The organism is Parabacteroides sp. Y3-G-102 (genome assembly GCF_023656845.1).
Lineage (GTDB): Bacteria > Bacteroidota > Bacteroidia > Bacteroidales > Tannerellaceae > Parabacteroides > Parabacteroides distasonis.
In genome coordinates, this window is sequence record NZ_JAMOKU010000030.1 from 1 (window position 1) to 57671 (window position 57671).

Annotated in this window: 45 protein-coding genes and 1 pseudogene (1 of these 46 running past the window's edge); 33 read left to right on the forward strand and 13 right to left on the reverse strand. The window is 45.7% G+C overall.

Going from position 1 to position 57671, the window contains the following annotated elements; all coding sequences use genetic code 11:
- The first annotated feature begins 115 nt into the window (after window positions 1-115).
- From NBH16_RS15045 to NBH16_RS15060, 4 genes are all read left to right on the forward strand, one after another.
- On the forward strand, window positions 116-1435 hold the full coding sequence (locus NBH16_RS15045) for a sulfatase family protein (protein WP_250788825.1): 1320 nt from the start codon (window positions 116-118) through the stop codon (window positions 1433-1435).
- Between the two features lie 106 nt (window positions 1436-1541).
- A complete protein-coding gene (locus NBH16_RS15050) occupies window positions 1542-2972 on the forward strand; it encodes a sulfatase family protein (protein WP_005866329.1) in 1431 nt (476 codons plus the stop codon).
- Window positions 2969-4543: a sulfatase family protein gene (locus NBH16_RS15055; protein WP_250788826.1), complete on the forward strand. Its 1575-nt coding sequence runs from the start codon at window positions 2969-2971 to the stop codon at window positions 4541-4543. Before NBH16_RS15050 ends, NBH16_RS15055 begins: the two co-directional genes overlap by 4 nt.
- 216 nt (window positions 4544-4759) lie before the next feature.
- Window positions 4760-4915 carry a hypothetical protein gene (locus NBH16_RS15060; RefSeq protein WP_227805375.1) on the forward strand — a complete coding sequence of 52 codons (156 nt, stop codon included), beginning with the start codon at window positions 4760-4762 and terminating at the stop codon, window positions 4913-4915.
- 25 nt (window positions 4916-4940) lie between these two features.
- Here NBH16_RS15060 and NBH16_RS15065 read toward each other — a convergent pair whose 3' ends face one another.
- Complete coding sequence (locus NBH16_RS15065; protein ID WP_057329147.1) at window positions 4941-6032, reverse strand: glycoside hydrolase family 76 protein; 1092 nt, start codon at window positions 6030-6032, stop codon at window positions 4941-4943.
- Window positions 6033-6166: 134 nt separating this feature from the next.
- Between NBH16_RS15065 and NBH16_RS15070 the strand changes: the two genes are divergently transcribed.
- The 3 genes from NBH16_RS15070 (at window position 6167) to NBH16_RS15080 (ending at window position 9718) form a co-directional block, all read left to right on the forward strand.
- Window positions 6167-7102 carry an alkaline phosphatase family protein gene (locus tag NBH16_RS15070; protein WP_250788827.1) on the forward strand — a complete coding sequence of 312 codons (936 nt, stop codon included), beginning with the start codon at window positions 6167-6169 and terminating at the stop codon, window positions 7100-7102.
- A gap of 11 nt (window positions 7103-7113) precedes the next feature.
- Window positions 7114-8034, forward strand: coding sequence for an endonuclease/exonuclease/phosphatase family protein (locus NBH16_RS15075; protein ID WP_005858105.1), 921 nt, complete (start codon window positions 7114-7116; stop codon window positions 8032-8034).
- A 106-nt stretch (window positions 8035-8140) separates the two neighbouring features.
- Entirely contained in the window at window positions 8141-9718 is a 1578-nt protein-coding gene (locus tag NBH16_RS15080) for a hydroxymethylglutaryl-CoA lyase-like TIM-barrel protein (RefSeq protein WP_250788828.1), read from the forward strand.
- A gap of 142 nt (window positions 9719-9860) precedes the next feature.
- Here NBH16_RS15080 and rpiB read toward each other — a convergent pair whose 3' ends face one another.
- From rpiB to NBH16_RS15110, 6 genes are all read right to left on the reverse strand, one after another.
- Window positions 9861-10292, reverse strand: a complete 432-nt coding sequence (gene rpiB, locus NBH16_RS15085) for a ribose 5-phosphate isomerase B (protein ID WP_005866347.1) — start codon at window positions 10290-10292, stop codon at window positions 9861-9863.
- 2 nt (window positions 10293-10294) lie between these two features.
- Window positions 10295-12325 (reverse strand): transketolase family protein, encoded by a 2031-nt coding sequence (locus tag NBH16_RS15090; RefSeq protein ID WP_146374856.1) that lies wholly within the window; start codon window positions 12323-12325, stop codon window positions 10295-10297.
- Window positions 12326-12505: 180 nt separating this feature from the next.
- Entirely contained in the window at window positions 12506-13198 is a 693-nt protein-coding gene (locus NBH16_RS15095) for an NUDIX hydrolase (RefSeq protein ID WP_008774257.1), read from the reverse strand.
- A gap of 20 nt (window positions 13199-13218) precedes the next feature.
- Window positions 13219-14364 carry a galactokinase gene (gene galK, locus NBH16_RS15100; protein ID WP_048927859.1) on the reverse strand — a complete coding sequence of 382 codons (1146 nt, stop codon included), beginning with the start codon at window positions 14362-14364 and terminating at the stop codon, window positions 13219-13221.
- Between the two features lie 107 nt (window positions 14365-14471).
- Window positions 14472-15746 carry an MFS transporter gene (locus tag NBH16_RS15105; RefSeq protein ID WP_005866353.1) on the reverse strand — a complete coding sequence of 425 codons (1275 nt, stop codon included), beginning with the start codon at window positions 15744-15746 and terminating at the stop codon, window positions 14472-14474.
- Between the two features lie 45 nt (window positions 15747-15791).
- Window positions 15792-16868, reverse strand: a complete 1077-nt coding sequence (locus NBH16_RS15110) for an aldose epimerase family protein (protein ID WP_211737380.1) — start codon at window positions 16866-16868, stop codon at window positions 15792-15794.
- Window positions 16869-17093: 225 nt separating this feature from the next.
- On the opposite strand from NBH16_RS15110, the gene NBH16_RS15115 reads away from it, so the two are divergent.
- Window positions 17094-19553, forward strand: a complete 2460-nt coding sequence (locus NBH16_RS15115; protein WP_211737381.1) for a ShlB/FhaC/HecB family protein — start codon at window positions 17094-17096, stop codon at window positions 19551-19553.
- A 214-nt stretch (window positions 19554-19767) separates the two neighbouring features.
- On the opposite strand, the gene NBH16_RS15120 is transcribed toward NBH16_RS15115, so the two are convergent.
- Window positions 19768-20004: a hypothetical protein gene (locus NBH16_RS15120; protein ID WP_154396500.1), complete on the reverse strand. Its 237-nt coding sequence runs from the start codon at window positions 20002-20004 to the stop codon at window positions 19768-19770.
- A 289-nt stretch (window positions 20005-20293) separates the two neighbouring features.
- On the opposite strand from NBH16_RS15120, the gene NBH16_RS15125 reads away from it, so the two are divergent.
- Window positions 20294-22642 carry an ABC transporter permease gene (locus tag NBH16_RS15125; protein WP_122115088.1) on the forward strand — a complete coding sequence of 783 codons (2349 nt, stop codon included), beginning with the start codon at window positions 20294-20296 and terminating at the stop codon, window positions 22640-22642.
- A gap of 212 nt (window positions 22643-22854) precedes the next feature.
- Here the strand turns inward: NBH16_RS15125 and NBH16_RS15130 are convergent, their stop codons facing one another.
- Window positions 22855-23385: a DJ-1/PfpI family protein gene (locus NBH16_RS15130; protein ID WP_022191891.1), complete on the reverse strand. Its 531-nt coding sequence runs from the start codon at window positions 23383-23385 to the stop codon at window positions 22855-22857.
- Window positions 23386-23551: 166 nt separating this feature from the next.
- Here NBH16_RS15130 and NBH16_RS15135 point away from each other — a divergent pair, with 166 nt between their 5' ends.
- The 15 genes from NBH16_RS15135 (at window position 23552) to NBH16_RS15205 (ending at window position 41441) form a co-directional block, all read left to right on the forward strand.
- Window positions 23552-23905: a winged helix-turn-helix transcriptional regulator gene (locus NBH16_RS15135; RefSeq protein WP_005858079.1), complete on the forward strand. Its 354-nt coding sequence runs from the start codon at window positions 23552-23554 to the stop codon at window positions 23903-23905.
- Window positions 23906-24364: 459 nt separating this feature from the next.
- Entirely contained in the window at window positions 24365-25288 is a 924-nt protein-coding gene (rbsK, locus tag NBH16_RS15140; RefSeq protein WP_211737382.1) for a ribokinase, read from the forward strand.
- 21 nt (window positions 25289-25309) lie between these two features.
- Window positions 25310-26866: an ADP-ribosylglycohydrolase family protein gene (locus tag NBH16_RS15145; protein ID WP_211737383.1), complete on the forward strand. Its 1557-nt coding sequence runs from the start codon at window positions 25310-25312 to the stop codon at window positions 26864-26866.
- Window positions 26867-26878: 12 nt separating this feature from the next.
- Window positions 26879-27895, forward strand: a complete 1017-nt coding sequence (locus NBH16_RS15150) for a nucleoside hydrolase (protein WP_005866371.1) — start codon at window positions 26879-26881, stop codon at window positions 27893-27895.
- A gap of 7 nt (window positions 27896-27902) precedes the next feature.
- Window positions 27903-28904, forward strand: coding sequence for a GRP family sugar transporter (locus tag NBH16_RS15155; protein WP_005866373.1), 1002 nt, complete (start codon window positions 27903-27905; stop codon window positions 28902-28904).
- A gap of 89 nt (window positions 28905-28993) precedes the next feature.
- Window positions 28994-29743: a hypothetical protein gene (locus tag NBH16_RS15160; RefSeq protein ID WP_005866375.1), complete on the forward strand. Its 750-nt coding sequence runs from the start codon at window positions 28994-28996 to the stop codon at window positions 29741-29743.
- Window positions 29730-30110: a GtrA family protein gene (locus tag NBH16_RS15165; RefSeq protein WP_005858065.1), complete on the forward strand. Its 381-nt coding sequence runs from the start codon at window positions 29730-29732 to the stop codon at window positions 30108-30110. The genes NBH16_RS15160 and NBH16_RS15165 overlap by 14 nt, the downstream gene beginning before the upstream one ends.
- 5 nt (window positions 30111-30115) lie before the next feature.
- Entirely contained in the window at window positions 30116-31048 is a 933-nt protein-coding gene (locus tag NBH16_RS15170) for a glycosyltransferase family 2 protein (RefSeq protein WP_250788829.1), read from the forward strand.
- 151 nt (window positions 31049-31199) lie between these two features.
- Window positions 31200-32600 (forward strand): class II fumarate hydratase, encoded by a 1401-nt coding sequence (gene fumC / locus NBH16_RS15175; RefSeq protein WP_250788830.1) that lies wholly within the window; start codon window positions 31200-31202, stop codon window positions 32598-32600.
- 94 nt (window positions 32601-32694) lie between these two features.
- Window positions 32695-36138, forward strand: a complete 3444-nt coding sequence (locus NBH16_RS15180; RefSeq protein ID WP_250788831.1) for an alpha-L-rhamnosidase — start codon at window positions 32695-32697, stop codon at window positions 36136-36138.
- Window positions 36139-36494: 356 nt separating this feature from the next.
- Window positions 36495-37883 (forward strand): polyamine ABC transporter ATP-binding protein, encoded by a 1389-nt coding sequence (locus NBH16_RS15185; RefSeq protein ID WP_121956415.1) that lies wholly within the window; start codon window positions 36495-36497, stop codon window positions 37881-37883.
- A 12-nt stretch (window positions 37884-37895) separates the two neighbouring features.
- Window positions 37896-38693: an ABC transporter permease gene (locus NBH16_RS15190; RefSeq protein WP_005858055.1), complete on the forward strand. Its 798-nt coding sequence runs from the start codon at window positions 37896-37898 to the stop codon at window positions 38691-38693.
- Entirely contained in the window at window positions 38693-39481 is a 789-nt protein-coding gene (locus NBH16_RS15195; protein ID WP_005858053.1) for an ABC transporter permease, read from the forward strand. The genes NBH16_RS15190 and NBH16_RS15195 overlap by 1 nt, the downstream gene beginning before the upstream one ends.
- A 6-nt stretch (window positions 39482-39487) precedes the next feature.
- Window positions 39488-40825 carry an ABC transporter substrate-binding protein gene (locus NBH16_RS15200; protein WP_121772514.1) on the forward strand — a complete coding sequence of 446 codons (1338 nt, stop codon included), beginning with the start codon at window positions 39488-39490 and terminating at the stop codon, window positions 40823-40825.
- Window position 40826: 1 nt separating this feature from the next.
- The gene (locus NBH16_RS15205) at window positions 40827-41441 is read left to right on the forward strand and encodes an HAD family hydrolase (RefSeq protein ID WP_005858049.1); all 615 of its coding nucleotides are present in this window, start codon (window positions 40827-40829) and stop codon (window positions 41439-41441) included.
- A gap of 25 nt (window positions 41442-41466) precedes the next feature.
- On the opposite strand, the gene NBH16_RS15210 is transcribed toward NBH16_RS15205, so the two are convergent.
- Entirely contained in the window at window positions 41467-42147 is a 681-nt protein-coding gene (locus NBH16_RS15210) for a queuosine precursor transporter (protein WP_005858047.1), read from the reverse strand.
- Window positions 42148-42208: 61 nt separating this feature from the next.
- Window positions 42209-42871, reverse strand: a complete 663-nt coding sequence (locus NBH16_RS15215) for a DUF2490 domain-containing protein (RefSeq protein WP_011966546.1) — start codon at window positions 42869-42871, stop codon at window positions 42209-42211.
- Window positions 42872-42984: 113 nt separating this feature from the next.
- Between NBH16_RS15215 and NBH16_RS15220 the strand changes: the two genes are divergently transcribed.
- The 7 genes and pseudogenes from NBH16_RS15220 to NBH16_RS15250 all read left to right on the forward strand — a co-directional run bounded on the left by NBH16_RS15220 (window position 42985) and on the right by NBH16_RS15250 (window position 52662).
- Window positions 42985-43866 (forward strand): hydroxypyruvate isomerase family protein, encoded by an 882-nt coding sequence (locus NBH16_RS15220; RefSeq protein ID WP_009017162.1) that lies wholly within the window; start codon window positions 42985-42987, stop codon window positions 43864-43866.
- Window positions 43867-44091: 225 nt separating this feature from the next.
- The gene (locus NBH16_RS23565; RefSeq protein WP_005866389.1) at window positions 44092-44343 is read left to right on the forward strand and encodes an RNA polymerase sigma factor; all 252 of its coding nucleotides are present in this window, start codon (window positions 44092-44094) and stop codon (window positions 44341-44343) included.
- A 103-nt stretch (window positions 44344-44446) separates the two neighbouring features.
- Entirely contained in the window at window positions 44447-45127 is a 681-nt protein-coding gene (locus NBH16_RS15230) for an ABC transporter ATP-binding protein (RefSeq protein WP_005858035.1), read from the forward strand.
- A gap of 95 nt (window positions 45128-45222) precedes the next feature.
- A complete protein-coding gene (locus NBH16_RS15235; RefSeq protein WP_250788832.1) occupies window positions 45223-47547 on the forward strand; it encodes an ABC transporter permease in 2325 nt (774 codons plus the stop codon).
- A gap of 25 nt (window positions 47548-47572) precedes the next feature.
- A complete protein-coding gene (locus NBH16_RS15240; protein WP_008774279.1) occupies window positions 47573-49930 on the forward strand; it encodes an ABC transporter permease in 2358 nt (785 codons plus the stop codon).
- Window positions 49931-50129: 199 nt separating this feature from the next.
- Window positions 50130-50213: pseudogene (locus tag NBH16_RS15245) on the forward strand (ABC transporter ATP-binding protein); the annotation flags it as partial.
- Window positions 50214-50295: 82 nt separating this feature from the next.
- A complete protein-coding gene (locus tag NBH16_RS15250) occupies window positions 50296-52662 on the forward strand; it encodes an ABC transporter permease (RefSeq protein ID WP_250788833.1) in 2367 nt (788 codons plus the stop codon).
- On the opposite strand, the gene NBH16_RS15255 is transcribed toward NBH16_RS15250, so the two are convergent.
- Together NBH16_RS15255 and NBH16_RS15260 are read right to left on the reverse strand one after the other, a co-directional pair.
- Window positions 52649-53995: a sodium/glutamate symporter gene (locus NBH16_RS15255; protein WP_005858025.1), complete on the reverse strand. Its 1347-nt coding sequence runs from the start codon at window positions 53993-53995 to the stop codon at window positions 52649-52651. The genes NBH16_RS15250 and NBH16_RS15255 overlap by 14 nt on opposite strands.
- An 87-nt stretch (window positions 53996-54082) precedes the next feature.
- Window positions 54083-54973, reverse strand: coding sequence for an AraC family transcriptional regulator (locus tag NBH16_RS15260; protein WP_008774281.1), 891 nt, complete (start codon window positions 54971-54973; stop codon window positions 54083-54085).
- A 102-nt stretch (window positions 54974-55075) separates the two neighbouring features.
- Here NBH16_RS15260 and NBH16_RS15265 point away from each other — a divergent pair, with 102 nt between their 5' ends.
- Together NBH16_RS15265 and NBH16_RS15270 are read left to right on the forward strand one after the other, a co-directional pair.
- The gene (locus NBH16_RS15265) at window positions 55076-56377 is read left to right on the forward strand and encodes a glucosidase family protein (protein WP_022191911.1); all 1302 of its coding nucleotides are present in this window, start codon (window positions 55076-55078) and stop codon (window positions 56375-56377) included.
- A 32-nt stretch (window positions 56378-56409) separates the two neighbouring features.
- Window positions 56410-57671: the 5' portion of a class I mannose-6-phosphate isomerase gene (locus NBH16_RS15270; protein WP_022191912.1), read on the forward strand. 484 nt of this gene lie beyond the right edge of the window; only the first 1262 of its 1746 coding nucleotides appear in the window; it begins with the start codon at window positions 56410-56412; its stop codon lies beyond the right edge, outside the window.

Consider the following 57671-nt stretch of genomic DNA (forward strand, 5'->3'; position numbering starts at 1 on the left):
TAAAGTGTGGGGACAGAACATGATTCACGGTCTTTATGACTAATGAAAACTCGGTCTTATTCCACACTTTGATGTTGAATGTTTATGCAAATTTATAACGATAAATTATTATACAATGAATATAAAACAACTCATTTTAACTACCAGCGGGCTTCTGCTCGCTGGTATCGTTGAGGCTCAGTCGGCTCATCCGAACGTGATCTTGATCTATACGGACGATCATGGATCACTGGACGTGAACTGCTTTGGGGCGAAAGATTTATGTACTCCCCATATGGATGCCTTGGCAAATCAAGGCGTTCGCTTTACCCAGTTTTATGGGGCGGCGGTTAGCTCGGTGTCGAGGGCTTCCTTATTGACGGGACAATTCGCCAAACGTGCGGGACTTACAGTGAATGCGGGAGGGAATAGTTTCTTACCGGTAGAGAAAGAGACTATAGCCGAGCGAATGAAATCGAATGGCTACCGTACCGCCTTGATCGGAAAGTGGCATTTGGGCGACCGTATAGAACAGGGGCCGAACGCACAGGGTTTCGATTACTTTTGGGGAATACGAGGAGGATGTGTGGATAATTATTCCCATTTCTATTATTGGGGTGGCCCGAATCGGCATGATTTGTGGCAGAATGAGAGGGAGATCTATTCTCCGGGCAACTTTTTCGCCGCAGAGAACCTGAAAGAGATCAAGAAATTCGCTACGGAAGATAAAGAGAAACCGTTCTTTATCTATTGGGCGGTAAATATCCCTCATTACCCATTGCAGCCCAGCGAGAAATGGTTGGATTATTATGCGGACCTACCTAATCCCAGAAGAATGTATGCGGCGTTTGTCTCTACTTTCGATGATTATTTAGGGGAGTTACGTACCTTCTTGGCTGCCGAGGGGTTGGCCGATAATACCATCTTGATCTTCCAATCGGATAACGGGCATAGCATGGAGGAACGTACTTTTAGAGGAGGAGGCTATAGCGGTCCTTACCGGGCCGGAAAATTCTCTTTGTTTGAGGGAGGTATCCGGGTTCCGGCTATCATCTGCTGGCCCAAGGTGCTGCCACAAGGTGAGGTACGTGATCAGGTTGCGATGAATATCGATTGGTTTCCTACCTTGGTCGAATTATGCGGTCTTTCAGCGGAAGGGATGGATGTGGATGGAAAGAGCTTACTCCCACTTATCAAAGACAGTTCCAAATCTTCTCCTCATAAGGCACTTCATTTTGATTTTGGGAAGCAATGGGCTGTCCGTTGCGGGGAATGGAAATTAATAGCGAATCCCCATGACGTGACTCCGGAGGGAGAGAAGGTCCTTAATGAGTTGTTCCTTTCCAACTTAGAAAAGGATAACACGGAACATATGAATTTCAAAGATCAATATCCCGAGAAAGTAAAGGAGTTGCAAGCGATGAGAGATGCTTTTGAGCGTTCTTTAGAAAAGTGATAATCCTAGGACTATTCTTGCTTTAAAAAATGTAAAAAGAAAGAACGTCTGATTATGTATGTTTATATTTGTTTAATTAAAAGCCAATATATCAATAAATAATATCATGAAGAATAAACTAATGTTACTGACGGCCGCCTCAGCCTTTTCAATGGCAGGCATAGCTGCTGATTACACGAATATCGTCCTGATTAATTTGGATGATGTGGGGTACGGAGATTTTTCTTTTAATGGGGCTTACGGATATACCACTCCGAATATCGACAAAATGGCGGCGGAAGGCGTTCGTTTTACACACTTCTTGGCGGGACAGCCGATCAGTGGAGCGTCTCGTGCCGGTTTGTTGACCGGTTGCTATCCGAATCGTATCGGTTTTGCCGGCGCTCCGGGACCGGATTCGAACTACGGAATCCATCCGGATGAGATGACGATCGCAGAGGTATTGAAACAGAAAGGATATAGTACCGCTATCTTCGGTAAATGGCATTTAGGTAGCCAAAAGGAATTTCTTCCCTTGCAAAATGGCTTCGATGAGTATTATGGTTTGCCGTATTCTAACGATATGTGGCCATTCCACCCGCAACAAGGTGAGGTCTTTAATTTCCCGGATTTGCCGACTTATGACGGAAACGAGATTATCGGTTATAATACGGACCAAACACGGTTGACTACGGATTATACCACCCGTTCTGTTAATTTCATCAAGAAGAATAAGAATAAGCCTTTCTTCTTGTATCTGGCTCATAATATGCCCCATGTACCGTTGGCCGTTTCCGATAAATTCAAGGGAAAGAGCGAGCAGGGTTTATATGGCGACGTGATGATGGAGATCGACTGGAGTGTAGGTGAGATATTCAAGACATTGCGTGAGCTGGGCTTGGAAGATAATACGTTGGTGATCTTGACTTCCGATAATGGCCCTTGGACCAATTACGGGAATCATGCCGGTTCAGCCGGTGGGTTACGTGAGGCAAAGGCTACGACCTTTGATGGTGGTAACCGGGTTCCTTGTATCATGTACTGGAAAGGTAAGACGTTGCCGGGCACGACTTGTAATAAGTTAGCTTCTAATATCGACCTTCTTCCTACGTTTGCTGAGATCACGCAGGCCCCGCTGCCTACTCGCAAGATTGATGGCGTTAGTATCTTATCATTGATAGAGGGCAAGAAAGATGCGAATCCTCGTGAATCCTTTGTCTATTATTATAACAAGAATGACTTGGAGGCTGTCACGGACGGTATGTTTAAGCTGGTATTCCCTCATAAATACGTTACTTACGGGGCTTATGAGCCGGGAAACGACGGCCAGCCGGGTAAGTTGACGAATCTGGAGATCATGAAACCGGAGATGTACGACTTGCGCCGTGATCCGGGAGAGCGTTATAACGTGATCACCCAGTATCCTGAGGAAGCCGCGAAATTGATGAAGATCGCCGACCTGAAACGTCATGAGTTAGGGGATAACCTAATGCGCGTAAAGGGAACGGAGCGTAGGGAACCGGGTCTAGTACAAGGGAAAAAACGTCATGACCTATGAAACAATCGATCATAAGTATCGGAATGACTGCCTGTTGTCTTTCGGGGAACGGGCAGTTCCTCTTTGCCGCCGATAAACCGGCGCAAGAGGAACGTCCCAATATCTTGTTTATCCTTTCGGATGATCATACTTCCCAGTCTTGGGGCATTTACGGGGGGGTGTTGGGTGATTATGCCCGGAACGAGAATATCCGTCGCTTGGCTGCGGAGGGCTGCGTGTTAGATAATTGTTTTTGTACGAACTCGATCTCTTCCCCTAGTCGTGCAGCGATCTTGACCGGAGCCTATAGTCACGTGAACGGTGTTTACACGTTAAGTGATTCCTTTGATCCGGAGCAGGATAATATCGCCAAGCAAATGCGGGCGGGAGGCTATCAGACCGCTTTGGTCGGTAAATGGCATCTGAAAACGCAACCGCAAGGTTTCGACTTTTATTCCGTGTTTCATGACCAAGGCGAGTACCGAGACCCTACTTTTATAAATTGTACGGAACCTTGGCCGGGTGAGCGTAATTTCGGGGAGCGGGTACGAGGTTTCTCCACGGATATCGTGACGGATAAGGCGATCCGTTGGATGAAAGAGGCCGATAAGGACCGGCCTTTCATGATGTGTTGTCATTTCAAGGCTACACACGAACCTTGGGATTTTCCAGAACGGATGAGGCATTTGTATGACGGCGTTGTTTTCCCGGAACCGGAGAACTTATTTGATTGGGGGCCGGAGACGAATGGACGTACCTTCTCCGGACAGCCTTTGGAGGAGTTGGCCCGTCGTTGGGACGTGGCGTCGCAAGACCCTGATAAATGGTGGTGCCGGTATCCGGAGTTGCCTTTTACGACGAAGGGCATGCATCGATCTGCCGCCCGTAGCGCCGCTTACCAGAAATTGGTGTGCGACTATCTGCGTTGCGGGGCTACGATCGACGATAATATCGGGAAGTTATTGAAAGCGCTGGACGATATGGGAATCGCCGATAATACGATCGTGGTATACGTATCCGACCAAGGTTATTTCTTAGGAGAGCATGGTTTCTTCGATAAGCGTATGATGTATGAGGAGTCTCTACGTATGCCTTTCGTGATCCGTTACCCGAAAGAGATCCCGGCGGGGACCCGCAATAAGGATATGATCTTGAACGTGGATTTTGCCTCTTTGCTGGCGGATTACGCAGGCGTGAAGACCCCGAAAGAATCGCAGGGCCATAGTTTTCGCGATAATCTGAAAGGAAATACCCCAAAGGATTGGCGTAAGGAGATGTATTATCGTTATTGGACCCAACATTCGAACCGTCCGGCCCATATGGGTATCCGTAATGAGCGGTATAAACTGATGTTTTTCTATGGCGACCGTCTGAATATGACTGGTTCGGAGGATAAGACCACGACACCAGCATGGGAGTTTTACGACCTTCAATCCGATCCTCGTGAGAATCACAACGCTTACAACGATCCCCAATACGCCAAGATCATCCGGCAAATGAAGGAGGAGATGCTGAAGCTGCGGAAAGATGTTAAGGATGAGGACACGAATACTCCTAAAATGAAGGAGATTATGGATACCTATTATTGGTAAAAAGAAAACGGAGGGAGACGTAGCGTGCTGCGTCGCCTATCCTTTGTAATAGAAGTCCACGCTAGCAACCGAGAGGGAGTGTGGTATGTTATAAAGCATGTATTTCTAGAAAGAAGAAGGAATTTGTTCTTTTGTGAAAAAGAAGTCTTATGTTTGTGCACGATATGAAAAACAGGGTTTATATGGCCCCGTTATCAGTAAACAACCAACCTTGACATGAATACAAACAGAGATAAGGCTGTCTCTTTTGGGCGGGACGGCGGAGATGTCCGCCGTCCCGTTTTTTTTGTCAATGAGCCAGAGCCCTACGTGACATCCGTTCCAGCTCCGGGGGAGCCAGAGCGGAATATCGCCCGCTGGCTGTGTGAATAATGACAAGCTGCGTCTCCCCGGATACCTATTTCGTTAACTCATAAGCCTCTATCACGCACTCCAAAGCGCAAGCGTTTGCTGCCGAGCTTTCCTTGTGGAAAGGGCCGTACCAATAACAACCGAAGCTTTTGGATGTGGGGTCATAATCTTTCGTGATGATGGATTCTGCGTTTTTCAAGATGAAATCTTTATAAGCCGGATTCTTTGTCACTTCATACAGGAAGGCTAAATGACGGATGAAGATACCCTTAAATTGGACACCGTCGTTGCTATCATCGATCTCGGGCTTCATCTCACGAAGTATACCCTCGTCGGTTACCAATTGCGTGGTAATGGTAGCGTCGGCGATCTTTTCCGCTAGCTCCAAGTAAGATTTATCGTTGGTTTGGAGATACATCTCGGCTAAGACAGCGATGGCTACGCCTTGGTTATACGTGTAGTGGGCGTTGCGGTTGGGGGTACAATCGTCTTTCGTGCCGTCCTCGATTTGGTAGATGTCCGTATTGATCATGCCGGTTTGCGTATACCAATCCACGTTCTTCTTGAACCAGTCGAGATACGCCGGATTTTGGGTCGCTTTATATAATCGGATAGCTGTCAGGGAGAACAGGTTGTTCGCTATGGAGTTCTTGTAATGCAAAGGGTTCTTTTTCCAGAAGATGCCACCTCCGCAAGCGTCGCTCCAGCCAGTTGTCATATCATCGAATATGATCTCGGCCATATCTAGGTACTTTTTCTCTCCGGTCAGTTTGGAGGCCTCGATCCATGCCAATGCCCACCAACCCTCGTCATCGTAATAATCATTGATGAAGTTGTCGCAATAACGGGGAGTACCGGTTGAGTCTACGCCTACTTGGTAATGACGGGCTTTCTCGAATACATCCTCTATGACAGATGGGATGGCCGGATCTTTGGTTACGGCGCCGTAGCGAATGGTGGCGGTCAATACGTTCGCCGAGTTCCACCAGCCGGCTGTTTCCCAGATACCGGTCGTGTCGTTTCTCCAGCTTAGGGAGGTTTGTACGCTTTCTCGCATCTTTCCCTCAAAAGGGGAAGGTTTGCTACAGGATAGCATGAAAAATACAAGCAATACGCTTGTTAGGAAATGTTTGTACATACGTATTTATGAAAATAAGATTAGATTAAGCCACAAAGATAAATGATCTTTTTGAACTTTAGTTAAACTTTGTACCTTTGTCTGACGGAATCTAAGATACTTCAATATTAATCATAAAAGAAAAACACGGTAAGATGAAAAAGCAAATCTTATTTATTTGTTGTGCGGTAATCGCATACTGCCTGAGCGCCTGTAATACGGCACCTCAGCAAGCGCCTTTGAAAGAGAAGAATCTGCCAAAGCATGTAATCTTGATCGGTTTCGACGGCTTGAGCGCCCATTGCTTGAATAATGGGGCGGATATGCCTACTTTCCGTAAGATGATGGCGGAAGGCGCCTCCACGTTAGAGAATCGTTCGATCCTGCCTTCGTCGAGTGCTTGTAATTGGGCTTCCATGTTTATGGGAGCGGGACCGGAGTTGCACGGATATACGGAGTGGGGATCTCGTACGCCGGAGCTTCCTTCGCGTGTCGTGAATAGCGACAACCGTTTCCCGAATATTTTCGGCCTGTACCGGGATAAGGCTCCCGAGGCCGAGATCGGCTATATCTATGAGTGGGAAGGTATGAATTATCTGGTGGATACCTTGGCCATGAGCTTCCGTAAGCATGCCCCGATGTCGACTGAGAACCCGAACGGATGTACCCCGGTAGCCGTTCAGTATATCAAGGAGAAGAAGCCGAGCCTTTGCGCGATCATATACGATCAGCCGGATGGTACCGGACATGGCAAGGGTTGGAGCTCCCCGGAGTATTTCGCGATGGTGAATCATTTGGACAGTTGCTTGACGCAAGTGATGGACGCCGTTCGTGAGGCGGATATCATGGATGATACGGTGGTTATACTGACGGCCGACCACGGCGGTATCGAGACCGGTCACGGTGGCAAGACGATGAACGAGATGCAAACCCCGATCGTTTTCTATGGAAAGAACGTAAAGAAAGGCTTCAAGATCCCGGAGAGTACGATGGTATATGATATCGCTGGCACGATAGCTTGCCTCTTGGACGTACCGCAGCCGCAGGTGTGGATCGCCCGTCCGATATTATCAGCTTTCGAGGATAATTAAAAACATAGATCATGAAGAAAGTTATTTATTCTTTTATTTTTCTTTTTTGCGCCGTATTAACCTTACAGGCGGAGACAATGGTGGTTGCCACCTATAATTTGCGTAACGCCAACGGCGGCGATTCCACGAACGGTAACGGTTGGGGACAACGCTATCCTTACATCGCCCAGATCGTACAATTTCACGGGTTCGATATCTTTGGTACCCAAGAGGGCAAATATCCGCAATTGCAGGACTTGAGGCAAGCCATGCCCGGATATGATTATATCGGTGTGGGACGTGACGATGGTAAGCGGGCGGGAGAGCATTCGGCTATCTTTTACCGCACGGACAAGTTCGAGGTTTTGGAGCATGGCGATTTCTGGCTATCCGAGATCACCGACCGTCCGAATAAGGGCTGGGATGCCGTCCTTCCCCGTATCTGTACGTGGGGTGAGTTCCGGGATAAGCAAACCGGTTTCACTTTCTTGTTCTTCAACCTTCACATGGACCATGTAGGCGTACAGGCACGTGCCGAGAGCGCCAAGCTGATCTTGGAGAAGATCAAGGAGTTCCCCAAGAAACTTCCCGCTATCCTTACCGGCGATTTCAACGTGGACCAAACAAGTGAGTCCTATCAGTTGTTAGATGGTTCCGGTATCATGCGTGACTCTTATGAGATCGCTGATTTCCGCTATGCCCCGAATGGTACCTTCAACGGTTTCCATCCGGACCGCAAGACCGATAGCCGTATCGACCACCTTTTTCTTACGAAAGAATTTGAGGTGAAGAAGTATGGAATCTTAACGGATACTTATCGCTCCGAGGCGAAAGAAAGCGCCCGGAAGGAGCAAAACGGTAATTTCCCGAAAGAGGTGTCATTGAGTAAATATGAGGCCCGTACCCCTTCCGACCACTTTCCCGTAATGATCGTTGTGGAAGTAAAAGACTGAGGTTTTAGAAAAATTGGTTATTATTAACCCCGTAATCTTTATCAAATTTGTTTAGATCTTGTTATATAATCAGAATATTGACTAAAACGATCTAAACAAATTTGGTATGATACGTAAATTATTGATTCGTGATTTGACTCTTCGCGATGGTCAGCAATCGGCATTCGCTACAAGAATGTCTCAAGCGCAAATAGACCGTGTACTTCCTTACTACAAAGACGCAGGCTTTTATGCCATGGAAGTATGGGGTGGGGCGGTTCCCGATTCCGTGATGCGTTATTTAGGTGAGAATCCGTGGGATCGTTTAGAGATCATCAAAGAGAAAATAGGAAATTCCTCCGAGTTATCCGCTCTTTCCCGTGGGCGTAATTTATTCGGTTATAATCCTTATCCCGACGAGATTATAGAAGGCTTTTGCCGGAACTCGATTCGTTCCGGTATCGATATCATGCGTATTTTCGATGCTTTGAACGACGTGGATAACGTGAAATCCACGATCCGTTATGTGAAGAAATTCGGGGGAAAGGCCGACTGTGCCATCTGTTATACGATAGATCCTCACCATTCCCCGGTAGAACGTATAAAAGCCGCCTTGCATGGACGGCCCTTGCATAAGCCTGTTTTTACGAATGAGTATTTCTTAAACAAGGCCCTTCAACTGGAGTCGCTGGGCGCAGATATGATCACCCTGAAGGATATGAGTGGTTTGATACCTCCGGCTCGTACGGCGGAATTGGTGCGATTGTTCAAGAAGAGCTTGAAAGTACCGGTAGATTTTCATACGCATTGTACGCCCGGTTACGGATTGGCGTCGGTCGTATCCGCCATTATCAATGGGGTGGATATCGTTGATACGAATATATGGAACTTCGCCGGAGGACCAGCTGCTCCCGCAGTAGAACTGGTCTATATCTTCTGCAAGAAATTGGGTATCGAGCTGGATCTTGATATGGATGCGATCGCTAAGATCAACAAGGAATTATTGACGATCCGCAAGGAACTTTCCGCATTCGATACCGCTAAGAAATTCCCAAGGCCCTTTAATCCCGTAGAGGATAGTTTCCCCGCCGAGATCGACCGCTTCTTCAACGATGCCATCGAGGCCGCTCGGAAAGATAAGGAGGACGATTTGCTGCTTTATTGCCGTGCGATCGAGGAGTATTTTGATTTCCCCGAGCCGAACGAGTTGGTGAAAAAGGCGCAGATCCCGGGAGGTATGTACACAAATATGGTTGCCCAGTTGAAGCAATTGGGGCAGATCGACTTGTTGGAGAAGGCGATGTCGCTCATTCCGCAAGTACGGATGGATGCCGGCTTGCCTCCGTTGGTGACGCCTACGAGCCAGATTATCGGGGCGCAAGCGGTTTCCTGTGCGCTGGATGAGCTGAAAGGCCGCCCGATGTATAGTAATCCTTCCAACCAGTTTATCGCCTTGGTAAAAGGAGAGTATGGCAAGACGCCGATTCCGGTAGATCCGGCGTTTCGGTTGAAAATCACCGGCGTACAAAATGAGGTGCCTTACGACGGTTCCCATTACGTGATGCAAGAGAATCCTGTATTGGAGGATTTGGATGTGTTATTGGCTGAGAATGAGAAAGAAATACTGTTGCTGGAGTTATTCCCGACGGTAGCCCGTACATTTTTAACTAAATGGAAAGAACAAAAAGCGAGATCGAATGTTTAATAGTAGAAAGTCTTCAAATTTGGCATCCGTCATCTATTATATGTACGTTGCCGTTTAAACGGTGATACGAAAAGGCTCTCCGAATGGTAAGCGAACCATGGGAGAGCCTTCTTTATTTTATAAAGTGACTTTTTCGCGGACTTTACAAAGGGATCTTGTCTATACGACGTTGGTGGCGACCACCCTCAAAAGGTGTATCCAAGAATATCTCAACGATTTTCTTAGCCTCTTCCTTGCTGATAAAACGACCGGGCATTGATAACACGTTCGCGTCGTTATGCTCACGTGCCAGTTTCGCGATATCCTCTCGCCAGCATAAGGCGGCACGGACACCCCGATGTTTGTTCAAGGTCATACTAATGCCATTCCCTGTACCGCAGACAGCTATTCCCGGATAAACCTCGCCAGCTTCTACGGCCTTGCCCATCAGATGGGCGAAATCCGGATAATCGCAACTGTCAGAGGAATAAGTTCCAAAATCTTTATAAGACAATCCCCTTTCATCGAGGATTGTCTTTATATATTCTTTTAACTCAAAACCAGCGTGATCGCTACACAAACCTACTATACCCATCTTTATGCTAATAATTCTTTTACTTGGTTATAAACGTTCTTAGCCGTGAAACCTAATTTCTCGTCCAATACTTTGTAAGGGGCGGAGAAACCGAAGGATTCAAGTCCCCATACCTTGCCGTTAGGACCTACCAAACCTTCCAGATTAACCGGAAGACCAGCGGTTAAGCCGAAAATCCTGCTTCCTGCGGGAAGAATGGATTCTTGGTACTCTTTGCTTTGTGAACGGAATAGACCTTCGGAAGGAACGGAAACGATACGAACCTTTATGCCTTCAGCACGAAGTAAGGCGGCGCCCTCGACCAAAGTCGATACCTCGGAACCGGAAGCCAAAAGAATTACATCCGCGTTAGCGTCTTCATTGACGATATAGGCACCCTTTTCCGCCTGCAAAGCCTCTTGATAGCGGTTTTCCTTAGCGGGAAGATCTGTGATATTCTGACGGGAAAGAATCAACGCGGTAGGAGTGTAAACGTTCTCCATCGCTAGTTTCCATGCGATTGTTGTCTCCACAACGTCTGCCGGACGAAGTACCAACATGGAGTTGTGTCCCTTATGATTCTTCAATTTCTCTAATAAACGAACTTGAGCTTCTTGCTCTACCGGCTCGTGCGTAGGTCCGTCTTCTCCAACACGGAAAGCGTCGTGTGTCCAGATGAACTTAACGGGCTGCTCCATCAACGCGGCCATACGTAACGCAGGCTTCATGTAATCGGAGAATACGAAGAATGTACCGCAAGCGGCGATCACGCCACCATGTAAAGACATACCGATACAGATACAAGCCATAGAAAGCTCGGCTACACCTGCTTGGAAGAAAGCTCCGCTAAAGTCGCCTTTCACGAAAGCATGGGTCTTTTTCAAGAAGCCGTCTGTCTTATCGGAATTGGAAAGGTCGGCGGAAGCGACGATCATGTTTTCTACATGGGTAGCAAGCACTCCTAATACGGTAGCGGAAGCGGCACGGGTCGCTTGGTTCGCTTTCTGCTCGATTGCGGCCCAGTCGATTTGAGGAGCCTTTCCGGAGAACCATTGCTCCATCTTAGCCGCTAAGTCCGGGTGAGCTTTCGCCCATACGTCTTTCACGGCGTAACGTTCGGCGACGATTACTTCCAATTCTTTCGTGCGTTTGGCATATAATTCGGCTACCTCAGGAAGGATTGCGAACGGATGTTCCGGATCACCTCCTAGGTTCTTAATCGTATCCGCTATGGAAGCTCCTGCCGCGGATAAAGGTTGTCCGTGAGTAGATACCTTATTCTCGTAACAACTGTTATCAGCGCCAACAGCACCTTTCCCCATAACGGTGTTACCGATGATCAAAGTCGGTTTGGAGATCTCTGCCTTAGCCTCTTTTAAAGCCTTGCGGATCTCGTTTACGTCGTTACCGTTTATTTGAATGACTTTCCAACCCCAAGCCTCGTATTTCATGGCTACGTTCTCTGCGTCAACGTCTTCTACCTTGGTAGATAGCTGTACGTTGTTAGCGTCGTAGAACATGATCAAGTTGTCCAGTCCTAAAGTTCCGGCGATACGTCCGGCACCTTGGGAGATTTCCTCTTGGATACCTCCATCGGAAATATATGCGTAAATAGTCTGGTTCATTACTTCCTCACCCAGACGTGCTTTCAAGAATTTAGCCGCGATAGCCGCACCTACCGCATAAGTATGTCCTTGTCCCAACGGGCCGGACGTATTTTCGATACCACGCATAACGTCTACCTCAGGATGTCCCGGAGTAACGCTTCCCCATTGGCGGAACTGTTGAAGTTCATCCAATGTGAATTTGCCGCTTAAAGCCAGTACGGAATAAAGCATCGGAGACATATGTCCCGGGTCAAGGAAGAAACGATCGCGTCCTTCCCATTTGGGATTCTTGGGATCGTATATTAAGAACTCTGAGAACAGTACGTTAACAAAGTCTGCACCACCCATAGCGCCACCCGGGTGCCCGGAGTTCGCTTTCTCCACCATTGACGCAGCCAGTATACGGATGTTATCAGCTGCTTTGTTCATTACTTGAATATCGTTCATTTTATCAGATGAATTATTTATTTGACCGCAAAGATAATCAAACTCTTTGTAAGAGCCGTTATATCAATCAAACAATTCCTTTTCGGTAAAGGTTCCTATCTTCTTATATTTTTGATAAATTGAGAGATATTTAAGATAGCCCGCTGAGCGCCTTATTCTTGCGGATATACATCATTCGGATTAGAGCGAGAAGTCGAAACCCTGTTCAACCCATTTGTTGTATTTTTTCTCGTTGAATTTGTAGAGGAAAGCTCCTCGTTTGGAACTTTTCTTGTCTTTGATATCCAGTTTCTCCAGAATATCCATGGCGTTTAGCTTTTTGCGAAAGTTCCGTTTGTCTAAAGGGGTTTGGTAAATGGCCTCATACAATGTCTGTAGTTGGGGCAAGGTAAATTGCTCGGGAAGCAAATTGAAACCGATAGGGCGGCTTGCCGCTTTCTTTTTAAGGACGGATAACGTATCGTTTATCATTTGGTTATGGTCGAAAATCAAGTCAGGAAGCTCGGATATCTTGGTCCAAGTAGCGTTATGGTTTTCCAAGATCTCGGGACTAAAATCATTCATATTCACCAAGGAATAGTAAGCTACGGAGATAACCCGCTCCCCTAGGTCACGCGATACATCTCCGTAAGCCCCTATTTGTTCCATAAAAAGATGCTCGATGCCCGTGCAATCGGTTAATACCCGTGATGCTGCTTCATCCACGCTTTCCCCGGATTTCACGAAACCTCCCATAAGAGACCACTGTCCTTTCATCGGCTCGAACGAACGTTTGTATAATAAAACATTCAACTCCTTATTGTTAAACCCTAGAATGATACAATCTACGGCAACATAGAATTTTACTTCGTCTTGATAAAAAGCTGCTGACATCGTTTTATGGATTTTAAAGATTAACAGAGCTTGCGTGCTCCGTCGCTGATTACTACATTATATAATTTAGGTTCACGCCCAAACTTCTCTTTATAAGCGGAGAAGGCTTTCTTCACGAAATCGTCGTACAACTCATCCTTAACCAAGTTGATCGTACAACCACCGAATCCTCCACCCATGACACGAGAACCCGTTACACCACATTCCTTGGCGATATCGTTCAAGAAATCCAGTTCCTCGCAGCTAACTTCATAAAGCTTGCTCATACCTTGATGCGTGCCGTACATCTTTTCGCCGACAGTCTCATAGTCGCCTTTCTCCAAAGCGGCACATACGTCGAGTACACGTTGGATTTCCTCGATAACATATTCGGCACGCATGTAATCCTCTGCGCTGACATCCGCTTTTACCTCGTTCAGCATCTCCATCGTAGCGTCACGTAAGAACTCTACTTTCGGATGGTTGCGGCGAATGGCGGCTACCACGTTCTCGCAGGATTTACGGCGTTTGTTGTAGGCTGAGGACGCCAACTCATGCTTAACGACCGAATCCAATAATACGAGTTTGTAACCAACCGGATTAAACGGATAATATTTATATTCCAAAGAACGGCAATCCAAGCGGATCAAACTTCCGGCCTTGCCGAATACGGAAGCGAATTGGTCCATGATACCGCAATTCACGCCACAATAATTATGTTCTGTAGCTTGACCGATCTTAGCCAACTCGAATTTATCGATATTCAATGAGAATAAGTCATTCAATGCGAAAGCATAAGTACTTTCCAATGCGGCGGAAGAAGACATTCCAGCGCCCAGAGGTACGTCTCCAGCGAATACGGTATCGAAACCTTGGATATTACCACCTCGTTTAATAATCTCCCGGCATACGCCAAAGATATATCTAGCCCAGCTTGCGGAAGGAGCGTCCTCCTCGGTCAAGCCAAATTCAGCGTAATCATTTAAGTCGATGGAGAACGCCCGGACTTTGCCCGTCCCATTCGGTTTGATCTCGGCGATCATCCCTTTATCTACAGCACCCGGAAAAACGAAACCTCCATTATAATCAGTGTGTTCACCGATCAAGTTAATACGTCCCGGGGATGTGTATAAGCTACCTTCGGTATTAAATAACTCTTTAAATTTAGTTCTGATTTTTTGTTGCATGATACTTAATTTGATTAAGGTAAATAATTGAATAAACAAGAAGAAATTACCCATTCAGATAACTCTGCCGGATAATTTCTTCTTTATCATATTATGTCCTGTCCTTATTATTCAACAGGAATGTCTTTGTTTACGTTCTTGCTACCGATCAAAGCGTAATATAGCAAATATGCCAATCCTAGGAATACCACCCAAAAGCTAGTAATGAAACCGCCAGCGTCGGCTACAGCTCCTTGGATCAACGGAAGAATACCTCCACCGCAAACCATCACCATGAAGATACCGGAAGCGGCTGCCGTATATTTACCTAAACCTTCTACTGCCAAGTTGAAGATACCACCCCACATGATGGAAGTACATAAACCACAAAGAGCCATGAACATGATTCCAACCGGAACCTCAACCATACCGAAAGAGATATCAGACAAGAATACAGGCATACTAACTTTTGTCGTAGCAGGGGCGAAGATAGCGATCAAGATAAAGATCATACCTACCGTGGCGGCTGATGACAACATCGCCTTACTAGAGATCTTAGCTCCGAAAGAGGCACCGAACAGACGTCCGATCATCATCAAGAACCAATATGTACCCACGATAGAACCGGCTACTGTAGGATCGATACCGATCTCAGGAGAAGTAGCGAACAAGTTCATGAAGTTAGGAATACCTACTTCGACACCCACATACAAGAAGATTGCGATGGCACCTAAAATGAAGTGACGGAAAGAAAGCGCGCTGTGCTTGTCCGGAGTCTTGGCTTCATTTTCTTTAACCATATGCGGTTCCGGAATTTGCATGCAGAACAATACGATAAATACGATGGCAAAGATACCCATAGCCAAGAACAATGCCGGGTTAGCGTCACTGATCTGAGCCTTAGCAGCGTCACCGATCAAATAACCAACCAATACCGGAACGATCGTAGCGCCGATAGAGTTCACGGAACCGGCAACCTGAATTAATTGGTTACCTTTGTTTCCACCACCACCTAGCGTGTTCAACATCGGGTTTACTACGGTATTCAACATACACATAGAGAAACCGGACACGAAAGCACCTGTCAAATAAACAGCGTAGCTACCAGCCACACCGGAAAGATAAGAAATGCCTACACCACAGAAACCTACGATGATCGCTAACAAAGCGGTTTTCTTGTAACCGATCTTCTGCAATAGCATACCGGCCGGAATACCCATGAAGGCATAGGCGATAAAGTTAGCTGCGTTACCCAGCTGCGACATGAAGTTGCTGGCAGCGAACTGGTTCTTAACGATGATACCGAATGGGTTCTGTAGACCCGTCACGAAAGATATCATGAAGAAGAGAGCCACCATCATGATAATAGGCAATGTGTAATTCTTTTTTGCTGTTGATTCCATTTCTTTTTTGTTGTTTTAGATTATTAGATTACTTAAATTATTCTCTTATTCTACACTGAATTTATAAATAGTAGTACTTTGGAAAACCTCGCCCGGGCGGAGTTCCGTTGTCGGATATTCCGGTTTGTTGGGGCTATCGGGGAAATGTTGGGTTTCCAGACATAAAGCGGCCCGTTCCGGGTAGCGTTGTCCGTTCTTACCTTCGAAATTCCCAGTCATCCAGTTACCTGTGTATAATTGCACGCCCGGTTGAGTCGTATAAGTTTCCATTACGATACCGGTCTTGGGGGAGGAGCAGCGAGCGCAGTAAGAAAGTTCGTTGTCCTCTTTATTTAATATGTACGTGTGGTCATATCCCTTACCGAATATAAGCTGTTCGAAATTGTCATTGATTCGTTCGCCTACCTCATGAGGAGTCCGGAAGTCCATCGGTGTACCTTCTACTTTCTCTTTAGGTCCGTACGGGATTGCCGTATTGTCCGTAGGCAGGTAATAGTCGGCGTTGATCGTGAGGATATGGTCTCCTATATAAGGATCTCCCGCACCGGATAGGTTAAAATAAGAATGATTGGTTAGGTTCAAGACCGTAGGTTTGTCCGTAGAGGCTTGATAGGAGATAACGACCTCATTCTCATTTGTCAGATGATAAGTTACGGTTGTCTTTAGTTCTCCGGGGAAACCTTCCTCGCCATCGGCGGAGGTATATTTCAATTCAATGGTTTGCTCGTCTATTTGTTTGGCGTCCCATACGACCGCATTGAATCCCTTGATTCCGCCATGCAAGCTATTGGGGCCATTATTTATGGCTAATTTGTCATAAGTAATACCGTCGATCGTGAATTTTCCAGCGGCGATACGATTTCCATAACGACCGCAAATGGCACCGAAATAAGGTTCTTCTGATGTTAAGTACTCTTCAATCGAATTATGGCCAGTAACGACATCGGTCATTTTTCCGTCCTTATCCGGAACCATCAGCGAGACGATTTTCGCTCCATAATTCGTGATCGCTAGCTCTGCTCCAACCTTGTTACACAGGGTATAAAGCGCCGTTTCTTTCCCGTCAATTTGCTTGCTGAAGTTAGCAACAGACAAGCCCGACAGTGTATTTATGTTCTTCATGCGTATCAATATTATTGAAATTGCGTGTAAAAGTAACTTTCTTCTTTGTATTTATAACCTTTCTGAATAATGTTTTATAGCATGATTTTAGATTTGTCTGCCAAAAATATATAATTATCGCTTGTTTATACGTCAAGTCCTTGATTCTTCTCTTAGGCTAAAAAAACAAAACAACTCTTGTCTTACCCCTGTTATTAGTAAAACAGAGATAGAAAGAAATTGTCCATGCGGTCATCCTATAAATATATCATACTCATACTCTTTGTGCTTATGCCCGGCTTGCTTTATTCCCAATCTCAAGATTGGGTACGTAAGTCCATTTATCCGCAAGCGGATAGTGGTAAAAGCAAGATCTATAATTGGATGTGGGGGAGGCATTATCGTCACCTTTATACGATCCCGATCAGGGTTCCTTCGGCTACGATAGAAACGTTGGGGGGTGGGATGGATATCGTCGGGCAAGCGGAAGGGTTTCACGGATTATTGTTGGAGAATAAGCGTAAGCAATTGTATTTGCTAAAGCCCTTGGGTGGCTCTACGAGTTTCTTGGAGTCGAAGTTTTTCCGGGAAATATATAATAAGACTGATTTTAAGAATACATATTTGGATGAGTTCTTAGGAGACGCTTATACGATTATCAATCCCTATACCTTTTTGGTCGCAGATTATTTAGCGAAGTCCGCGGGATTGAGTTTTTCTCCCTCCCGTATTTACTATATTCCTTCCCACATGCGGAAAGACACGGTTGCGGACGGCAGCGACATACAAGATAGGCTGGTCAATCTAATCAATGTTCCGGATATTAATTTAAGGTCTAATTTGTATACCACGGAAGACTTTCTAGACAGCCTTCAAGTGAGTAAAAACTATATGGCGGATCAAAATCTATACATTCGGGAACGTATTTTCGATATGTGGACCGGAGATTGGAATAAGACGAACGAAAACTGGGAGTGGCAGTCACATACCGTCAATAATAGCGTAATTTATACCCCGATCGTGATCGATAGGAATCATGCTTTCACGAAGGTGGACGGAGTATTGTTCAAGCAAATGTTGAAGATGTTATCGTTGGATTTTATCTGTAATTATGATAGCCTGATTTTAAAAGATACAAAGAAAATCAATAAGCTAGCTTTTGCGCTGGATATGGCGGTAGCAGGCCGCAGTGATGAGTCGGTTTGGATACGCCAAGCCCAAGAAATTCAGAGACAGATGACCGACTCTTTGATCGATAGCGCTTTTACTTATTTGCCGGAAGGTGTAAAACATGATGAGATAGAACTGATTAAACGAAAGTTGAAACGAAGGAGGCTAGAGTTGGAAGCGGTTGCCAGCCAATATTATCGCTTATTGCAACGTACGCCAGTGGTTGCCGGAACCAATCAATCCGATTATTTCTTAATCGAGCGGCAAGCGCCGGACCGGACTGTTTTACGGATTTATGATCCCGAGACCGGAGACTGTAGGTTGGAACAACAATTCTCCGGCAAGGAAACCAAAGAACTGTGGTTATATGGGCTTGCGGGAAACGATACGTTTGAAGTGAAGGGAAATACACGGAAAGATTTTCCGATATACTTGATCTCCGGAGAGGGGGAGAACCAATACCAATTGAATCATAACCGGAAAATACATGTCTATGATAAAGATTATAAATATGATTACCAGAAGATAAAATACCATAAGATATCTTTTACCCCGTGGGGAATATATGATTCGGATAAAGGTATTAGTTTGGGTACGTTCTTTACATATACGATGTATGGCTTTAAACGAGCCCCATTCACCTATCAGCATCGGATCGGGTATAATTATTTGAAAGGGTTCATGTATGCAGGTATCTTCCCTAATTATGATGACCGGAGACGTTTATACCTAAATGCCTCCATTTCTTCACCCCGTAACTTCGAGAACTTCTTCGGATTTGGAAATAATACGGCGGGCTATAAAGAGGAGAAAAAGAATTATAACCGGGTGAAGCTCCGGACGTATATGTTTAATCCATCCTTCGAGATGGATTTGAGGAAAGAAGAGGTGATGACTTTCTTTGGCTCTTTGGATATGTACAAGGCTAAACGTACGGATGATCGATATATTTATACGGTTTATGGAGAAGATCATCCTATTTTCCGCACGAATTATTTCGTAGGTCTTGGCGCTACTTACCGGATAACGAAACAGCCTTATTCGTGGCTTCCCCTATTGGAAACCGAATGGACGGCCGGATGGAAAATGAATTTGAAAAAGCCGGAACGTAATTTCCCCTATGCGCAGGGAAGCCTTTCATGGAACGTACGGTTCTCGGATCGTTTTACTTGGGCCTCCTTGATGAAGGGAACGGTATTATTCGATAATGACTATGAGTTCTATCAAGCCGCCACGATTGATTTAAGGGGATTCCGTGAGAACCGTTTTATCGGAAAGCAATCCTTTTACCAATACTCGGATTTACGCTTGGACATGGGAAAACTAAAGAATCCGTTCACTCCCTTAAAATATGGTCTATTCGCGGGCTTTGATTATGGGCGGGTCTGGTTTCCCGGTGAGCGTTCCCATAGTTGGCATACTTCCTATGGTGGCGGGATTTGGCTTACTTTCTTGAATAAGTTCACCACTAAATATTCTTGGTTCGGCTCGACGGATAGTTTCCGGTTCGCCTTTGAGTTGGGGCTTGGGTTTTGATATAGCCTCAAACTTACACGGGACTGATGAGGGAAATTCTCATCATGATAAGGAGGGTTATTGTCTATTTCTATATTTGTTCTTGTCTTCTGTCGTATGACCCGGTAAAAACGTGTACGTGTTTTCCGAAAAACATGTACGACTTTTGTGGAAAACATGTACGTGTTTTTTCAGAAATATAATCATGTTTTTAAGGCTGATGATAATCAATGATTTACATATTCGTGTTATTTGCATGCTTATTGTTTGGATTTATTGAGTGAAAATCTATACATTTGCCTTTGATCAATTTTGTTCTTGTTATGAAATGGTTAAGGGCAATGTTTTTGTGCATGGTCGTTTTTGCCGCATTGACTGTGGTCGCCAACGATTCTTTCTCCCAAAAGGAGGTACGGGCGTGTGCTTCTACATCTTTATTTTCAATAGCGAATAAAGAGCCGGCTGCTTTCATCTCTTTTCAAGAAATCATAACTCCTTTGACGTCTTTCTCCGCTTTTGGGGAGAAACTTTTGTATCTTATTGCCTCATTGAATTTTTTCCTCGCTTTGTTTACCCAGTCGGTAGCTTTGTTGTTTTACGAACGGAGGGTAAGTTATGTTCGATTAAAATCCGTCTTTTGGCAAGAGCGATACTCTTGCTATGTGCTTTGTCGTATGCTGAATTAGACATGATTATGCCCTGTCTTCAAGGGCATAGAGGAGAGTTGTGTCAATTTATTTTATACGAAAAACAAGCGTATCATGAACTCTATATATCGAAATTTTATTATCACGTTGAAGGCAAATAAAATGGCGGCAACACTAAATATATGCGGCCTCGTTATCGCCTTTACTTTATTTGATAGCGTAGCTATCCGTACGGAATCCGAACGAACTTTTGATAAAATACACTCGAAAGCCGAGGCTATTTATCGATTGGATTGTGTGACAAGTAAAAGTCAATGGCCTACGCAAATCCTGCCTTTCGCCCAAGCATTTGCCTCGTCTTCTCCACATATATTGGAAAGTACGATCATAAATCCTTACATAGGGGAAGTTTATTTTACGATCGGGAGGGACGAGATTCTCAAAGGTTATAAGGAACCGGTGATAACCTGTACTCCGGGGATCGTTTCTATATTTGACTTCCAATTGGTGGAAGGTTCACTAGATTGCTTAGATGATCCGGAGAAATGCCTTTTGCCGGAAAGTATGGTCCGGAAGATATTTGGCGAGTCATCGGCTATTGGTAAGGAGTTGCTTGCGGAAGAAGAGATTTGGAGCAAGGAACGAAAATCACTAGTCGTAGGAGGAGTTTATAAAGATTTCCCGGAAAATACACAATTGAATAATGCCATTTATACTTCTTTATCGTCGACTTATTGTATGGATGATTGGGATAACTGGATTTTCCTTTGTTATGTCCTTTTAGATGATCCGTCACAAAAAGATCTCATTTGCTCCCAGTTTAACCAAGCATTTCCCTTCAAGCAATACGAGAGGCTCCAAGAGGTACAGACCCGTTTGGTGAATTTATGCGATATTTATTATATGAATGATATGAATAGTGTTACTTACATAAAATCAGGGAATAAAAGACAAACGGATTTGTTGTTTAGCGCTTCGTTTCTAGTGGTATTGATAGCAGTGATTAATTTTATAAACTTTACAATGGCATTGGTTCCGGCAAGAATAAAAAGTATTAACATCCGCAAAATTCTAGGGGACTCGGTATGGCGGTTGCGTGGATTTCTTTGGTTAGAGTCTTTTCTTTTTGCGCTATTGTCTTATGCTATATCCTTTTTGCTGTTATTGGTTTATGAAGGTTGCATTGGAGGAGGGTTTCATATGAAGGGAATAGTTTTTTTTGGTGGATTATTTATGACTTTGTGTGCGGGACTATTGGCCGGTGCATATCCGGCTATTTATGCAACTTCTATTCCTCAGCGAATCGTGCTGAACGGTTCTTTTGGTTTGTCTCCAAAGGGAAAAAGAATGCGGGAATGTCTGGTTGGTTTTCAGTATACGGTTTCAATTATATTGATCGTCCTGTCACTGTTTATTTATAAGCAGATAGAGACAATGCGGAGTCATTCCTTTGGTTTCGGGAATGATAATGTAGTTGTCGTAGAATTGAATAAGGAGATAACCGAGAAATATAAAGAGAATTTTACCAACTGTTTGCGTGGTTATGCGGGAATTGAGGATGTGGCTTTCGCCGCTAGTAAGATAGGAGCGACCAATGAGAATCGTGGCGGGGCCGCAGAGTTTAATGGAGAGACTATTTATTTTTATTATTTGAATGTATCACCTAATTTTTTATCCCTTATGGATATTACCGCGAACGAGGGACGTGTCTCAAGGATGGAAGATGGGAGGAATAAAGAGTTGCTTTTGGTTTTTGACCAAAAAGCGAAAAGGCAATTAAACCTTCATGTGGGTGACCGTATGAAAACCTTTTGGGGGAATGATGCCCGGGTATTAGGATTTACGGATGAGGTGGTGATCGCTTCCACACATAAAGCATCGGAGTCGCTAGCTACTTATCCTGTCGCTTTTGTGACGAATGAAGAATTATATATGCCTTACGCTTATATAAAGTTGATGCCGGGGGCTGATAAAGGGAATGTTTTACTTTATATTAGGAATATGCTCAACGAACTTTCCCCTTCATGTTTACCTGATTTTGAGTTTTGCGATACATTCTCCCGGCATCTGTATGAAAAAGAAATCCAGTTTGGCGACCGGGTTATTTTATCCAGTGTTTTATCTATCTGGATGGCATTGGCAGGTATTTTAAGTCTGGTATTGTTTGATGTCCACTATCAGCGGCGAGAAATTGGTATAAGGCGGGTGTATGGATCTTCCGTGAGTGAGATACTATATCGTTTGAATAAAGTCTATTTAAAGGTCTTGCTCATTAGTTTTGTTATCGCGATTCCAGTTTCCTATTATTTTATGGAGAGATGGGGCAGTAATTTTATGGAGAAAGTCCCTGTCAGTTATTTGATTTATTTTGTCGCATTGCTAGGGATCAGTATCCTGACGGTAGGAGTGGTCACGTTCCAAAGTTGGAGGGCGGCGAATGAGAATCCGGTGGATATGTTATAGACAACTTACATCGGCAACGAAGTTAACTTTATCGGCAAAGTAACTTAACATACTTTGCTGATGAAGCTAAGATACTTTGGAAGTACAGATAAGGTATTGGATTGTAACCGATTTTTCTAACTAATTTGAAATTTGTAAGGGAGGATTTATGCGAATAGTCCCTCCCTTACATTTTGTCTTGTTCAAATAGTTGGCTTTATTTGTCCTAGAACTTATTTCTTCAAGGCCTCCAAAACTTGAGGCATCATAGTACAGATATAATGTTCTTCTTTCGCTGTAAAGAAATTGCCATCGACTACGGAATCCTCATCTGTTGCTTGTCCTTTGCTAATGGCAGGCTTAGCCAACGGATGTACCGCTAGCTTCTTTCCTTCCGTGATTCCGGTGAAGTCGAAGAGCATAGCGGCAGCGCAATGTCCAATCATAATTTTACCCTTTTCCCCGAAATTCTTAATCACATCCATTAGATCGATATTGTATTGTTTGCTAGCGTTCTGCTGGAAAACAGGAACCGCATCGCCACAAGCGAATACCATTGCGTCGTATTCATCTTCATGCCCTTTTAAATTAGCGATCACATCGTCTACTGTCAAAGCTATGCCAGAGTTCGTTTTGATCTCTTTTGAATTGGCTACCGCATATACTTTATAAGTAATGCCATTCTCGAAAAATGATTCCAAATATTGGAACAAACCAAATCCATTTACTGGATTTACCGCTAAAACTGCTACTTTCTTTGCCATAATCGTAAATTATTAAGTGATACAATAGTTATTTTTCGTAAGTTTATTACTTTTGTGGCGTAAAAGTAAGCCCCTTTTTTAGAGAAAACAAGAAGGCACTTATAAATAAGGAACTTACATGGATGTAACCATTGTTGAGATTCAAGTAAATAGAAAAGGTTAAAAAATGAAAAACTTTCATCCGACGGGGAATTGCCCCGTGAGAGACGTATTGAGCCGGCTAGGAGATAAATGGTCTATGCTAGTGCTTATCACTTTAAGTGCTAACGGTACCATGCGTTTTAGTGATATCCATAAAACCATCGCGGATGTATCGCAACGTATGCTGACCGTAACCTTGCGTACGCTGGAATCGGATGGTCTGATCGAACGAAAGGTCTATGCGGAAGTTCCTCCCCGAGTAGAATACTGCTTAACGGAAAGAGGATTAAGTCTTATTCCCCATATCCAAGGATTGGTGGATTGGGCGTTGCAGCAGATGAGTGGTATTATGGAAAGCCGGGTTTTACATACGTCATGACTTGCTTTGGCATTAATCTATCCGCTAATTTTTTTGCTTTATCTAATTCAACCTTGAATCTGACAAAAGCGTGTATACAGCTGTTCGGGAGACGTATTAGCATCTATTAGATTAAAAAGGGCGAGGTACATCTGATCCCCGTTTTGAAGGTTTGCGTAAAGGTGGAAATATCTTTTTTCAGCTTTTGTCAAGATATTGACAAGCACTAATAATATGTATGTGTTATTCATGGAACTTTTGATATTATCAAGTGTTTGATATATAGTGAATATGAGAAATTGTATGATGCAAATATATCGATTTGGGTTTATCTACGATGAAGATTAATTGATGATTTTTATATTTTGGATCTTTTTATATTTGCGACATCGGTGAATGAATTTAAATTAACATGAAATCTGGTGTACCAAGCGGAATATATGATATTTTTGTTAAACGAATGATTAATAAGAGAAAAGCATGAAAGACTTACGGAATCATAATATATTGGTTGTTGGAAGTAGCAATACCGATATGGTCATAAAGACGAATCATCTTCCTCGTCCGGGGGAGACCGTATTAGGAGGAACATTTTTTATGAACCCGGGTGGGAAAGGAGCGAATCAAGCGGTTGCTGTTGCTCGGTTAGGGGGACAGGTCTCGTTTATTTGTAAAACAGGCAGTGATATATTCGGGCATCAATCCCAGCGGCTATTTGAGGAAGAGGGGATTGATACTTCCTATATTTTCTCAGATCCGAAGAATCCTTCCGGTGTAGCGTTGATTACGGTAGATGCCCATGCTGAGAATTGTATTGTTGTGGCTTCTGGGGCAAATGCGAATTTACTGCCAACAGATTTAGCGAAGGCAGAGGAAGCTATAGAACAAGCCGAGTTGATATTAATGCAGTTAGAAATACCGATGGATACTGTTGAGTTTGTCGCAAAGACAGCTTGGAAGAAAAATAAGCGAGTAATACTAAATCCGGCTCCAGCTCAACCTTTGTCGGCTGCGTTACTCCGCCATCTGTATATGATTACCCCGAATGAGACAGAGGCGGAGATGATCTCCGGCGTGAAGATCACGGATGAGGTTTCCGCAGAGAAGGCTGCGCGAGTTATAATGGAGATGGGAGTACAGAACGTAATCATTACTTTAGGTTCAAAAGGAGCTTTGATTTACTGTGATTCCATGGTAGATATGGTTCCTGCGATAAAAGTGGAAGCCGTTGATACTACTGCGGCCGGGGATATTTTCAACGGTGCTTTAACGGTTGCTTTGGCCGAGGGGCGGGATTTAAGGGAAGCCGTGAGATTCGCTTGCAAAGCTTCCGCCATTTCCGTGACTCGTGTGGGAGCGCAATCTTCCGCTCCTTATCGAAATGAGGTAGATATCTTTGATTAATCTAAAAAACAATCTAATATTATGAAACAAACAGTATTTGCGATGATAGCGGCTGCCTCTTTATTTATAGGGGCGACCTCATGTTCCCAACAACCCTCGGCAAAGGATCAAACGACGGTTCCCGCTGAGTTTACGATTAGTAAAGAAAAGTTGATGGATAAGATTAAGGGAGGTTGGGCCGGACAAACCATAGGCTGTACGTATGGCGGTCCGACGGAGTTCAAATATAACGGAACGATGATTCAGGAATACGTACCGATCGTATGGCCGGACGGGTATATCAAATGGTGGTACGAGAATGTTCCCGGATTGTACGATGATGTTTATATGGACCTTACGTTCGTAGATGTCTTTGACCGGTTGGGATTGGATGCTCCTGTAGACTCATTCGCCATGGCGTTCGCTACGGCAGGATATACGTTGTGGCATGCTAACCAGTCGGCACGTTATAATATTTTACAAGGGATCATGCCTCCGGCATCCGGTCATTGGCTGAATAACCCGCATGCGGATGATCTTGATTATCAGATCGAGGCGGACTATGCCGGACTGATGTCGCCGGGTATGCCGAATACGGCTTCCGAGATTTCTGATAAGATCGGGCATATCATGAATTATGGAGATGGTTGGTACGGCGGTGTGTATGTCGGGGCGATGTATTCGTTATCGTTTATCTCGGATGATATCGAGTTTATCGTGACCGAGGCATTGAAGACGATACCGGAGCAAAGTATCTATTATAAATGTATGAGCGATGTGATCCGCTGGCATAAGGAATATCCGGACGATTGGAAACGCACTTGGTTTGAATGTGAGAAGAAATGGAGCTCGGATATCGGTTGTCCGGATGGTGTTTTTGTTCCGTTCAATATCGATGCCGTGATCAATAGCGCATACATTCTTATCGGCTTGCTTTATGGTGAGGGAGATTTCTATAAAACATTGGATATCTCTACCCGTTGCGGACAAGACTCGGATTGCAACCCAGCCTCCGCGGGTGGTATCTTAGGAACAATCCTTGGTTATAGCCATATACCGGATTATTGGATGAAGAACTTGAGAGAAGTGGAGAATATGGATTTTGCCTATACGACCATCTCATTGAATAAGACTTACCAAATGGGCTTCGATCAAGCGTTGCAAGTGATAGAGCGCAACGGCGGTTCCGTTTCAGGTGACGAGGTGACGATCAAATGCCAGCAACCTGTAGCCGTTCGTTACGAGAAGGCTTTCGAGGGTATGTATCCGATAGAGAAAGTGGCGGTTAATAAGAATTTGCCCGATGTAGGAGAACTGCCTTTTGAGGGAACAGGCGCCGTATTCAAAGGCTTTGTGAACGCTAAAGATGATAAATACGTAGCGAAAGTAGAGATGTACCTAGATGGGGAGCTGGTTGAGACGGCGAACCTTCCGGCATCCTATACGACTCGTAGGAACGACCTGTTCTGGAAGTATCAGCTGCCCAAGGGAAAACATACGGCTACGTTTAAATGGCTAAATCCACGTAATGATGTCTCCGTTCATTTCAGCGAGATACTGATTTACTCGGATGCTCCGAAAGAGATTGTTCACCAATAAATTATAAAGATTATGAAGAAATCATTGTTTCTGATGGGCTTATTTGCCTTGTTGATTTCCTGTAAGGGAAATGTGTCGAAAAATATTCCTCAAACCGATAAGCCTCAACCGGTAAATCTTATTCTAGATACTGATTTAGGTCCGGACTATGATGATGTGGGCGCTATGGCCTTGATGCATGCCTTGGCGGATAGCGGTCAGGTAAATATCCTTGCGACTCTTTCCTCCAACCATGATGAGCGGGTGGTACCTTGCATTGAGGTGTTGAATACTTATTTCAACCGTCCGGACATACCGGTAGGGGCACCAAAGAGCGAACCGGGGGCCTCCTTGACTACTTGGCATAAAACGAAGTGGACTGACGAGTTACCCGCTAACTATCCGCATCATACGGCGAAGACTTCCGACGCTCCGGATGCTCTGAAGGTGTACCGTAAGATTTTGAGCGAACAACCGGATACCAGCGTTGTTATTTGTACGATTGGTTTCTTCTCTAATTTAAGGGACTTGCTTCAATCGGGAGCTGATGAATATAGCGATCTCTCCGGAAAGGAATTAGTCGCCAAGAAAGTGAAACGTTTGGTTTCTATGGCGGGCCTGTTTCCGGAAGGAAAAGAATTTAATGTGTATTGCGATGTCCCTGCCTCTAAAGTCGTAGCGGATGAATGGCCTACAGAGATTGTCTTTAGCGGTTTTGAGATCGGGAACGTAATCTTGACCGGAAAGAAACTGGTGCAAATGAACGTGGAGAACAGTCCTGTAAAAGATGCGTATGCCCTTTGTTTCGCGGAGGGAGACCCGGAAGGGCGCATGAGCTGGGATCATACGGCGGTATTGGTCGCTATAAAAGGTTATGAGCCTTATTTCGATGTAGAGCGAGGTACCTTTCATGTCGTAGATGATGAGGGGACTAACAATTGGGTGGCAAATCCCAATGGCCGTGATCTTCGTTTGATCGAGAAGATGCCGCCTACGGAGGTCGCTTCCTTGATAGAGAATTATATGATGCATCAACCATCTATTAAATAGTATTTTTATGTATATCGTACAAGATTATTCTTTAGCTGTCATATTCTGTGTCGTTACGATGCTTTGTTGGGGATCGTGGGGGAATACGCAGAAATTAGCCTCCAAGACTTGGAGATATGAGTTCTTCTATTGGGACTACGTGATTGGTGTCTTGCTCTTTTCTCTGATTTCCGGCTTTACCTTGGGCAGCATCGGGACGGAAGGACGCAGTTTCCTGCCGGATTTGGCGCAAGCGAATCTCGCTAGTTTAGGGAGTGCCTTTTTGGGCGGTATTATTTTTAATGCTGCCAATATCTTGTTGTCTGCGGCGATCGCCATTTGCGGATTGTCGGTCGCTTTTCCAGTAGGGATCGGATTGGCCTTGGTGCTAGGCGTATTGGTTAACTATTTCGGGGCGGCGAAGGGGGAACCGACTTATATCTTTATTGGTGTAGCCTTAATCACGATCGCCATCATCTTGAACGGCCTGGCTTATAAGAAAGCCTTGGTCGGTACCAAGAAAGTATCGGGGAAGGGGATCCTTATATCGGTTGTGGCCGGCGTGATCATGGCCTTTTTCTATCGTTTTGTCGCCGCTTCCATGGATATGGAGAATTTCGCTTCTCCGGCACCCGGGAAGTTGACGCCTTATACCGCCGTATTTGTTTTTGCCATAGGAGTATTTGTTAGTAATTTCTTATTTAACACATTGGCAATGAAACATCCGGTGGAAGGTAAGCCTGTCTCCATATCCGGTTATTTTAAGGGAGATATGAGTACGCATCTCGTGGGTGTATTGGGGGGTGTTATCTGGTGTATCGGTCAATCTTTCAGTATGATAGCGTCAGAGAAAGCGGGAGCGGCTATATCTTACGGATTGGGGCAAGGAGCCACGCTAGTCTCCGCTTTATGGGGCATCCTTATCTGGAAAGAGTTCAAGGGAGCGCCAGCCATTTCCAATCGTCTGAATGTCGGGATGTTTATTTTATTCGTGATCGGACTTGGGTTCTTAATTTATGCGGGAGCTTAAATAACGTTATTTTTATTTATTTCGGAAAAAACATTACCTTTGTTCTTGTTTCTTGTTTATGGGAGTTTAATAACGAAAAAAGACGATCTATGAAAGAAGAAGGTGATGTATTCAAAAAGTTCCGTGATTCCTTCAGCAGGATGGAGGGACATTTCCATATACTAGAACAGCGTGTGCCGGTTGAACTTCAGATGGAGTATTTCAAATACTCGGAAAACGTACGGAAGGAAAACCGGCCTCCCCGTCCCTTATCGGAGGATGAGTGCGAGACCCTGTACAACACTTTGTTGACGGAGGAAACCACGGACAAGACCGAGAAGAGATATTTGTTATCTCAATTGGCTACCTCGAAATCCGTCCGTGCGTACCGCTTGTTGGAGGAATACACCCAGCATCCGGACCCGGAAGTGACAGATTGGGCCTACATGGCTTTGATGGAGTCTCGTATCTCCTTAGAGTCCGATTTCTCCGACGAGAAACAAATTTATATCTCGACCGGCTTGGGAGGAAAAGGGGAGAAGCTGCGTTTCTATGTCTTGATGACGTCTAAAGGCAAGAAACCTTTCCAAGAATATCAGCGGCAGACAATCGAGCGGGAGTTCGCTTATTATCTGCCGAAAACGGACTGCGAGATCGAGCGTTTGACGATCGGTGAGCAGTATGTGGAGCTGGTGTTCTTGATCCCGGTACGTACGGATATAAAAGCCACGTTGGACCGGGTGATCAATGAATGTAACCAATACGGCGATTTCCTCTCGAATGTTTTCACGATCACGAATGTCAAGGAATTGACACCCGAGGAGATTTCCGAGATTATAAGTAAGAATGGAGACGATTAAGCAAGCTATTAAGTATGGTGTAGTCGGGTTGAGCAATACCTTGATAACGATGATTGTTATCTGGGTGATGATGAAACTCTTCGGATGCCGGGAAGGTTTATCTAACTTAACGGGATATGTGGCAGGCATATTAAACAGTTTCATCTGGAACAAGCAATGGACTTTCAAGGGAAGTTCCACCGGATGGACGAAAGGGGCGGTTCGGTTCACGATCGCTTTCATTATTTGTTATGCCTTACAGTACGGATTGGTACTGATCTTGAATTCCCGACTTACGATCGATCATTACTACAACCACTTGATTGGAATGGCTTTCTATACGGTGATTAATTTTTTAGTAAATAAGTTTTATACCTTTAAAGCTTAAAAGGCATGAAGAAGTTAGCGGTTATAGTCCCGTGTTATAACGAGGAAGCCGTGATCGAGGAATCGTATCGGCGTACGAAAGAGGTCTTGGTAAAGTTGCCGAACCCTACGGAGATTATCTATATAAATGATGGCAGTCAGGATAAGACACGTTCTTTGTTGGATCATATAGCCGCTACCGATCCTCATGTGAAGGTGATTCACTTCTCCCGGAATTTCGGTCATCAACCGGCGGTAACGGCGGGTATCAATAACTGTGACGCTGATTTGGCGATTATCATCGACGCCGATATGCAGGATCCGCCGGAATTGATTCCGGATCTGCTGGAAGTGCAGGAGAGAGAGGATGCCAACGTGGTTTATTGCGTCCGTAAGTCACGGGAAGGGGAGAGTCTTTTCAAGCTGTTCACCTCCAAGGCTTTTTACCGGGTGATGAATTATATGAGCGAGGTCCATTTCCCGCTGGATACAGGAGATTTCCGTTTAGTGGACCGGAAGGTGATGAATGAGTTCGACCGTTTTAAGGAACGGGGAAAATATATCCGTGGCTTGATAAGCTGGGTGGGCTTCCACCAAGTGCCGTTTTATTATGAGCGTGAGGCGCGTATCGCCGGCGAGACGAAATATCCGATTAGTAAGATGCTGAAATTCGCGTCGACGGCAATGCTTTATTTCTCGAAGAAGCCGTTGCGTTTGGCGATGAGTCTCGGGTTTATATCCGTATTGGTCGGTATAATCTTGGCGGTTTGGTTCACGTTGGGCAAGATCTATGGTTTTAGTAACGCCGAGGTTGGCTGGACTTCTATCATGACTTCCATTATCTTCTTTGGAGGTGTACAGTTATTGACGGTCGGCGTGTTAGGGCAATATGTCGGTATCCTCTTTGACGAGATCAAGGCCCGTCCCGAATACATTATTGACGAGAAGAAAAACTATTAAAAAACATCGGAGGCGAAATAAGCCGTTTTTCTATGATCTGAATTCTGTTCCATGATAAATGTCTTTTCATGATATACTTGTGATATGTAACATAAACAATTCGATATCCGGATAGTTTATACATAGAAGAGATTAATAAAACTTATGTGTCATGAAGTATAGAATAGAGAAAGATACCTTAGGTGAGGTGGAAGTGCCGGTGGACGTTTATTATGGGCCGCAAACACAACGGAGCGTGAATAATTTCAAGATCGCCACCGATATTAGCCGGATGCCCAAAGAGGTGATAGAGGCGTTCGCTTACTTGAAAAAAGGAGCGGCTTTGGCTAATAAAGACGCCGGCGTCTTGTCTCCGGAGAAATGCGAGTTGATCGGTAAGGTATGCGACGAGATCTTGGCGGGTAAATTAAATGACTCCTTCCCCTTGATCGTATGGCAAACGGGGAGCGGGACCCAGACGAATATGAATGTCAATGAGGTGATCGCCAACCGGGCGCATGTGCTGACCGGAGGAAAGCTAACGGATAAGGAGAAAGTGCTGCTTCCGAACGATGACGTGAATAAATCGCAATCCTCCAATGATACGTTTCCTTCCGCTATGCATATTGCCGCCTATAAGGTGACTGCGGAGGTGACGATACCGGGATTGGAGAGTCTGTATCGTGCGTTGGCGCTAAAAAGTGAGGAGTTCATGAAGATCGTGAAGATCGGGAGGACTCATTTTATGGATGCCACTCCATTGACATTGGGGCAAGAGTTCAGTGGCTATGCGGCTCAATTGGAATATGGTATACGGAAAGTAAAGGATTCCCTGTCGCATATCTCCGAGTTGGCTTTAGGAGGTACGGCGGTTGGGACTGGTATTAACGCCCCAGTCAATTATGACGAGTGTGTCGCTAAGAAGATATCAGAGTTGACTGGGCTTCCTTTTGTAACCGCTCCGAATAAATTCGAGGTCCTAGCTACCCATGATGCCTTGGTTGAGGCGCATGGAGCCTTGAAATCCGTAGCGGTCAGCTTAATGAAGATCGCGAACGATATACGAATGTTGGGCTCAGGTCCTCGTGCCGGTATCGGTGAGATCCATTTGCCGGAGAACGAGCCGGGTTCCTCCATCATGCCGGGAAAGGTGAATCCTACGCAATGCGAGTCATTGACGATGCTCGCCGCTCAAGTAATGGGTAACGACGTGACAATCTCGATAGCCGGCTCCAACGGGCAGTTCGAGTTGAACGTATTTAAGCCGGTTATTATCTCGAACTTCTTGCAAAGCGCCCGCTTGATCGGTGACGGTTGCCTGAATTTCAGCGAACGTTGCGTAAAAGGCATTACCCCGGTGAACGAAAACATCAAACGCCATCTGGATAGCTCCTTAATGCTGGTTACCGCCTTGAATCCGAAAATAGGATATTACAAGGCCGCCGCTATCGCCCAGAAAGCCTATCAAGAAAATAAGACTTTGCGGGAGGCGGCTATCGAGTCCGGTTATGTGACCGCCGAGGAGTTTGATCGTTGGGTAGACCCGTCCAAGATGGTAGGAGAGATTGAGTAGTGTCAAAACTGCTACATCTTCTCCCAAAAATGAAACAAAGAGTTAAGATGATAATGGATATTTTTGTACCGTTATCATTTTAATTCTTTGTATTATGAAGAGCACACGATGTATTTTGTCTATAATCTTAGGGTTGCTGGCCGGATGGCTACCTCTGGGTGCGGTTACCGTATTGAAGAACCTACAGGTTGAGTATCAAACCAATCCACTGGGAATTGATGTCAGTCAGCCACGTTTTAACTGGCAGATGGAGTCCGATCGCTATGGGGCCTGTGGGCAGGCTTATCGGTTATGGGTGGCCGATAGTCCGGAGCAATTGGCTGCCGGGTGTTATATCTATGATTCGGGAAAGGTTCTTTCCGGGGAATCGGTCGGCGTAGTTTATCAAGGAAAAGCATTGCAACCTTCCACTCGCTATTATTGGAAAGTTTCCGTATGGGATGAATCGGGAACGGAAATTACCTCCACCGAGCCTGCGTGGTTCGAGACCGGTCTTCTGGGTTCCGGATGGAGTGGCGCCCGTTGGATCGGCTCGTCGGAGACACAACTCTCCAAATATCGCTCGCATTATGTGATCGACTATGATGTGCGGGTTGCCGAGGGTAATGATAAAGCCGTATTTGTCTTTGGGTCGAGGGACGCTGATAATTATGTGTCTGCTGAACTGGACTTGAATGGTTCGGGGGACGCCCGTTTCATTTTACGTCATGCCACAGATGGAAAAACGACGCAAGATGCGGCGGAAAGTCTGGCCTCTATCATCCCAGCCTCGGATAAGCATAAGGTGCATCATATCCGGTTGAAGGTGACGACGGCCCAATATGCCTTGAAATATTTCGTGGATATAGAGATCGATGGAAAGACCTTGGTGAATTCCTCTTTGACTCCCGAGGAGAAAGACCGGAAGAGCCGTGGTGATTTCTGGGGAGGCAAGGAAGGGGCTTTCACCGTGTATCCTTATCCGGATGGAGAGTTGGTTTATCATTGCCGCTTGTACGCGATCGGTTTCCTGCAACCTAAAGGGCAGACCGCTACATTCTCCAACTTGCGTATCAGCGAGGATACGTGGAATACGCTTCTGTACAATCCTGCCGAGACTTATGTGGAGAAAGGGGAGGGAAAGCTCAATGTCTGGTATCCGGGCGAGAACGTATCCGCTCCCATGCTCCGGAAAGCGATAAAGATAGAGAAAACGGTCAAGAGCGCCCGTTTATATGCTACCGCTAGGGGTGTCTACGAGTTCTCGGTGAACGGGCGGAAGGTTGGAAAGGATTATCTGAATCCGGGTTGGACGGATTACCGTTACCGTATCATGTATAATACGTATGATATAACGGATTTGCTACGACCAGGCGATAATGGTATCGGGGCGATGTTGGGCGCCGGATGGTGGAGCGAGCATAGCGGTTTCCTTACCGGTTGGCAGGATCAATACGGAACCCGCCAGTCCTTATTGGGAAAGATCGTGATCGAGTATGCCGACGGTACTCGTGAGACGATCGTTACGAATGATAGCTGGAAATGTTATGACCGGGGACCGATCACTTTTAACGGCCTTCAGAATGGAGAGGAATACGATGCTCGGAAAGAGGTGAACGGCTGGGATGCTCCGGGTTTTGATGACTCGTCATGGAAACCGGCGACCTTATTCGCCGCCCCTCCGGTAAATGTGGAGATCCAAGGATATGTAGGCAGCCCGATACAAAATAATGTGACCCTGACCGCTCAGTCCATGGTAGAGCCTATTCCCGGCGTCTATGTCTATGATATGGGGCAGAATATGGTCGGTGTTCCCCGTCTGACTTTCAAGGGAAAGGCCGGACAGGAAATCACGATCCGTTTCGGGGAGATGAATTATCCGGAAACGATCCCTACCGAACCTGTCGCCCCGTACACGATCGCGATGTATAAGGAGAAGAAAGGGCAAGTCTATACGGATAATTACCGGAGCGCCCTTTCCACAGATCGTTATATCCTGAGAGGGGATGCGGCGGGTGAGACGTATGAGCCTCGCTTTACGTTCCATGGTTTCCGTTACGTGGAGATTCACGGGTTGGACAAGCCGTTACCCTTGGAGGCGGTGAAAGGGATCGTGCTGGAATCTATCGGTGCGCGGACGAGCGGTTATGAGACGTCGGACGAGCGTGTCAACCGTTTGTTTAATAACATCATTTGGGGCCAACGGGGTAATTTCCTGTCGGTTCCGACCGATTGTCCGCAACGGGATGAGCGTATGGGCTGGACAGGGGATGCGCAGGTATTTGCCCGTACGGCTACTTATAATATGAATGTCGATCCGTTTTACACCCGTTGGCTCTACTCGGTCCGGGATAATCAAGGAGATGACGGTAGTTACGCGAACTATATACCCGTAGTCGGTTTCCCGCCTCACGGCGCGGAGGATGGCGGAGGTGCCATGGGATGGATGGAAGCCGGCGTGATCGTACCGTGGCAAATGTATCAACAATACGGAGACGTGCGTATTCTGGAGCAGCATTACGCTTCCATGGTCGCTTATATGGATTATTTGGAGCGTCGTGCCGTACGCTATGTACAGCCCTTCGGTGGTTTCGGCGATTGGCTGGCTATCGAGCCGACGAATTCCATGTTGACGAACACCGCTTACTCCGCCTACGACGCTTTGATTATGGAGCAGGTAGCGAAACGTTTAGGGAAGGACGCGGACCAAAGGCGTTTCCGTACTTTCTACGAGAACGTGAAGAGGTCTTTTAACGACCTGTTTGTAAACGAGGAAGGACGCACGTTCGCCCCGACGGTGGAATCTATCTTTGGTAAGGACTCGCAAGTAGGTATGTGGCCCGGAACGGCGGCTACCGAGGCGAAGATCGTGGATACGCAGACCTCATACGTGGTTCCTCTCCAGTTCGATCTGTTCAATGAGAAAAACAAACCCTTGGCGATCCGGCATCTGGTAGAGAATATCAAGAAACATAATTATACGCTTACCACTGGCTTTATCGGTACGCCTTACCTGAATTTGGTATTATCCGACAATGGTTATGACGATGTCGCCTATAAGCTGTTTGAGCAAACCGCCTATCCTTCATGGCTATACCCTGTCCTGCAAGGCGCTACCACGATTTGGGAACGTTGGAATTCCTACACGTTGGTAAATGGCTTCGGCCCTGTGGATATGAACTCTTTCAACCATTATTCGTATGGCGCTATCGAGGAGTGGATGATAGCTTATACCTTGGGTATCCAGCGGGATGAGGAACAACCCGCCTATAAGCACATCATCCTTCAACCCCGTATCGGCGGAACCTTCTCGTTCATCCGGGGTCATTACGATTCCGCCTATGGCCGTATCGAGAGTGGATGGCAAATCCAAAAGAAGGGCTATATATACGAGGCAACCATTCCCGCTAATACGACGGCTACCTTATATCTGCCCGCCAAATCGGAGAAGTCCGTTCGTATGGAGAAAGGGCAGGAGGGGATCACGCCCGTGGGATTGAAGGATGGGAAGGCTGTGTACCGATTGGGATCGGGGAGCTACCGGATATACGTGGATTGAATATTTCCCAAATATCCCGCCCGCGTCGGGTGTGCGGTCGAATCTTGGAGAAATGCGGGACCTCGCGCCGGGTGCGCGGTCGAATCTTGGAAAAATACGGGGCTTGCGTCGGGTGTGCGGTCGAATCTTGGAGAAATATTGGACCTCGCGCCGGGCGCGTGGTCGAATCTTGGAGAAATACGGGGCTTACATCGGGTGCGCGGTCGAATCTTGGAGAAATGCGACGCTTCTCACCCGGTGTAAGGTCAGATTTTGTAAAAACGATAGTGCCCGGCCTTTTTAAAATCTGTACATTCGCGCAAAAATAAATAAGAACATTGTTCATGATTGTTTAATTCTAATTAGATCAAGCGAGAATGTCAATACGAAAATCGGATCGCATTATCAGCGTGGAGCACGTATCGAAGTATTTTGGCGAGAAGGCCGTGCTGAATGATGTAAATTTACAGGTCCGCAAGGGCGAGTTTGTAACCATTTTGGGGCCTTCCGGTTGCGGAAAGACTACCCTGTTGCGTTTGATAGCCGGCTTCCAGACGGCCTCCGAGGGCGTTATCACGATGTCCGGGAAGGAGATTACGCAGACGCCGCCGCATAAACGTCCCGTAAATACGGTATTCCAGAAATATGCTTTATTTCCACATCTGAATGTGTACAATAATATCGCCTTTGGCCTGAAGCTGAAGAAACTTCCTTCCGCCACGATCGAGAAGAAAGTGAAACAGGCGTTGAAAATGGTAGGGTTGACAGACTATGAGGATCGGGATGTCGATTCCCTTTCCGGTGGCCAGCAGCAACGTGTGGCGATCGCTCGCGCTATCGTGAATGAGCCGGAGGTGTTATTGCTGGATGAGCCGTTGGCGGCCTTGGACTTGAAGATGCGCAAGGACATGCAAATGGAATTGAAAGAGATGCATAAGTCCTTAGGCATTACGTTCGTGTACGTGACCCACGACCAAGAGGAAGCGCTGACGCTTAGCGACACGATCGTTGTCATGAGCGAGGGAAAGATCCAGCAAATCGGTACCCCGATCGATATTTATAACGAGCCGGTCAATTCGTTCGTCGCTGATTTCATCGGTGAGAGTAACATCTTGAACGGAACGATGATCAAGGATAAGCAAGTCTCTTTCGCCGGTCATGAGTTCGAGTGCGTGGATGAGGGATTCGGGGAGCAAATGCCGGTAGATGTCGTGTTGCGCCCTGAGGATATTTACATCTTCGAGCCGTCGGAGGCGGCGATGCTGACGGGTACGGTAACCTCCTCCATCTTTAAGGGCGTGCATTATGAGATGATGGTGCAAACCCCGAACGGATACGAGTTCATGGTACAGGATTACCACCCGTTCGAGGCGGGTAGCGAGGTCGGGCTTCTTATCAAGCCTTTCGATATCCATGTAATGAAGAAAGAGCGTATTTGCAATACCTTCGAGGGAAAGCTCATCGACGCTACGCATGTGGAATTCCTAGGCTGTACGTTCGAATGCAAGGAGGTAACCGATATAGAGCCAAATACGCCTGTGAAAGTCGAGATCGATTTTAAAGATGTGATCTTGGAGGATAACGAGGAAGACGGTCGCCTGACCGGAGAGGTGAAATTTATCCTCTACAAAGGCAACCATTATCATCTGACCGTGTTTACGGATTGGGACGAGGACATCTTTGTCGATACCAACGATGTATGGGATGATGGAGACCATGTCGGCATAACGATCGCCCCGGATAAAATTCGAATTATTCATGCTTAAAAAGGGAAGGAAGTGATCAATACGTTTTCTGCATTTTTTATGAGACGAAGGAACTGGACCATTCCTTATGTCCTGTTCTTGGCCATCTTTGTCGTGATACCGCTCCTCTTGATCGTGTATTACGCCTTTACGAATGACGAAGGGATGTTTACCTTCGCCAATTTCCGTAAGTTTATGATCCATCCCGAGGCGATAAACACCTTCGTGTATTCAGTCGGGATCGCTTTGATAACGACCATTCTTTGTCTGCTGCTGGGATATCCGGCCGCTTGGATATTGAGCCAAGCCCGATTTAATACTTCCCGTACGATGGTCGTTTTGTTTATCCTTCCGATGTGGGTCAATATCTTGATCCGTACGTTGGCTACCGTGGCTTTGTTCGATTTCTTGAATTTCCCGCTGGGAGAGGGGGCCTTGATCTTTGGTATGGTGTACAACTTCCTGCCCTTTATGATCTACCCGATTTATAATACACTCCAGAAAATGGATCACAGCTTGATAGAGGCGGCGCAAGACTTGGGGGCGAATCCGTCGCAGGTATTTATCAAGGCCGTATTCCCACTATCGATGCCGGGAGTGATGAGCGGTATCATGATGGTGTTTATGCCGACCATCTCTACGTTTGCCATCGCCGAGTTGTTGACGATGAACAATATCAAGCTCTTCGGTACGACCATACAGGAGAATATCAATAACGGTATGTGGAACTACGGGGCGGCGCTTTCTCTTATCATGTTGTTATTAATCGGAATCACGGGATTGTTCAGCAATGAGAGCAGTGATTCGGCGAATGAGGGAGGGCTTATCTGATGGTGAAATATTTAGCTAAGGGATATCTATGGGCTTTGTTATTATTGCTCTACTCGCCAATCTTGATTATCATGATCTTCTCGTTTACGGAGGCGAAAGTACTGGGTAACTGGACCGGGTTCTCCACGAAATTATATAGCTCTCTTTTTGCCGGCAACGTACAACATTCGTTGGTCAGCGCACTTTGGAATACGTTCGCTATCGCCATGATAGCCGCTACGGTATCTACCTTGTTGGGGAGCGTAGCCGCTATCGGGATCTTTAATTTGAAGGCAAGGGCCCGCAATGCCGTGAGTTTTGTCAATAACATCCCGATGTTGAATCCGGATATCATTACCGGTATTTCCTTGTTCCTGTTGTTTGTCAGCTTAGGGATCTCTCAAGGTTTGACGACGGTCGTGCTGGCGCATATCACGTTCTGTACGCCGTATGTGGTATTAAGCGTCATGCCCCGCTTGAAACAAATGAACCAGAATATCTACGAGGCGGCGTTGGATTTGGGGGCGACTCCGTTTCAGGCCTTGCGGAAGGTGATCTTCCCGGAAATCCGTCCGGGTATGATCAGTGGCTTTATCCTTGCCTTCACGCTATCTATCGACGATTTCGCCGTGACCATATTTACAATTGGTAATGAGGGCTTGGAAACCCTTTCCACCTTTATCTACGCGGATGCCCGGAAAGGAGGTTTGACCCCGGAACTGCGTCCCCTCTCAACGATTATATTCGTAACCGTGTTAGTATTGTTGATTGTTATAAATAAACGTGCTGAGAAAGCGAAGCGAGCGTAAATGAAAATGAAGAAATTTATATCGATTCTGTCTGTTTTGGCCCTGCTTATGGGGCTGTTCACTTCTTGCGGGCGCTCGGACGAGGAGAGAAGCAAGATCTTGAAGATTTATAACTGGGGAGATTATATCGACGAGGACGTCCTGACGGATTTCCCGAAATGGTATAAGGAACAGACGGGTGAGGAAGTCCGGATTATCTATCAGGTCTTTGATATCAACGAGATCATGTTGACCAAGATCGAGCGGGGACATGAGGATTTCGACTTGATTTGCCCTTCGGAGTATATCCTTGAGCGCATGCTGCGGAAAAATCTCTTGCTACCGATCGACCGTAATTTCGGGAAGACACCGGATTATATCGACAATGTCTCTCCCTATATCCAAGAGGAACTGAATAAGTTAAGTCAGCCGGGCCGTAAGACTACCGACTACGTGGTTCCTTATATGTGGGGAACCGCCGGCCTGTTGTATAATAAAGCCGATGTCTCGAGGGACGAGGTAATGTCGTGGAAATGCCTTTGGGACCCTCGTTTCAGGAATAAGATCTTGATGAAGGATAGTTATCGTGACGCTTATGGAACCGCTATCATATACGCCCATGCGAGGGAATTGGCGAATGGTACGATCACGGTGGAGCAATTGATGAACGATAGCTCCCCGGAAATGATCGCTATCGCCGAGGAATACTTAAAGAAAATGAAACCGAATATCGCCGGTTGGGAGGCCGATTTCGGTAAGGAGATGATGACGAAAGGAAAGGCGTGGCTGAATTTCACTTGGAGCGGCGACGCGGTCTGGGCCATGGAAGAGGCGAGTGCCGTAGGCGTAGATCTGGGGTATGAGGTTCCTTTGGAGGGTAGTAATATCTGGTACGATGGTTGGGCGATCCCTAAATACGCTCGCAACGTGAAGGCCGCCAGTTATTTTATGGACTATCTATGCCGTCCGGACATCGTCAGCCGTAATATGGAAGTGACCGGATATGTCAGCACCGTGGCTACCCCGGAAATATTGGCGGAAAAGATCGATACGACGCTGACCGAGTTCTCGGACGTAAGTTATTTCTTCGGACCGGGAGCGGAGCGTATCCAGATAGACCCGGCTCAATATCCGGACCGGAAGGTCGTGGAACGTTGTGCCATGATCCGTGATTTCGGGAACGAGACGGAGGTGGTTCTGGAAATGTGGAGCCGGGTAAAAGGTGACAATCTTAACTCTTGGATTGTTATATTGATATTCGCTGTTTTCGGCTTGTTGTTTGTCTGGGTCGTTTACAAGCGGATCAATCGTTATCAACAGAAAAGACGACATCGCAGACGTCGTAGCTGGTATAAAAAGAAATGATATGGAAGGCATAAAGAACTTGATTATAGACTTGGGCGGTGTGCTTATTAACCTGACTCGCAACCGTTGTATCGAGGCTTTCGAGAATCTGGGCGTGGAGAATATCCGGGAACAGATCACGAATAACTATCAACATAAGGACTTGTTTGAGCGATTAGAGTTGGGAACGATTTCGGTGGAACAGTTTCGCGATGATATTCGTGCCTTATCGGGAAAGCCCCTGACGGACGAACAAATCGACACGGCATGGATCGCCATGTTGGGAGACGTCCCGGAAAATAAGTTGCGTTTGCTATTGGAGCTTCGTGAACGCTATAATACGATGCTTCTGAGCAATACGAACGAGCTTCATTGGAAATGGTCCGAAGATACCTATTTCTCTTATCAAGGTCTTTGTGCCCAAGATTTCTTCCATAAGATTTACCTCTCTTACGAATTGCATATGCTGAAGCCGAACGCGGATATTTTTGAGTACGTACTGAAGGACTCGAATCTTTTAGCCGAGGAGACTATGCTGATTGATGACGCTTCCGTGAATTGCCGGGCGGCTGAATTATTGGGAATGAAGTCCTATATGCCGCAGCAAAGGGAGGATTGGTCGCATCTATTCAAATGAAGGCCGGTCATTGTTTGGTCCCGGCCTAAATGTCTTTAACCTTTAGGATATTATACGAGGTACCAAGATCATACACATCATTCCCGTCTACTTTCTTGATGTACTTTACGACACGGATGGTGACGGGAAGGATGATAACCTCGTACAAGGATTTAAGTACCGCCTGCGTCCCGATCATGATAAGCAATTCTCCGGCCGGGATCAATCCGGCGAAGGCGATCGGGAAAAAGATCAGGGAATCGGCGCTCTCACCGATAAGGGTAGATACGATCGCTCGTAACGAGAAATTCTTTCCGTTGGAGGCGATTTTCATTTTGCTCATCACATAGGCGTTCAGGAAAGAACCGGCCAAAAACGCTATCAAGCTGGCGACCGCTATACGTGGGGCCATCCCGAAGACGAAATTGAAACCTTCCTCCCCCTCCCAGAAAGGGGCGGCCGGTAATAATACCGCCAATTGCGCGAAAGCGATCACTAGGAAATTAGAGGCGAAGCCACTCCAGATAATTAGCCGTGCCTTCTTGAATCCCCACACTTCCGCTATACAATCATTGATGATATACGAGATCGGGAATACGATCAAACCTGCGGTAGCCGTTATACCGCCTACTTGCACTACTTTTGTCTCTAAAAGATTGGACGCTACAAGGCATATATTAAAAAGTATACCTAGCAGCATGAAAGGTACTGTAACTGTTTTTTGCATGTCTTCTTGTTTTTAACGAGGTTTATCAAGCACTCGGGACGCGAAGGTACGAAAATTCTTATTAAAAACGATGGGTATAGCAGATACCGATCGCATGGCGGTAATTCACGGGATCGTCTACATTAAATATATGGTAGCGATAATAGAGTTGGAGGTTATTGTTCGGGTTTAGTTGGTAATTACTTCCTGTGGAGAAACGGATCTTATCGGACCGCATCTTATTTCGCGTATCATTGAAGACCTCGGTGTAGGCAAAAGGACAGAAACCACTCTTGCGGATCTTATAGGAGAGGGTCAGCATCGAACGCAGATAATTCTTGGGATGTTCGGCGTGAACCTTATAGGTACTTTGAAAACGTTCCCGGACAGAGAGGGTAAAACGTCCGGCCGAATAAGTCCCCGTAGCGTAGAGATAATATCGGTTTCGTAACTCGTCGGATGCCTTGTATCGTGCTAGAGACATATATCCGCTTCCTGCCAGAAGATATTTATTAAACTTGTAGTTTACCTCAACGGTGGTGAGGAACCATTCCGCTTCCTTAAAGTCATCTCTCGGACGGATGTCCTCTTCTACAAGAAAGGAAAAATGCTTATAGATTTTTCCGCATAGGCTCGCCTTGAAATACACACCTGCGCCTTCCATTCCGTATAGGGATGAAGTGCATCCTATTATAAAGAATAGGATCAGATAAATAGATCGTTTTGTATATGATGTGTTTTTCATGTAGAGTGACTTCCGATGCAAAAGTAGTGTTTTTGGATGTAATACCAACGCCTCAGGATATTATATCCGATTTTTCTTATATTTGTCTCCTATTAACTATCAAATTCGAATACATGGAAAACATATCAAGAAGAACGGCTATCAAGACATTTTTAGCTGGAGGCGTGGCTTTGGCGACTACAGGTATCGAGGCGGCAGCCGCCGCGAAAAAGAAAACAGACGTGAAGGAACCCTTGAAAGGAAATGTCCGCCACTCCGTAAGTAAATGGTGTTTCGGCGATTATAAGCTGGATGAGTTCTGTGAGATCTGCAAGCATATAGGGATTGAATCCGTTGAGTTGCTGGACCCGGTAGATTGGCCGATCGTACAAAAACATGGCCTGACGGTGGCGATGGCGCAAGGGGCCGGGCTTGGAATAGATCGAGGTTTCAATGATCCGGCCTTGCATGACGAGTTGGTCGCCAGTTATGAGAAGGTGATCCCGATGGTGGCGGACGCTGGATTGACAAACTTGATTTGCTTCTCCGGCAGACGTAATGGCGTAACGGACTTGCAAGGCTGGGAGAACTGCGAGAAGGGGTTGAAGCGCCTTATCCCGTTAGCGGAGAAACACAAGGTCGTCTTGACCATGGAGCTTTTGAACAGTGTCGGTCATAAGGATTATCTGTGCGATCATACGGTTTGGGGTGCGGAGCTTTGTCGCCGTATCGGTTCCCCTAATTTTAAGTTACTATATGATATTTATCATATGCAGATCATGGAGGGGAATATCATCGAGAATATCCGGAAATACCATCCTTATTTCTCGCACGTACATACCGGTGGAAGTCCGGGCCGTGCCGAGATCGACGAGACGCAGGAACTTTATTATCCGGCTATCATCAAGGCTCTTATGGAGACAGGCTATAAAGGCTTCGTTGGGCAGGAGTTCGTCCCCGCCCAAGAAGACAAGATCGCTTCCTTGGAGAAGTGTATCCGTATCTGTGATGTATAGGGCTATTTAGTAATAACTTACAGTGCCAAGCCAGTGCCGTTATAGTGGCACGGCTGTGCCACTAGCGTGGCATCGTTGTGCCATCGCTATGGCATCATCGTGCCATCGCCGTGGCATTATCGTGCCATAAGGGTGGCACGACTATAATACTAGAATGACAAAGACCTTGAATTTATTTTCTCCAGCCATGTTACGTTTTCTTTTCTCGATTGTCATTAAGATAGAATGGAACAAGAACAGTTTAAAAAAGAGATATTGCCTTTGCGGGAGAAACTATTCCTTTACGCGAGAAGGCTGCTTGATAACCCGGAGGATGCCGAGGATATCATGCAGGAAGTCTTTTTGAAACTATGGTATATGCGTGGCGAGTTAGACTATTATAATTTAGACTATTTTTTTATGTCGAGATATTGGATAGTAGTGTCTAAATTTTGTACACCACTGTCAAATAATTGGACAGTCTGTTTTGGAAAGTAAAATAGTACTTGTTTGAGAATTAAATATTTAGTTAGTTTGGCACACTATTTGAATTAGATATGGTAAATTAAATAGTTAGATAACAATTAAAACAAATACAGTCATGATTAAGATCGAAGGTTTAAGTAAGTTTTTCCGTACGGAAGAGGTTGAGACAATTGCGTTGAATAAGGTTTCTTTGGAGGTAAAAGATGGCGAGTTCGTCGCTGTCATGGGACCTTCCGGTTGCGGTAAGTCTACGTTGTTGAATATTCTGGGTTTGCTGGATAATCCTTCCGAGGGAAATTATTACTTGGGCGACCAAGAGGTAGGACATTTGAAAGAGAAAGAGCGTACGCAGGTCCGTAAGGGAAACATCGGTTTCGTGTTCCAGAGCTTCAACTTGATAGACGAGTTGAACGTTTTTGAGAACGTGGAGCTGCCGTTGACTTATCTAAAGATCAAGGCGTCGGAGCGTAAGCAGATGGTAACGGATATCTTGAAGCGGATGAATATCAGCCACCGTGCGGCTCACTTCCCTCAGCAACTCTCCGGAGGTCAGCAGCAGCGTGTGGCGATCGCTCGTGCGGTAGTTTCCAACCCGAAGATAATCTTGGCCGATGAGCCAACGGGTAACTTGGATTCCAAGAACGGTGCCGAGGTTATGCAGCTGCTCACCGAGCTGAATAAGGAGGGAACGACAATCGTAATGGTGACGCACTCCAAGCACGATGCGGGTTTCGCCCACCGTGTGATCAATTTATTCGACGGTAGCGTTGTTTCTTCCGTTAGTGAATTTATTTAGTCAACATGACATAAACACATACACACAAGAGTTTTTTATAAGCTAATTGGCCTGTGAAGGTCGGTTAGCTTTCAATTTAACTTAAATACAAATCGATGAGACAGCTATATTATACAATCCGTTATTTACTTCGAGGCCGAGGGGGAAATGTGATCAAGGTTCTGTCCTTGACACTAGGACTTGGAGTGGGATTAATCCTGTTCGCTAGGGTCGCTTTTGAATTGAGCTTCGATACATTCTTTGACCAAGTGGAAGATTTGTATAGCGTGCATGTGCGATACAATGATGATAAAACGGGAGAGGAAGATGGGTCTCGTATCCTATTTGCCCCGATCCCGGAGGCTTTGCGGCAAGAGTTCCCCGAGATACAGTATGCGACGGTTTGCCGGAGAAGATACGGAGCCGTATTGTATCATGGTGAGGATCGGTTCAAGCCCCGTTTGATGATGGCGGATTCCCTCTTTTTCCGTACGATGGGAATCAAGGTGCTAAGAGGGGATGACCGTTTGTTGGGAATCGAAGATCAAGTTTTCTTATCGGAAAAAATGGCTGAACGTATATTTGGCAAGGAAGATCCGATCGGGAAACAACTGCTGTACGGAAAAAACTATCCTTATACGGTGGCCGGGATATTCCGTGACATACCGGAAAATAGTCATTTACGTTTTGACGCTGTCGCTTCTTTCATTAATATGAAAACCCAGTTCGGTGCCTATGCCGGTTGGGGTGCCGACGATAGTTATCTGGGCTATATCCGCCTGAAACCGGGTGTGTTCCCGGAACAAATCAATCAGAAAATACCGGCTTTATTGCCTAAATATATAGATGTAGAAAGAGAGAGGAAACAAGGTTTTGATATGGAGCTTTATATCAAGCCGGTCTCGGAGATATATACGCAAAGTACCGAGGTGAAGCGGATGGTGGTGATCATGAGCGTACTGGCTTTCGCTTTGTTATTCGTGGCGGCGATGAATTATATCTTGAACTCGGTATCTTCTCTGCCGATCCGGGCGAGATCCGTAGGAGTACACAAATGTAATGGAGCTTCCAGCAAGGACATTTTCAATATGTTCTTGTTTGAGACGGCGGCTTTATTTGTAGTGGCTCTTGTATGTATGGCATTGCTTTTATTCGCTTTCCGGGAATATGTTGCGGATATGGCGGCTGTTCCTACTTTGGGCACTTTATTGAATGCGCAGACTATATGGCTTCCTGCGATCATGATCTTGGCTATATTCATTTTGTCCGCCTTGCTACCGGCCCGTTTGTTCAGCGTTATCCCGGTTACCCAAGTATTCCGGGTATCTACTTCGGGTAAGCAGGGATGGAAGCGGAGTTTGCTCTTTATCCAGTTTGGGGGAATTGCGTTTGTCATTACATTATTGGTGATCGTGTTATTGCAATATGATCGGCTAATGAATAATGATTTAGGATATGATCCGGAAAATATAGTGTATGCCCCCTTGAATAATATGGATGATCAGAAAGCGGCCAAACTTACCGCCGAGTTCAAGAAGTTACCTTATGTCACGGCTACGGGGCTTTCGTCAATGGACATTCTAAGTGGTTATGGTGGTTTCCCTATTCTGGATAATGAGAAAAACTGGCTGTTCACGGCCCGACAGGTAAACTATGATGCCGATTATCTCTCTCTGATGAAAATCCCCTTGCTTGAGGGGCAACCACTAAAAGGTGACGGGGATATTTTAGTGAATGAGTCATTCGTGAGTAAACGTGGGTGGACGGATGCTGCGATCGGTAAATATATTTATGATGATGAGGGTAATTTAAAAGGAAAAATAGTGGGTGTAACCCGTGATTTCATGGTGAATTCCTTCTTCACTCCCCAGTTACCGGTCATCATGTTTGGTTGTGACCGGATGAGTTATTGTAACTTTACGGTTCGTGTCTCCGAGCTAACTCCGGAATATTTACGGGAAATGAATGATAAGATCGCGGAACTATTTCCGAATGAGGATGTCGGTTTTACGGTGCTGAAAACGATCATAGAGTCTCAGTATGAGGGAACCCGTCATTTCCGTGACGGCGTCTTTGTTGCCTCGATCGCTATCTTGCTGATCACCTTAATGGGATTATTCGGATATATTACGGACGAGATGCACCGTAGGAGCAAGGAGATAGCGATTCGCAAGGTGAATGGAGCGACGGCCCCGAATATTTTACGTCTTTTATCTAAGGATGTTTTGATCACGGCTTTCCCGGCTATCCTTTTAGGAGTGATAGCCTCACGAGTCGTGGGAGAGAGCTGGTTGAGGCAATTCGCGGATAAGATACCGCTGACTGTTTTTATTTTCATATCTACGGCTCTACTGGTTCTAGCGATCATTTGGGGATGCGTGATCCTGAAATCTTGGAATATCGCCAATGAGAATCCGGTCCGTAGCATTAAGAACGAATAATATAACAGGTAATATAAAATTACGTATGAAAACTATTTTGAGGAATCTCTTGAGTGTATTGTGCCGTTTCAAGATGGCGACACTTTTAAATGTATTAGGACTATCTGTGGCTTTTTCTGCTTTCATCTTGATTATGATGCAAGTGGACTATGACCGGAATTTTGACCGAGGCATAAAGGATGTGGATCGGATATTCCGGGTAGAGGTGGCTTATGAAAGTGGTACGAAACAGGCTATTATAAACCGTCCGTTAGCGGAAGCTTTTATCCGATCATCACCGCATATTCTGGCCGGTTCGTTATTGGATCCTTGGGGAGAGGGCGCTTTCTTTTATACGGAGGAGAACGGTGTTCGGAATAATTTCAAGGAGCGATGGATGCGTGTATTTCCTGAGTATGCGGATATATTTACGTTTGATATGTTGGACGGCAGCGCCGATAAATTGAAAGAACCCAATATGGTATTACTTCCGCTAAGTCTATCGAACAAGCTTTTCGGCAATCAATCCGCGGTGGGTAAGCAGTTGCATATGGTTAATTCGAAAGGTGTTTTCACCATTGGAGGAGTGTATCGGGATTTCCCGGATAACTCATCTGTGGGGAATAGTATCTATTACCAATTAAATCCGAAAGAGAATTTCCAGAACTTTGGCAATTGGAATTATATGTTCTACGTCCGTTTGGATGATCCAGCGAACGCTTCCGGCTTGTTCGAGAATTTCAAAGCGCATTTCGATGTATCTACCTTATCGAAAGATTTCTCTTGGGAAGGAGGTGGAATGTCTTTGGTTCTGAACCCTCTGACGGAGGTGCATTTCGACTCCGGGGTCACTTACGATAATGCTCCGAAGGCAAGTAAATCTACTATGCTTGTCTTATTTGCGATCGCCATCGTGATCGTAGTGATTGCCGGTATTAATTTCACGAACTTCAGTACGGCGCTTACGCCCATGCGTATCAAGAGCATAAATACGCAAAAAGTATTGGGTGGCGAGGTCTCGGTGATCCGTATGTCTCTGATTTTGGAGGCTATCGTTATCAGTGTTATCTCTTTCCTGTTGGCGTTGCTTTGGGTCTCTTTGTTTTCCAGCACAACCTTATCCGCGCTTATCGACGCTCGGATTGCCTTGATGGATTATCCGTTGTTGTTGGGGGCTACGGCATTGATCGCGATTGCTACCGGTTTGTGCGCCGGGTTGTATCCCGCTTATTATATGACATCTTTTTCTCCGGCCTTGGTATTGAAAGGAAGTTTCGGTCTGTCACCAAAAGGCCGCCAGATGCGTAATGTCTTGATTGGCGTGCAGTATGTGGCTTCATTTGGGTTGATTATTGGGGCGGTATTCATGTATTTGCAGAATTATTATATGCAGCACGCCCCGTTAGGCTATGATAAGGATGAGATTATCGTTACCGATCTGAACTCTAAACTCTGGAAAAGCCATGAGGCTTTCGTGAGCCAGGTGAAATCTTTCTCGGGCATCGATGACGTGACGTTCGCCGAGCCTCTTCTCTCCAGCAGTGACCAGTACATGGGGTGGGGACGTGAGTATCAAGGCAGAGAGATCAGTTTTCAATGCCTGCCGGTAGATCCTTCTTTCCTAAAGGTGTTAGGGATACAAGTAAATGAAGGCCGCGACTTTCGGGAGGAAGACGCTAATAATCCTTATGGGGCTTATATTTTTAATGAGCGTGCGCGTGCCGCCTATGAAATGGAGGTAGATGCGATGATTGACAGCACAAAAATCGTCGGTTTCATACCGGACGTGAAATTCGCCTCTTTCCGTACGGAGATAGCGCCCATGGCGTTTTTCGTATGGGGAACACGTAATTGGGGGAGTCGTCCTAACTGGGCATATATCAAGGTAAAGGCGGGATCAGACTTGCGGGCAGCCATGGATCATGTGCGATCGGCCGTGCGAACATTCGATCCGGAGTATCCCTTCAATATCCGTTTTTTCAATCAGGTGTTGAATGATTTGTATAAGAAAGAGGGGAATCTGAGTTCCTTGATTACCTTGTTCGGGCTATGCGCTATTTTCATCTCTATCGTAGGAGTCTTTGGTTTGGTAGTATTCGATAGCGAGTATCGGAAGAAAGAAATTGGTGTTCGTAAGGTGCTGGGTTCTACCACGGGCGAGATTATCGTGATGTTCAACAAGACGTATATACGTATTTTATGTGTTTGTTTCGTATTGGGCGCTCCGGTTGCGGGTTATGCGGTGAGCCGCTGGTTGGAGAATTTCGCTTATAAGACACCGATGTATTGGTGGGTGTATTTGATCGCTTTTGCTATCATAGCGGTTATCACAATATTGACTGTCACTTTCCAAAACTGGCATGCGGCGAATGAGAATCCAGTACATAGTATTAAGAATGAGTAGAAGATTTTTGTAGAATCATATTGCTGTTTTCATAGAAAAGTATGTGTCCAATAATTGTACAATGGTGTCCAATTATTGGACACTTCTGTTTTATGAATTGAGAATTAATTTATTGAATATTAGTTTGATATGTAGTTTGGCACGTTATTTGAATATTATTAGATGGATTTGAGTATAATAAATTAAAACAAATACAGCCATGATTAAGATCAAAGGTTTAAGTAAGTTTTTCCGTACGGAAGAGGTTGAGACAATTGCGTTGAACAAGGTTTCTTTGAATATCTTGAAACGAATGAATATCAGCCATCTTATTTAAGGAATACTCTTTTTGGGTCGATTTTAGTATCAATAAAATAGAGCAAGTTATGAAAACAATCATACGCAATTTCATCAATGTATTAATACGTTTCAAGGTAGCTACCTTTTTGAATGTAGCGGGATTAGCGGTTGCTTTCGCCGCTTTTATCGTGATTTTGATACAGATTAATTTTGAGCGGACTTTTGACCGTTGCCATCCTACGTCCGGGCGGATTTTTAGGGTGGACTTGACCATTCCGGGTACTTTCGGGACAATATTACCCCGTGCCTTTGTGGAGGCTGTCATCCAATCTTCCCCGCATATAGAGGCGGGTACATTGTTGACTCCTTCTTTTGGCCAGAATGGTGTTTATCTCTCGGTGGATAGAAACGGGCAACCGTTTGGGTTTAAGGAAATCGTGACAACCTGCCACGCTAGTTTACCGAAGATATTCGCGTTCCCGATCGTGGAAGGCGATATCGATTGCTTGAAAGATCCCGAGAAAGTAATGGTACCCCGAAGCTTGGCTGACAAGTTGTTTGGGGAAGATATCTCTGCGGTTGGTAAGACGTTGCGAGCGGAAGAAAATATCTGGACTAAATCGGCTAAGCTCTTTACGATTGGCGCGGTTTATAAGGATTTCCCGGAGAACACGCAGCTTCGGAACGTGGTCTATACGGCGATCGATCCGGATTATAATATCAATAATTTTAGCTCAAGTAACTGGGTTTGTTATTTATTGCTTGATAATCCTGCCATGGCAGATGAGGTTGCCGATAATTTCAACCGTCATTTTGATTTCAAGAAGATTTACCATGAAGGAGAACAGATCCGGCTCGTTCCGCTGACTGATATTTATTATATGAATGAGACGCAAGACGGTGGTACATTCCGGAGCGGAAACAAGGAAGTCACGGCCTTATTGTTCGGTATAGCTCTTCTGATCGTCATTGTCGCGGCTATTAACTTCACGAACTTTAGCACTTCTCTGACTCCGTTGCGAATCAAAAGTATCAATACGCAGAAGGTATTGGGTAGTTCGGATACTTTGTTGCGCAGATCTTTATTGATAGAGGCAGCCCTTATTAGTTTTATAGCATGGCTGGTAAGTCTCGTTATCGTTTGGGGATTGGATTGGGCGGAAGCGCTACCTTTTATCGAGGCTGATTTGAGTTTGGTCTCAAATCTTCCGATCGTTTTCTTGTGTGGCATCGTAGCGTTGGTTATCGGTTGGCTGGCGGGTATTTATCCTGCTTATTATATAACTTCTTTTCCTCCGGCCTTGGTGCTGAAGGGCAGCTTCGGGTTATCTCCTTCCGGGCGTAAGTTACGTACGACATTGATTTGTGTCCAGTTCGTTGTTTCGATCGTGTTGATTATCGGGGCTTGCTTTGTACAAATCCAGAATAGTTATATGCGGAATTTCTCTTTAGGATTCGATAAGGATCAGGTAGCTATCGTGGAGCTGAATGAGACAATGTACAATAAGCATCACGATACATATGTGAATCGCTTAAAAGAGAATCCGGGGATCGAGGATGTAGCTTTCGCTATGGAGAAAGTGGGCTCTAAGGACGGGTATAACACGAATGGCGGTAATTATAAGGGTAAGGACTTTCAGTATTTCATAATTATAGCATCTTCCAATTTCTTGCGGGTGATGGGGATTCCGGTTATAGAAGGGAGAGATTTCTCAAAGGCGGACGAACTTTCGGATCATGTGTCTTATATATTCAATCGTACGGCGATGGAGGGGTTGGATATGCAAGTGGGTGACGCGTTCGATAGCTATTCTTCCGGTCATCTTATCGGTTTCTCCGACGATGTGAAATTCACCTCGCTTCGTGGTGGAGAGGATAATATCGCTTTCTTGGTCGGAAACTTTGGTTATTCTTTGCCAATCTCTTATATCCGCTTGAAAGCCGGATCGGACATTCATGCCGTAGTAGGACACATCCAGGAGACGATGAGAGAATTAGACCCTTCCTATCCGTTCAATATCGAGTTCTATGATGAGATCTTTAATCATCTTTACCGGAAAGAGGAGAACCTGCGCGATCTGGTTACGGTCTTTAGTTTACTGGCGATTATTATCTCTTTGGTCGGGGTATTTGGCTTAGTGGTGTTCGAGACTCAATACCGCCGTAAGGAAATAGGTATCCGCAAGGTACATGGAGCTACGGTAGGGGAGATCCTGCTGATGTTTAATAAGGCCTATCTGAGGATTGTAGGTATTTGCTTCGTGATAGCGGCGCCGATCGCTTGGCAGGGCGCGAAGATGTGGCTCGAGGGTTTCGCTTATAAGACTCCGCTTCATTGGTGGGTATTCTTAATCGCCTTATTGATCGTAACCGTAATCACGTTATTGACCGTGAGTTTCCAGAACTGGAAAGCGGCGAACGAGAATCCGGTAAATAGTATCAAGAGCGAGTAATCCACCATCCCATCTTCCACGCCAGCAGCAAGATAAGTAGGGAAAGGACCAAGCAGGCTAATAGCAACCAAACTCCCAATCCGTTTACGAAAAGGATGGGGACGAAGGTGATCAATAAGATCTCTATGGGAGCGATAGGCAGGTAAGCCATCGCATAATCATCCATCGCTTTGCTGGAAAGTTTCGGATCGACGATCCGCAGCAAGGCGATGCCCATGGCCATCGTGCCGGTCCACCATCCCCAAGCGAAAATCATGCGCTCGAACCAAAAGGTCTTGGCTAATCTTCTTCCTAAGAAGAATGTTATGCACCAGACGATCGCCACGCCCGCTATGATGAGTACGATAAGCGGCAAGGCATATTTTACGATCACCCCTAGCTTGATAGACGCTACACCGCAAGCTACCAGCATATCCGTGAAGGAACTGCTCAGCCTCTGGGTCGTCTGCGGACAGATATATCTGGATATGGTTGTTGCGTCGAAGAATTTCTTTAATACTAATCCAATGATAAAGGCACAACTGAAAACAGGTAACTCCAATACCGGATAATACACCTTTACGGTTTGGCTAACCATATATCCCAAAAAAGCCACGACAAACACCAAGGCCACATGGAAAGTCAGCGTATCGATGGATATGGAGGAAGTCGTAGCCTCTCCGATGGAATCCCGCTTATCCTCCGGCAGCAACCCGCTTCTCAACTCATCCGGGAGATCGTCGAAATCCGAGATAAAAGCGGTTTGTTTATGCTTGGCCGCCCATTTGACCATCAGTAAACCTCCGATGATCGAGCAAATAACCCCCACGGTAGCGGTTGTCATGCCTAAACTGCGAGCCTCGTCCCAGCCCAATCCCTCGAACGCAGACCCGATAGCAGCGGCCGTGCCGTGTCCGCCATAAAAGCCTGTCGGCAACATAATGCCGAAAGCGTCATTCAGGTCCGGCCAGATCAGTTTGATCACGTACAATCCGAAAAGGCCTACCAATGCCCATTGCAATAACATACCCACCTGAGCGTACGCCCACATCGGCCCGACTCGTTTCGCTACTTCTTTCATGGAGACGTTCGGGGAAGATAAAGGCAACGCGCCGAACACCAAGGCGATAAGGATAGCCGCATAAGTACCTAAGTCATTGGAAAGCGGAATCCACCCCAGTCCATTAGGTCCGAACGCCAGTCCTAGCAAGCCTGCGATCAAGCTGGGTGGGATGAATAATTGTTGTATCAGTTTTACCTTGACTCGTATGAATTTGCCAACCAATAGAAGTATCGAAATGAATCCAAGATCCGTAAAGAGAGTCCAAGGGGTGAACTGTGTTAGGTCTATCATAGTAACTACTTACTTTATGTTCGTTTAAATATCTATTGTACAAATATATTTTATTCTCATGAGAAATACTAGAAATCCAAACGAATTCTATATCTCCATCTCCTTTTTACGATAAACGGAAGGAGAGCAACCCATAACTTTCGTAAACGTACGCGAGAAGTAGGCGGCATCCTCGAATCCCAGATGCGTGGCGATCTCATTCAACTTCATATTCGTTAGCTCGATATATTCACAAGCCTTCTGTATTTTCAAGCGTATGAAGTAATTCATGGGCGAGACCCCGGTCTCGCCAAAGAAGAGAGCCGAGAAGTGAGAAGGGGAATATTTGAAATAAGACGCTAATTCCTTCAAGGTAAGATTCTGCTGGATGTTCTCACGCATATAATGAATAACCCGTGCCGTGAATGGATATTCTTTTTGCGAGGGAATCATGATATGGCGGAATTGCTCCAGATAGATGAAAGAGGCCAGAAAATTGTAAAGGCACATGGAGGAATAAATCATATATTCTTTAATATATCCCATGGAGAAACTGCTATATATCTCCTCAAACAGCCGTAACCGATCTTGTAAACGGGAATATTCATTCGGCGAAATAGTGACCGGAACCGGATGCGACGGCAGGAATTGATCGCAAAGCTTCCCTTGGAAGTGTAACCAGTAAATAGTCCATGGATCTCCCTCGTCTGCCCCGAATGAGTAGGGGATACCGGGAGGGATGATGATATATTGGTATTTCTCCACGGTATATTGTTTACCGAGGATACGATACCATCCTTTTCCCTCCGTACAATAAATAAGCATGGCGTAGTCACAGCCATGTTCTTTTTGGAGAAAATGATATTTAACACGTGGGAAGAAACCTATCTTGCGTACATATAAATTATTGATGAGCGGTTCCCTCCGGTAGCTTGCCAATAGTTCCTCGGGTAAAGAAACAAGCCGTTCTCCCTTAAATCCTTCTTTTATCTTGACCATGATCTATAAATCATAAGATTGTACAAGTAAATCGGAACAAATGTAGCATTCCTTTCTGGATTATTGAAATAATTTTGCCGACATAAATCATAACATAATGCCATGAATAAAATTCTAGTTGTAGTTTCTTTTGTATTTGTATCTTTTTTATCCTGTACGGGATTGACCGAGAAACAGCGATTGGCCGATCAAATATTGTCCGACACGGCTTTACATAAGGTGGATAGTATGGCTCGTGCGACCATTCGTAGTGGCTTTAACGCAGGGAGTGGTTATTCCCAGATATGGGCTCGTGATATGAATACGTTTATAGAGATCGCTTGCGAGGAGAGTGATCCACACGAACTGCGGGAAGCTATCTTATTGTTTTTCGCTCTTCAACAGCCGAATGATGAGATGATCGATGGTTATGTGCTGAAAGAAGATTTTACATGGTATGATGATACGCCTTATTATTCGAATGCCGCCCCGAAACATGTCGCTTTTAAGAATACGGTAGAGACGGACCAAGAATCTTCCTTGATTCAGATCGTAGGTAAATACATTCGTAAGACGGGTGATCGGGAGATATTGAATGAGAAAGTTGCCGGGAAGACCGTTCTCGAGCGAATGAACGCTATGGTAGATTATCTGATGCGGGAACGATATAATGAGAAATATGGATTGCTTTATGGAGCAATGACCGCTGATTGGGGCGATGTACAGCCGAATGACGATTTCGGATGTGATATGAATGATTTGTCGGATCCAGCTATCGATGTATATGATAACGCTATGTTCATAATCGCCTTGGATTATTTGTTGGAAATGGCTCCTGATTCTCCGCAAGCCTCCCGTTGGAAAAGTCTGCGTGAGGGAATCGAGAGAAATGTGCGGGCTCATCTATGGGATGTAAAGCGCCAGAAGTTCATTCCTCATATTTATCCGGAGAAATCTCCGATTCCGGAAGGTTTTGATGAACTTGCCATTCATTATCATGGTGGGACGGCTATCGCTATAGAGGCCGGCTTATTATCGAAAGACGAGATACGTACCGTAAATGCCCAGATGCTTGAGAATGTTCGCCTGTCGGGTATGCCGAGTATTGGTCTTACCTTATATCCCGTGTATCCGGATGGTTTTTTCCATGGAGGAATGTCAAAGGCTTATCTGTATCAGAATGGCGGGGATTGGACTTGGTTTGGCGGTCGGATGATCCAGCAGCTTGTCGTTAATGGAATGGTTGAGGAGGCTTATGCGGAGATTCATCCGATGATCGAGCGTGTGATCCAAAATGACGGATTCTACGAATGGTATGGCAAAGGCGGTGTCCCCAGCGGCTCTGGTAATTTCAAGGGATCGGCCGGAGTGTTATCTAAGGCGATTGAATTATTAAGGGATTGGGCAGAGAAAAATAAGAGTTAAATACAAGCGTGCAATATTAAATGTCAAAAGAGATGAGAAAAAGTAATTATGATAAAATGCCGGCCACCGTTGTAGACGGTACCTTGTGGAAAGGCTGGGAATCGATACGGAAGCGATTGGCGGAGATACATGCGGAAACGAATGGATCACAAGTTTGGGTGGTGGAATGCTACCAAGGGGTTCATCACGAGGAGTTGATGCGTGAACTGCAAGCGCTCGCGCCCGATCGTTTTATCAATACGCGAGATTTATTTAAATCGGCAGAAGATATAGAGGCGATGACCTATCCTTATCTGACGGATGACCGGTTGTTTGGCCGCCGGGCTCATTTCTCTTATACGGATTTCTTGGATGAGGAGAAGGTGAACGCCTGCCGGGAGTCCTTGCGTGATGGAAAAGGCTGGACAATCGTTTATGGCCACGCCGCCGCCGAGATCGTTTCCGCTCCGGACAAATTGATCTATGCGGATATGGCTCGTTGGGAGATCCAGATGCGTTCCCGTAGAAAAGAGGTGAACGGGCTAGGTGTGGAAAACCGGGAGGAAGCCCCGTCGTACCATTATAAGCGAGGATATTTTATTGATTGGATTGTTTGCGATAATCTGAAGAAGAAAGTCCTTCCCAAGGTCGATTATTGGTTGGATACCCATATCGTCGGAACACCTAAGATGATTTCCGGGGAGACCTTGAAAGAAGGGTTAGAGAAAACGGCGCATACTCCGTTCCGGGTAGTACCTTTCTTCGATCCGGCTCCTTGGGGCGGCCAATGGATGAAAGAGGTCTGTGATCTGGATAAAAAGCAAGATAACTTCGGCTGGTGTTTTGATTGCGTGCCCGAGGAAAATAGTTTATACCTGAAAGTTGCTGGAGAGCTGTTTGAGATCCCTTCCAATGACTTGGTATTCTATAAGACGAGAGACTTGCTGGGCGGGCCGGTCGAGGCTCGTTTCGGACAAGATTTCCCGATCCGTTTCGACTTCTTGGATACGATGGGAGGAGGAAACCTAAGTTTGCAAGTGCATCCGGTCACCCAATATATCCGGGATACGTTCGGGATTTATTATACGCAGGACGAGAGCTACTACCTGCTGGATGCCGAGGAGGACGCTACCGTTTATCTGGGATTGAAAACCGGTGTAAATCCGGACGAGATGATCGCTGCCCTAAACGACTCCCAACAGACCGGAAAGCCTTTCGATACGGAGAAGTATGTCAACAAATGGCCTGCCAAACGCCATGATCATTATCTGATCCCCGCCGGAACGGTCCATTGTTCGGGAGCCGGTGCCATGGT

Excerpts from the sequence above, each read along its gene's own strand:
- NBH16_RS15045 (WP_250788825.1), top strand. The coding sequence starts at position 116 with ATGAATATAAAACAACTCATTTTAACTACCAGCGGGCTTCTGCTCGCT.
- NBH16_RS15050 (WP_005866329.1), top strand. The coding sequence starts at position 1,542 with ATGAAGAATAAACTAATGTTACTGACGGCCGCCTCAGCCTTTTCAATG.
- NBH16_RS15055 (WP_250788826.1), top strand. The coding sequence starts at position 2,969 with ATGAAACAATCGATCATAAGTATCGGAATGACTGCCTGTTGTCTTTCG.
- NBH16_RS15060 (WP_227805375.1), top strand. The coding sequence starts at position 4,760 with ATGAATACAAACAGAGATAAGGCTGTCTCTTTTGGGCGGGACGGCGGA.
- NBH16_RS15065 (WP_057329147.1), bottom strand. The coding sequence starts at position 6,032 with ATGTACAAACATTTCCTAACAAGCGTATTGCTTGTATTTTTCATGCTA.
- NBH16_RS15070 (WP_250788827.1), top strand. The coding sequence starts at position 6,167 with ATGAAAAAGCAAATCTTATTTATTTGTTGTGCGGTAATCGCATACTGC.
- NBH16_RS15075 (WP_005858105.1), top strand. The coding sequence starts at position 7,114 with ATGAAGAAAGTTATTTATTCTTTTATTTTTCTTTTTTGCGCCGTATTA.
- NBH16_RS15080 (WP_250788828.1), top strand. The coding sequence starts at position 8,141 with ATGATACGTAAATTATTGATTCGTGATTTGACTCTTCGCGATGGTCAG.
- rpiB (WP_005866347.1), bottom strand. The coding sequence starts at position 10,292 with ATGGGTATAGTAGGTTTGTGTAGCGATCACGCTGGTTTTGAGTTAAAA.
- NBH16_RS15090 (WP_146374856.1), bottom strand. The coding sequence starts at position 12,325 with ATGAACGATATTCAAGTAATGAACAAAGCAGCTGATAACATCCGTATA.
- NBH16_RS15095 (WP_008774257.1), bottom strand. The coding sequence starts at position 13,198 with ATGTCAGCAGCTTTTTATCAAGACGAAGTAAAATTCTATGTTGCCGTA.
- galK (WP_048927859.1), bottom strand. The coding sequence starts at position 14,364 with ATGCAACAAAAAATCAGAACTAAATTTAAAGAGTTATTTAATACCGAA.
- NBH16_RS15105 (WP_005866353.1), bottom strand. The coding sequence starts at position 15,746 with ATGGAATCAACAGCAAAAAAGAATTACACATTGCCTATTATCATGATG.
- NBH16_RS15110 (WP_211737380.1), bottom strand. The coding sequence starts at position 16,868 with ATGAAGAACATAAATACACTGTCGGGCTTGTCTGTTGCTAACTTCAGC.
- NBH16_RS15115 (WP_211737381.1), top strand. The coding sequence starts at position 17,094 with ATGCGGTCATCCTATAAATATATCATACTCATACTCTTTGTGCTTATG.
- NBH16_RS15120 (WP_154396500.1), bottom strand. The coding sequence starts at position 20,004 with ATGAAAGCAGCCGGCTCTTTATTCGCTATTGAAAATAAAGATGTAGAA.
- NBH16_RS15125 (WP_122115088.1), top strand. The coding sequence starts at position 20,294 with ATGAACTCTATATATCGAAATTTTATTATCACGTTGAAGGCAAATAAA.
- NBH16_RS15130 (WP_022191891.1), bottom strand. The coding sequence starts at position 23,385 with ATGGCAAAGAAAGTAGCAGTTTTAGCGGTAAATCCAGTAAATGGATTT.
- NBH16_RS15135 (WP_005858079.1), top strand. The coding sequence starts at position 23,552 with ATGAAAAACTTTCATCCGACGGGGAATTGCCCCGTGAGAGACGTATTG.
- rbsK (WP_211737382.1), top strand. The coding sequence starts at position 24,365 with ATGAAAGACTTACGGAATCATAATATATTGGTTGTTGGAAGTAGCAAT.
- NBH16_RS15145 (WP_211737383.1), top strand. The coding sequence starts at position 25,310 with ATGAAACAAACAGTATTTGCGATGATAGCGGCTGCCTCTTTATTTATA.
- NBH16_RS15150 (WP_005866371.1), top strand. The coding sequence starts at position 26,879 with ATGAAGAAATCATTGTTTCTGATGGGCTTATTTGCCTTGTTGATTTCC.
- NBH16_RS15155 (WP_005866373.1), top strand. The coding sequence starts at position 27,903 with ATGTATATCGTACAAGATTATTCTTTAGCTGTCATATTCTGTGTCGTT.
- NBH16_RS15160 (WP_005866375.1), top strand. The coding sequence starts at position 28,994 with ATGAAAGAAGAAGGTGATGTATTCAAAAAGTTCCGTGATTCCTTCAGC.
- NBH16_RS15165 (WP_005858065.1), top strand. The coding sequence starts at position 29,730 with ATGGAGACGATTAAGCAAGCTATTAAGTATGGTGTAGTCGGGTTGAGC.
- NBH16_RS15170 (WP_250788829.1), top strand. The coding sequence starts at position 30,116 with ATGAAGAAGTTAGCGGTTATAGTCCCGTGTTATAACGAGGAAGCCGTG.
- fumC (WP_250788830.1), top strand. The coding sequence starts at position 31,200 with ATGAAGTATAGAATAGAGAAAGATACCTTAGGTGAGGTGGAAGTGCCG.
- NBH16_RS15180 (WP_250788831.1), top strand. The coding sequence starts at position 32,695 with ATGAAGAGCACACGATGTATTTTGTCTATAATCTTAGGGTTGCTGGCC.
- NBH16_RS15185 (WP_121956415.1), top strand. The coding sequence starts at position 36,495 with ATGTCAATACGAAAATCGGATCGCATTATCAGCGTGGAGCACGTATCG.
- NBH16_RS15195 (WP_005858053.1), top strand. The coding sequence starts at position 38,693 with ATGGTGAAATATTTAGCTAAGGGATATCTATGGGCTTTGTTATTATTG.
- NBH16_RS15200 (WP_121772514.1), top strand. The coding sequence starts at position 39,488 with ATGAAGAAATTTATATCGATTCTGTCTGTTTTGGCCCTGCTTATGGGG.
- NBH16_RS15205 (WP_005858049.1), top strand. The coding sequence starts at position 40,827 with ATGGAAGGCATAAAGAACTTGATTATAGACTTGGGCGGTGTGCTTATT.
- NBH16_RS15210 (WP_005858047.1), bottom strand. The coding sequence starts at position 42,147 with ATGCAAAAAACAGTTACAGTACCTTTCATGCTGCTAGGTATACTTTTT.
- NBH16_RS15215 (WP_011966546.1), bottom strand. The coding sequence starts at position 42,871 with ATGAAAAACACATCATATACAAAACGATCTATTTATCTGATCCTATTC.
- NBH16_RS15220 (WP_009017162.1), top strand. The coding sequence starts at position 42,985 with ATGGAAAACATATCAAGAAGAACGGCTATCAAGACATTTTTAGCTGGA.
- NBH16_RS23565 (WP_005866389.1), top strand. The coding sequence starts at position 44,092 with ATGGAACAAGAACAGTTTAAAAAAGAGATATTGCCTTTGCGGGAGAAA.
- NBH16_RS15230 (WP_005858035.1), top strand. The coding sequence starts at position 44,447 with ATGATTAAGATCGAAGGTTTAAGTAAGTTTTTCCGTACGGAAGAGGTT.
- NBH16_RS15235 (WP_250788832.1), top strand. The coding sequence starts at position 45,223 with ATGAGACAGCTATATTATACAATCCGTTATTTACTTCGAGGCCGAGGG.
- NBH16_RS15240 (WP_008774279.1), top strand. The coding sequence starts at position 47,573 with ATGAAAACTATTTTGAGGAATCTCTTGAGTGTATTGTGCCGTTTCAAG.
- NBH16_RS15250 (WP_250788833.1), top strand. The coding sequence starts at position 50,296 with ATGAAAACAATCATACGCAATTTCATCAATGTATTAATACGTTTCAAG.
- NBH16_RS15255 (WP_005858025.1), bottom strand. The coding sequence starts at position 53,995 with ATGATAGACCTAACACAGTTCACCCCTTGGACTCTCTTTACGGATCTT.
- NBH16_RS15260 (WP_008774281.1), bottom strand. The coding sequence starts at position 54,973 with ATGGTCAAGATAAAAGAAGGATTTAAGGGAGAACGGCTTGTTTCTTTA.
- NBH16_RS15265 (WP_022191911.1), top strand. The coding sequence starts at position 55,076 with ATGAATAAAATTCTAGTTGTAGTTTCTTTTGTATTTGTATCTTTTTTA.